The 55,379-nt window shown below is 62.6% G+C and carries 57 protein-coding genes and 1 tRNA gene (2 of these 58 running past the window's edge); 33 read left to right on the top strand and 25 right to left on the bottom strand.

Features of this window, described 5'->3' with window-relative positions:
* From MHY87_RS12570 to MHY87_RS12550, 5 genes are all read right to left on the bottom strand, one after another.
* Positions 1–30: the 5' portion of an acetoin dehydrogenase dihydrolipoyllysine-residue acetyltransferase subunit gene (locus MHY87_RS12570; RefSeq protein WP_239352185.1), read on the bottom strand. It extends 1,329 nt beyond the left edge of the window; only the first 30 of its 1,359 coding nucleotides appear in the window; the start codon lies at positions 28–30; the stop codon falls past the left edge of the window.
* 1 nt (position 31) lies between these two features.
* The gene (locus tag MHY87_RS12565; protein WP_239352183.1) at positions 32–1,030 is read right to left on the bottom strand and encodes an alpha-ketoacid dehydrogenase subunit beta; all 999 of its coding nucleotides are present in this window, start codon (positions 1,028–1,030) and stop codon (positions 32–34) included.
* Positions 1,031–1,037: 7 nt separating this feature from the next.
* Complete coding sequence (locus MHY87_RS12560; RefSeq protein ID WP_239352182.1) at positions 1,038–2,066, bottom strand: thiamine pyrophosphate-dependent dehydrogenase E1 component subunit alpha; 1,029 nt, start codon at positions 2,064–2,066, stop codon at positions 1,038–1,040.
* A 55-nt stretch (positions 2,067–2,121) separates the two neighbouring features.
* On the bottom strand, positions 2,122–3,450 hold the full coding sequence (locus MHY87_RS12555; RefSeq protein ID WP_239352180.1) for an NAD(P)H-dependent oxidoreductase: 1,329 nt from the start codon (positions 3,448–3,450) through the stop codon (positions 2,122–2,124).
* A 154-nt stretch (positions 3,451–3,604) separates the two neighbouring features.
* The gene (locus MHY87_RS12550; protein WP_239352178.1) at positions 3,605–4,225 is read right to left on the bottom strand and encodes a hypothetical protein; all 621 of its coding nucleotides are present in this window, start codon (positions 4,223–4,225) and stop codon (positions 3,605–3,607) included.
* A 218-nt stretch (positions 4,226–4,443) separates the two neighbouring features.
* On the opposite strand from MHY87_RS12550, the gene MHY87_RS12545 reads away from it, so the two are divergent.
* The 5 genes from MHY87_RS12545 to ptsP all read left to right on the top strand — a co-directional run bounded on the left by MHY87_RS12545 (position 4,444) and on the right by ptsP (position 9,196).
* Positions 4,444–4,863: a transcriptional regulator GutM gene (locus MHY87_RS12545; protein WP_239352176.1), complete on the top strand. Its 420-nt coding sequence runs from the start codon at positions 4,444–4,446 to the stop codon at positions 4,861–4,863.
* Between the two features lie 62 nt (positions 4,864–4,925).
* On the top strand, positions 4,926–5,723 hold the full coding sequence (locus tag MHY87_RS12540; RefSeq protein ID WP_239352174.1) for a PTS glucitol/sorbitol transporter subunit IIC: 798 nt from the start codon (positions 4,926–4,928) through the stop codon (positions 5,721–5,723).
* 19 nt (positions 5,724–5,742) lie between these two features.
* Positions 5,743–6,762, top strand: coding sequence for a PTS glucitol/sorbitol transporter subunit IIB (locus MHY87_RS12535; RefSeq protein WP_239352172.1), 1,020 nt, complete (start codon positions 5,743–5,745; stop codon positions 6,760–6,762).
* A gap of 15 nt (positions 6,763–6,777) precedes the next feature.
* A complete protein-coding gene (locus tag MHY87_RS12530; RefSeq protein WP_239352170.1) occupies positions 6,778–7,164 on the top strand; it encodes a PTS glucitol/sorbitol transporter subunit IIA in 387 nt (128 codons plus the stop codon).
* 70 nt (positions 7,165–7,234) lie between these two features.
* Positions 7,235–9,196 carry a phosphoenolpyruvate--protein phosphotransferase gene (gene ptsP / locus MHY87_RS12525; RefSeq protein ID WP_239352168.1) on the top strand — a complete coding sequence of 654 codons (1,962 nt, stop codon included), beginning with the start codon at positions 7,235–7,237 and terminating at the stop codon, positions 9,194–9,196.
* Here the strand turns inward: ptsP and MHY87_RS12520 are convergent.
* Genes MHY87_RS12520 through MHY87_RS12510 form a run of 3 tightly spaced genes read right to left on the bottom strand, consistent with a single transcriptional unit; the run spans position 9,193 to position 11,795 of the window.
* Positions 9,193–10,026 carry a hypothetical protein gene (locus MHY87_RS12520; protein WP_239352166.1) on the bottom strand — a complete coding sequence of 278 codons (834 nt, stop codon included), beginning with the start codon at positions 10,024–10,026 and terminating at the stop codon, positions 9,193–9,195. The genes ptsP and MHY87_RS12520 overlap by 4 nt on opposite strands.
* 53 nt (positions 10,027–10,079) lie before the next feature.
* On the bottom strand, positions 10,080–10,736 hold the full coding sequence (locus MHY87_RS12515) for an HAD family phosphatase (RefSeq protein ID WP_239352164.1): 657 nt from the start codon (positions 10,734–10,736) through the stop codon (positions 10,080–10,082).
* A gap of 36 nt (positions 10,737–10,772) precedes the next feature.
* Positions 10,773–11,795, bottom strand: coding sequence for a sugar-binding transcriptional regulator (locus MHY87_RS12510; RefSeq protein WP_239352162.1), 1,023 nt, complete (start codon positions 11,793–11,795; stop codon positions 10,773–10,775).
* Between the two features lie 175 nt (positions 11,796–11,970).
* Between MHY87_RS12510 and MHY87_RS12505 the strand changes: the two genes are divergently transcribed.
* The 3 genes from MHY87_RS12505 to MHY87_RS12495 are packed head-to-tail and all read left to right on the top strand — an operon-like array spanning position 11,971 to position 14,170.
* Entirely contained in the window at positions 11,971–13,395 is a 1,425-nt protein-coding gene (locus MHY87_RS12505) for a PTS galactitol transporter subunit IIC (RefSeq protein WP_239352160.1), read from the top strand.
* Between the two features lie 8 nt (positions 13,396–13,403).
* On the top strand, positions 13,404–13,865 hold the full coding sequence (locus tag MHY87_RS12500; RefSeq protein WP_239352159.1) for a PTS sugar transporter subunit IIA: 462 nt from the start codon (positions 13,404–13,406) through the stop codon (positions 13,863–13,865).
* Between the two features lie 17 nt (positions 13,866–13,882).
* Entirely contained in the window at positions 13,883–14,170 is a 288-nt protein-coding gene (locus MHY87_RS12495) for a PTS sugar transporter subunit IIB (RefSeq protein WP_239352158.1), read from the top strand.
* Between the two features lie 52 nt (positions 14,171–14,222).
* On the opposite strand, the gene MHY87_RS12490 is transcribed toward MHY87_RS12495, so the two are convergent.
* The 8 genes from MHY87_RS12490 to MHY87_RS12455 all read right to left on the bottom strand — a co-directional run bounded on the left by MHY87_RS12490 (position 14,223) and on the right by MHY87_RS12455 (position 22,433).
* The gene (locus MHY87_RS12490) at positions 14,223–14,429 is read right to left on the bottom strand and encodes a hypothetical protein (RefSeq protein WP_239352157.1); all 207 of its coding nucleotides are present in this window, start codon (positions 14,427–14,429) and stop codon (positions 14,223–14,225) included.
* Positions 14,430–14,561: 132 nt separating this feature from the next.
* A complete protein-coding gene (locus tag MHY87_RS12485; protein WP_239352156.1) occupies positions 14,562–15,980 on the bottom strand; it encodes a M20 family metallopeptidase in 1,419 nt (472 codons plus the stop codon).
* Positions 15,981–16,027: 47 nt separating this feature from the next.
* Positions 16,028–16,900: an alpha/beta hydrolase gene (locus MHY87_RS12480; protein WP_239352155.1), complete on the bottom strand. Its 873-nt coding sequence runs from the start codon at positions 16,898–16,900 to the stop codon at positions 16,028–16,030.
* Positions 16,897–17,901, bottom strand: coding sequence for an ABC transporter ATP-binding protein (locus tag MHY87_RS12475; RefSeq protein WP_239352154.1), 1,005 nt, complete (start codon positions 17,899–17,901; stop codon positions 16,897–16,899). Before MHY87_RS12475 ends, MHY87_RS12480 begins: the two co-directional genes overlap by 4 nt.
* Positions 17,898–18,881, bottom strand: a complete 984-nt coding sequence (locus MHY87_RS12470) for an ABC transporter ATP-binding protein (RefSeq protein WP_239352153.1) — start codon at positions 18,879–18,881, stop codon at positions 17,898–17,900. The genes MHY87_RS12475 and MHY87_RS12470 overlap by 4 nt, the downstream gene beginning before the upstream one ends.
* Positions 18,878–19,786 carry an ABC transporter permease gene (locus tag MHY87_RS12465; protein WP_239352284.1) on the bottom strand — a complete coding sequence of 303 codons (909 nt, stop codon included), beginning with the start codon at positions 19,784–19,786 and terminating at the stop codon, positions 18,878–18,880. The genes MHY87_RS12470 and MHY87_RS12465 overlap by 4 nt, the downstream gene beginning before the upstream one ends.
* Before the next feature lie 2 nt (positions 19,787–19,788).
* Entirely contained in the window at positions 19,789–20,766 is a 978-nt protein-coding gene (locus tag MHY87_RS12460) for an ABC transporter permease (RefSeq protein ID WP_239352152.1), read from the bottom strand.
* A gap of 56 nt (positions 20,767–20,822) precedes the next feature.
* Positions 20,823–22,433, bottom strand: coding sequence for an ABC transporter substrate-binding protein (locus MHY87_RS12455; protein WP_239352151.1), 1,611 nt, complete (start codon positions 22,431–22,433; stop codon positions 20,823–20,825).
* A 114-nt stretch (positions 22,434–22,547) separates the two neighbouring features.
* Here MHY87_RS12455 and MHY87_RS12450 point away from each other — a divergent pair, with 114 nt between their 5' ends.
* The 9 genes from MHY87_RS12450 (at position 22,548) to MHY87_RS12410 (ending at position 32,662) form a co-directional block, all read left to right on the top strand.
* Positions 22,548–23,420 carry a MurR/RpiR family transcriptional regulator gene (locus MHY87_RS12450; protein ID WP_239352149.1) on the top strand — a complete coding sequence of 291 codons (873 nt, stop codon included), beginning with the start codon at positions 22,548–22,550 and terminating at the stop codon, positions 23,418–23,420.
* 328 nt (positions 23,421–23,748) lie between these two features.
* Positions 23,749–24,525: a FadR/GntR family transcriptional regulator gene (locus MHY87_RS12445; protein ID WP_239352147.1), complete on the top strand. Its 777-nt coding sequence runs from the start codon at positions 23,749–23,751 to the stop codon at positions 24,523–24,525.
* A gap of 16 nt (positions 24,526–24,541) precedes the next feature.
* Positions 24,542–25,567, top strand: coding sequence for an ABC transporter ATP-binding protein (locus tag MHY87_RS12440; protein WP_239352283.1), 1,026 nt, complete (start codon positions 24,542–24,544; stop codon positions 25,565–25,567).
* The gene (locus tag MHY87_RS12435) at positions 25,567–26,670 is read left to right on the top strand and encodes an ABC transporter ATP-binding protein (protein WP_239352146.1); all 1,104 of its coding nucleotides are present in this window, start codon (positions 25,567–25,569) and stop codon (positions 26,668–26,670) included. Before MHY87_RS12440 ends, MHY87_RS12435 begins: the two co-directional genes overlap by 1 nt.
* Positions 26,671–26,713: 43 nt before the next feature.
* The gene (locus MHY87_RS12430; RefSeq protein ID WP_239352144.1) at positions 26,714–28,213 is read left to right on the top strand and encodes an ABC transporter substrate-binding protein; all 1,500 of its coding nucleotides are present in this window, start codon (positions 26,714–26,716) and stop codon (positions 28,211–28,213) included.
* 75 nt (positions 28,214–28,288) lie between these two features.
* A complete protein-coding gene (locus MHY87_RS12425) occupies positions 28,289–29,236 on the top strand; it encodes an ABC transporter permease (protein WP_239352142.1) in 948 nt (315 codons plus the stop codon).
* Positions 29,233–30,108 carry an ABC transporter permease gene (locus MHY87_RS12420; RefSeq protein ID WP_239352140.1) on the top strand — a complete coding sequence of 292 codons (876 nt, stop codon included), beginning with the start codon at positions 29,233–29,235 and terminating at the stop codon, positions 30,106–30,108. Before MHY87_RS12425 ends, MHY87_RS12420 begins: the two co-directional genes overlap by 4 nt.
* A 25-nt stretch (positions 30,109–30,133) precedes the next feature.
* Entirely contained in the window at positions 30,134–31,927 is a 1,794-nt protein-coding gene (locus MHY87_RS12415) for a gamma-glutamyltransferase family protein (protein WP_239352138.1), read from the top strand.
* Positions 31,928–31,939: 12 nt separating this feature from the next.
* Positions 31,940–32,662, top strand: a complete 723-nt coding sequence (locus MHY87_RS12410) for a DUF1028 domain-containing protein (RefSeq protein ID WP_239352136.1) — start codon at positions 31,940–31,942, stop codon at positions 32,660–32,662.
* 117 nt (positions 32,663–32,779) lie between these two features.
* Here the strand turns inward: MHY87_RS12410 and MHY87_RS12405 are convergent, their stop codons facing one another.
* From MHY87_RS12405 to MHY87_RS12380, 6 genes are read right to left on the bottom strand one after another with little or no spacing between them, the layout of a single operon-like run.
* A complete protein-coding gene (locus MHY87_RS12405; RefSeq protein WP_239352134.1) occupies positions 32,780–33,676 on the bottom strand; it encodes a carbohydrate kinase family protein in 897 nt (298 codons plus the stop codon).
* Positions 33,673–34,743 (bottom strand): ABC transporter ATP-binding protein, encoded by a 1,071-nt coding sequence (locus MHY87_RS12400; RefSeq protein WP_239352132.1) that lies wholly within the window; start codon positions 34,741–34,743, stop codon positions 33,673–33,675. The genes MHY87_RS12405 and MHY87_RS12400 overlap by 4 nt, the downstream gene beginning before the upstream one ends.
* Positions 34,744–34,745: 2 nt before the next feature.
* Complete coding sequence (gene argH / locus MHY87_RS12395) at positions 34,746–36,251, bottom strand: argininosuccinate lyase (RefSeq protein ID WP_239352130.1); 1,506 nt, start codon at positions 36,249–36,251, stop codon at positions 34,746–34,748.
* Between the two features lie 4 nt (positions 36,252–36,255).
* Positions 36,256–37,107: a carbohydrate ABC transporter permease gene (locus MHY87_RS12390; RefSeq protein WP_239352128.1), complete on the bottom strand. Its 852-nt coding sequence runs from the start codon at positions 37,105–37,107 to the stop codon at positions 36,256–36,258.
* Positions 37,107–38,033: a carbohydrate ABC transporter permease gene (locus MHY87_RS12385; protein WP_239352127.1), complete on the bottom strand. Its 927-nt coding sequence runs from the start codon at positions 38,031–38,033 to the stop codon at positions 37,107–37,109. Before MHY87_RS12385 ends, MHY87_RS12390 begins: the two co-directional genes overlap by 1 nt.
* 25 nt (positions 38,034–38,058) lie before the next feature.
* The gene (locus MHY87_RS12380; RefSeq protein ID WP_239352126.1) at positions 38,059–39,312 is read right to left on the bottom strand and encodes an extracellular solute-binding protein; all 1,254 of its coding nucleotides are present in this window, start codon (positions 39,310–39,312) and stop codon (positions 38,059–38,061) included.
* 166 nt (positions 39,313–39,478) lie between these two features.
* On the opposite strand from MHY87_RS12380, the gene MHY87_RS12375 reads away from it, so the two are divergent.
* The 3 genes from MHY87_RS12375 to MHY87_RS12365 are packed head-to-tail and all read left to right on the top strand — an operon-like array spanning position 39,479 to position 44,028.
* The gene (locus MHY87_RS12375) at positions 39,479–40,732 is read left to right on the top strand and encodes an ROK family transcriptional regulator (protein ID WP_239352125.1); all 1,254 of its coding nucleotides are present in this window, start codon (positions 39,479–39,481) and stop codon (positions 40,730–40,732) included.
* Positions 40,722–43,118 carry a PIG-L family deacetylase gene (locus tag MHY87_RS12370; RefSeq protein ID WP_239352124.1) on the top strand — a complete coding sequence of 799 codons (2,397 nt, stop codon included), beginning with the start codon at positions 40,722–40,724 and terminating at the stop codon, positions 43,116–43,118. Before MHY87_RS12375 ends, MHY87_RS12370 begins: the two co-directional genes overlap by 11 nt.
* Positions 43,119–43,134: 16 nt before the next feature.
* Positions 43,135–44,028 carry a DMT family transporter gene (locus MHY87_RS12365; protein ID WP_239352123.1) on the top strand — a complete coding sequence of 298 codons (894 nt, stop codon included), beginning with the start codon at positions 43,135–43,137 and terminating at the stop codon, positions 44,026–44,028.
* A gap of 401 nt (positions 44,029–44,429) precedes the next feature.
* Here MHY87_RS12365 and MHY87_RS12360 read toward each other — a convergent pair.
* Positions 44,430–44,505 (bottom strand) — tRNA-Ala (locus MHY87_RS12360).
* A gap of 179 nt (positions 44,506–44,684) precedes the next feature.
* Here MHY87_RS12360 and MHY87_RS12355 point away from each other — a divergent pair.
* Genes MHY87_RS12355 through folD form a run of 3 tightly spaced genes read left to right on the top strand, consistent with a single transcriptional unit; the run spans position 44,685 to position 46,209 of the window.
* Positions 44,685–44,975, top strand: a complete 291-nt coding sequence (locus MHY87_RS12355; protein WP_239352122.1) for a YggT family protein — start codon at positions 44,685–44,687, stop codon at positions 44,973–44,975.
* Positions 44,976–44,987: 12 nt separating this feature from the next.
* Positions 44,988–45,302, top strand: coding sequence for a DUF167 family protein (locus tag MHY87_RS12350; protein ID WP_239352282.1), 315 nt, complete (start codon positions 44,988–44,990; stop codon positions 45,300–45,302).
* 4 nt (positions 45,303–45,306) lie between these two features.
* Positions 45,307–46,209: a bifunctional methylenetetrahydrofolate dehydrogenase/methenyltetrahydrofolate cyclohydrolase FolD gene (gene folD / locus MHY87_RS12345; protein WP_239352121.1), complete on the top strand. Its 903-nt coding sequence runs from the start codon at positions 45,307–45,309 to the stop codon at positions 46,207–46,209.
* On the opposite strand, the gene MHY87_RS12340 is transcribed toward folD, so the two are convergent.
* A complete protein-coding gene (locus tag MHY87_RS12340) occupies positions 46,206–46,865 on the bottom strand; it encodes a hypothetical protein (protein WP_370644907.1) in 660 nt (219 codons plus the stop codon). The two genes, folD and MHY87_RS12340, sit on opposite strands and share 4 nt — an antisense overlap.
* 109 nt (positions 46,866–46,974) lie before the next feature.
* On the bottom strand, positions 46,975–47,862 hold the full coding sequence (locus MHY87_RS12335) for a LysR family transcriptional regulator (protein WP_239352120.1): 888 nt from the start codon (positions 47,860–47,862) through the stop codon (positions 46,975–46,977).
* 202 nt (positions 47,863–48,064) lie between these two features.
* On the opposite strand from MHY87_RS12335, the gene sdhC reads away from it, so the two are divergent.
* The 10 genes from sdhC to mdh all read left to right on the top strand — a co-directional run.
* The gene (gene sdhC, locus MHY87_RS12330; protein ID WP_239352118.1) at positions 48,065–48,460 is read left to right on the top strand and encodes a succinate dehydrogenase, cytochrome b556 subunit; all 396 of its coding nucleotides are present in this window, start codon (positions 48,065–48,067) and stop codon (positions 48,458–48,460) included.
* Between the two features lie 10 nt (positions 48,461–48,470).
* Positions 48,471–48,890, top strand: a complete 420-nt coding sequence (gene sdhD / locus MHY87_RS12325; RefSeq protein WP_239352116.1) for a succinate dehydrogenase, hydrophobic membrane anchor protein — start codon at positions 48,471–48,473, stop codon at positions 48,888–48,890.
* An 11-nt stretch (positions 48,891–48,901) separates the two neighbouring features.
* A complete protein-coding gene (sdhA, locus tag MHY87_RS12320) occupies positions 48,902–50,710 on the top strand; it encodes a succinate dehydrogenase flavoprotein subunit (protein ID WP_239352114.1) in 1,809 nt (602 codons plus the stop codon).
* A 16-nt stretch (positions 50,711–50,726) separates the two neighbouring features.
* Positions 50,727–50,993, top strand: a complete 267-nt coding sequence (locus tag MHY87_RS12315; RefSeq protein WP_239352112.1) for a CPCC family cysteine-rich protein — start codon at positions 50,727–50,729, stop codon at positions 50,991–50,993.
* A gap of 27 nt (positions 50,994–51,020) precedes the next feature.
* Positions 51,021–51,803, top strand: coding sequence for a succinate dehydrogenase iron-sulfur subunit (locus tag MHY87_RS12310; RefSeq protein WP_239352110.1), 783 nt, complete (start codon positions 51,021–51,023; stop codon positions 51,801–51,803).
* Positions 51,804–51,971: 168 nt separating this feature from the next.
* Positions 51,972–52,499, top strand: coding sequence for a hypothetical protein (locus tag MHY87_RS12305; RefSeq protein ID WP_239352108.1), 528 nt, complete (start codon positions 51,972–51,974; stop codon positions 52,497–52,499).
* An 84-nt stretch (positions 52,500–52,583) separates the two neighbouring features.
* The gene (locus MHY87_RS12300; protein ID WP_239352106.1) at positions 52,584–53,183 is read left to right on the top strand and encodes an AprI/Inh family metalloprotease inhibitor; all 600 of its coding nucleotides are present in this window, start codon (positions 52,584–52,586) and stop codon (positions 53,181–53,183) included.
* Positions 53,184–53,239: 56 nt separating this feature from the next.
* Positions 53,240–54,421 (top strand): cell division protein ZapE, encoded by a 1,182-nt coding sequence (gene zapE, locus MHY87_RS12295; protein ID WP_239352104.1) that lies wholly within the window; start codon positions 53,240–53,242, stop codon positions 54,419–54,421.
* Complete coding sequence (locus MHY87_RS12290; protein WP_239352102.1) at positions 54,418–55,047, top strand: TetR/AcrR family transcriptional regulator; 630 nt, start codon at positions 54,418–54,420, stop codon at positions 55,045–55,047. The genes zapE and MHY87_RS12290 overlap by 4 nt, the downstream gene beginning before the upstream one ends.
* Positions 55,048–55,276: 229 nt before the next feature.
* Positions 55,277–55,379 carry the beginning of a malate dehydrogenase gene (mdh, locus tag MHY87_RS12285; RefSeq protein WP_239352100.1) on the top strand. The gene runs 860 nt beyond the window's last position, so the window shows 103 of its 963 coding nt (coding positions 1–103); its start codon is at positions 55,277–55,279; the stop codon falls past the right edge of the window.

Below are 55,379 nucleotides of genomic sequence, written 5' to 3'. Positions count from 1 at the left end.
GACGCGCGGCAGGATCACCTCAGTCGGCATGTCAGGCCTCCTTGCGAACGAGCTTGCGCGCGGCAGCGACGATATCGGGAACCTGCGGCACGGCGGCCTTTTCGAGCTCCGGATTGTAGGGAAGCGGCGATTCCGCGCCCCCTAAGCGCATCACCGGCGCATCGAGATAATCGAAGGCGTCGCTCTCGACGATGGCCGCGCTGATCTCAGCGCCGATGCCGAGCGTCTTCACGCCCTCGTAGACGCAGAGAAGCCGCGAGGTCTTCTTCACGCTCTCGATGATGGCGGGCGTATCCATCGGACGCAGCGAGCGCAGGTCGATCACCTCGACGTCGATGCCTTCCTCCGCGAGTTGTGCCGCGGCATCGAGCGATTTGTGCACCATGATCGCGGTGGCGACGATGGTGAGATCGCGGCCATGGCGGCGCGTCTCGGCCTTGCCGATGGGAACCGTGTAATAGCCTTCCGGCACCGGACCCTTCATCTTGTAGAGAAGCTTGTGCTCGAAGATCATCACCGGGTCGGGATCGGCGACGGCTGCGAGCAACATGCCCTTGGCATCGTGCGGCGTCGAAGGCTGAAGCACCTTCAGGCCGGGCACATGCGCGAGCCAGGCTTCCAGGCTCTGGCTGTGCTGGGCCGCGGCACCCGTGCCGGAGCCTGCGGGAAAGCGCATCACGAGCGGCACCGAGACGTTGCCGCCGAGCATGTAGCGCATCTTCGCGGCCTGGTTCACGATCTGCTCCATGGCGAGCGTCGCAAAATCCGAGAACTGGAACTCGAAGATCGGGCGCATGCCGGTGACGGCAGCACCAACCGCGACGCCTGCGCCGCCGAGTTCGGAAATCGGAGTGTCCATCACCCGGTCCTCGCCGAAGCGATGGACCAGGTCGCCGGTCACCTGAAACGCGCCGCCATAGACGCCGATATCCTCGCCCATGAGAAAGACGCGCTCGTCCTGCTCCATGGCGATGGCCATCGCTTCCTGAATGGCTTGGGCATAGCTGAGTTCACGCACATTCGCATCCATGGCAGGCTCAATCCGTGTAGACATAGCGGGTGACGTCGGTAGGCGCAGGCGAGGGGCTGGCCTTCGCGAATTCGAGACCTTCTGCGATTTCGGCTTCCACCTCGGCGCGGATCTTCTCGATCTCGTCGGGCGTGATGAGGCCGAGATCCGTGAGTTCCTTCTCGAAGATCCCGATGGGATCGCGCGCCTGCCAGGACTCGATCTCTTCCTTCGTGCGATAGCGGTTGCGGTCCGAGCGCGAATGGCCGCGAATGCGGTAGGTCTTGCTCTCGATCAGCGTCGGACCTTCGCCACGGCGGGCGCGGTCGCAGGCCTCGAAGGAGGCTGCGGCAACGGCGCTGAAATTGTTGCCGTCGACGATGACGCCCGGCATCGCATAGGCGCCCGCGCGGTCGGCGATGTTCGCCACGGCAGTCGAACGCTTCGTGGAGGTCGACATGCCGTAGCCGTTGTTCTCGCACACGAAGATCACAGGCAGCTTCCAGACGGCCGCCATGTTGAGCGCCTCGTGGAACGCGCCTTCGTTGTTCGCGCCGTCACCGAAGAACGAGATGACGACCGAATCCTTGCCCTGCTTCTTCATGGAGAGTGCAGCGCCGACCGCAATCGGAATGCCGCCGCCCACGATGCCGTTGGCGCCGAGATTGCCCTTGCTCACATCGGCGATGTGCATGGAGCCGCCGCGACCGCGGCAATAGCCGTCTTCCTTGCCGAAGAACTCGGCGAGCATCTTCTTCACCTCGGCGCCTTTGCCGATGCAATGGCCGTGGCCACGATGGGTGGAGGTGATGTAGTCGGCATCCGACAATGGCATGCACATGCCCACCGCGCTCGCTTCCTGGCCAATGGACAGGTGCATCGTGCCGTGGATCAGGCCGCGCATGTAGGATTCTTCCGCGCTCTCCTCGAAGCGGCGGATGAGGTGCATCTTGCGCAGAGCCTCGCGCAGATCATCCGTGGACAGGCGCCGGTACACATCCGGCAGGTTGGCGGCATGTACTGAGGCCGCCGCCTTGTTGGTCGTGGGTTGAGCCATGACTGTTCTCTCGGCAGGTGGGGGTGAGGGCGACGCCAAGGCCGCCCGTTCAATCTCAGGCAGCGGACACGAAGCGCGCATCAGCCTCGTCGAGGCGGCGGCGGATCTGCGTGACGATGAAGGACTCATCCGGCTGGCAGTTGTCGTAGGTGAGGCGCTCGCCCGCCTTGATGGGCTTCACCACCTTCGCGCGCTCCGACAGGCCGAGCGGTAGAGCCTTCTCGCTACGCGCCTCATTCCAGGTCATGGCGAAGCCGCGATAATCCGTCTCGCCGATTTTGCCGAGAGTCTCGCCCGGCTGCAGGTCGCGCTTGGCGACGGAAACGCATTCGGCCACCGGATGATCGAGCGGCTGCATGTCGGGCTTGCCAAAGGCAACGGCGCGGGCAGCCGAGAGCGGCGTCTCGAGGCTCGTGAGGTGATAGGGGCGGACGATGGAGAAGCACGGGCCGGGGCCGACCTTCAGGTCGATCATGCGCTCCAGAACGCGCGGATGCTTCGGCTTCACGATGCAGAACACGCCAGGTGCCACACCTTTGCCGATGGAGTAATCCACGACGCCCGAACGGCTGAGAATGCCGCCGTCTTCCTTGGTGCACAGAACCTGCGCCAGCTCTTCGCGCGTGGCCTTCGGGCCATGCATACCGGGAACGTCCGGCACGAGGCCCGTGGCGTTGGCGACGGCCACCATCTCGACCATGGTCTTGGTGCCGTCCACGAACTCGACCAGCATGCGCGCATTCATGTTGCGCTCGCGGGCTTCCTGCTCGTACTCGGCGGGCACCGCATCGAACTTGAGCGGATTGTTTTTGCCTTTGCCTGCGGCCACGATCTCGAAGCCGAGGCTCTGGGCGAAGCTGACGATCTCCAGCGTGCAGGCAGGCTCGTCACCGGCGGCGCCCGTATAAACGACGCCAGCCTTGCGGGCCTCTTCCTTGAGGAAACGTCCGACGGTGATGTCGGCTTCCACGTTCAGCATCACGACATGCTTGCCGTTCTTCATCGCCTCGAGGGCGAACAGCGTGCCGATATTCGGGTTGCCCGTAGCGTCGATCACCACGTCGATGCGGCCTGCGGCGCATAGAGCGTTGAGGTCATCGGTAATGGCGAGCTTGTTCGCCTCGATGGCGCGGTCGATGTCGGAGGAGCTCGACGCGTTCACGATGTCATCGGCGGCATGGCCTGCCAGAAGAGCAGCATCGCGCGCAGCCTGGGTGCGGACCTCGGAGATGGCACCGATGCGCACGCCCGGCATGAGAGCGACCTCGACGACGATGTCGGTTCCCATCTGGCCCGCGCCGGCCAGGCCGATGGTGATCGGACCGAATTTCTCCACCCGCGCCGCGAGTTCGGCCGCCAAGCCCAGCTGTGTGACCCGTGTCATCGATCCTGCCCTTCTTTCCTGAAATGATGCCAAACTACGTAATGAACTTTTGTATGCCGGTCAAACAATATGTACATTGGTCTCATGGCGAGCCGACACTCCGAAAAAGGAGTGCGAGTAACGGTTTGCCCGCCTGCCGAAGGGCCCATTCGCACTATTGCAACGCGAGCTGAGGCTCGCTTCCGAGGGCGTGGCGCAGCGAGGCTGCCTCCAGCTGCGGCCAGTTCGGCTCCTGCCCGGCAAAGAGATCGAAAAAGCCGATGGCAGCGGAGGGATCGTCTTGGGTGTTCTCGCGGAACGACCACCATGTCCTGATGTCCGTCGCGACCGGGGCGAGGGTCACGGAGGTCTTGAAATCCTGTTGCAGGATCGCGTCCAGAAGGCTGGCGCAGTAGCTGGTGAGGAGAAAGCCCTCGGGCCAGAACTCCGCAATCGCTCGGGTTTCAACCGGTAGCGAGGCATCTACAGCCCGGTGGGCCTCCTTTACGGATGTGACGGGCGCAGTCCTGATCAATTCTGCCAGGAGGAGACCGCAGGTGAAAAGGCAGGAATCCGGACTGTTGTGAACCCTGTACGGCTTATTCTGATCGGCCTTTTCGGCCCAGTTGAGGAAAGCTAGGGTGCTGCAGCTCTCGTTGATGTTCGCGACCATGTTCATATGGCGGGCGACGAGGTCGATGCCCCGGTTGAAGCTGCTGCGGAACCGGTGAAGGCTACGGATCTGATGCCGCAGATCCGGGATACGGGCGAGTTCCTTACTTAACGTCAGATCCATCGCAGCACTCCCAGGCAAGGGCAGGCCGGGCTCCCTGGCAAGGCCCTTTCAAAGGGGGCTCTCCTCACCGGTTTCAACACTCATTAGAATGTACACATTGACACTTGAGATAGCAAATGTTCTCTTCGCAAGAAGAATGGACAAAATCGGCCTCCCAGACCGATGATGGATTTTAGGAAACGCGTACTTCGCTTGCATGTTCAAGCTGGAGGTGGGTGATGGCTCTTTGGCAGATCGGATTGCTTCTGCTTGGCCTGGTATGGCTGCTCCAGGCCGTCGGGACCTGGATCCAGATGCGGCATTATCGGGAGGTCATGGGCTCCATCGAACGCCGCTGGACCGATGGCTACATGGGCGTCGGCAATGCCCGAGCGAGCCTTGGCCGCGGCATCATCCTCATCCTGGTAGTCGCGCCCAATGACACGATCCGCGACCTCTTCACCATGGAAGGGCGCAGCGTCTTTGCCAAGTTCAAGCGCCTTGACCAGTTCGAGGGCCGCACCATCGCCAGCCTCCTCGCTGACGAGACATTCACCGGCATGCGCGGGCGCAAGCAGGCCCTGGAGCAGGCCGCCCAGCAGATCGAGAATGCAAAAGTCCGAAAGCGTGAAGCTGCGCTGCAGGATCAGCCGGCCTGAAGCCTGCTGAATCATAAAGAGGAATAAGGGGCCGCTTGTGCCCTTTGTCTGAGGGAGGAACCATGACGATCTTCAGCACGATGGCTCAGCACATCGATGTTGTCAGTGACAGTCTTCACTACGCATCGCTCAGTGCAAGCCACGCCGTCCACGGCCTTGGAATGGCCGCAGGCGACGGCGCACATGCAGGCCAGATGGCAGGGCAGGCGTCCAACGACCTGATCATCCTGGCGCAGAACGCGGCTCCCGCCGCTCCCGGCACCGGCGCCGATTTCGCGAGCCGCGTGAAAAACGTCGCTCAGGAGGAGCAGCTTGGCTGGCTCTCCACCATCGGTCGCCACTTCATCGGCGTCTTCCAGCAGGGCGGCCAGGTCTTTACCGGTTTCGTGACCGGCATCATCCCGACCCTGATCGTTCTGATGACGGCATTCTATGCGGTCACGGAAATCGTCGGCGAGCAGCGGGTGCACGGATTGGCCCGCGCCGCCGGCCGCATCGCGCTGACGCGCTACACGGTGCTGCCTGTCATGGCGATGTTCTTCCTCACCAACCCGATGGCCTACACCTTCGGCACCTTCCTTGAAGAAAAGCACAAGCCGGCCTTCTACGACTCGGCAGTGTCCTTCTGCCATCCCATCACGGGCCTGTTCCCCCATGCCAATGCGGGCGAATATTTCGTGTGGGGCGGCGTTCTGGTGGCCTTGCAGCAGCTTGAAGCCGCCGGAAAGCTACCGGCCGGATGGCACATCAATCTCGCCGTCTGGTACTTCATCGTCGGCGTCGTCGTGATCTTCATCAGAGGCGTCGTGACGGAAAAGATCACGCAGATCATGGCTCGCCGCGAAGGCGTGAAGCTCTAAGCGGCGATGGGAGGGTGCCATGGAAAAAAAGTTTAAAGCAGTTCGTATCGATCGCGGCTCAAGCGGCTGGGGCGGTCCCCTGGTCATCAAGCCGACGGCGCAGAAGGACAAGATCGTCGCCGTGACCGGCGGCGGCATTCCCCCGCTGGCGCAGAAGCTCGCGGACATGACGGGTGCCACCGTCGTCGACGGTTTCCGCGCTCCGCCCGTCGAGGGCGAAATCGCGGCCGTCGTGATCGATTGCGGCGGAACTGCCCGCTGCGGCGTCTATCCGCGCAAGCGCATTCCGACGATCAACCTGACGCCTGTCGGGCAATCGGGACCGCTCGCCCAGTTCATCACCGAAGACATCTACGTGTCGGGCGTGAAAGAGGCGAGCCTGTCCTATGCGGATGAATCCGACATTCCGACTCCTGCCGCGGCAGGAGCGTCGGATCTGTCGCCGTCCGTCGGTGCCGCCGCCAATGAGGCCCGCGAGGATCTCGCGCATACCCCGGCATCGACCGGCGGCTTCATCGGCATCGTGACCAGCGTCGGCCGCGTCATGGGCCGGGCGGTTGCGATCTTCTTCAATGCCGGACGCCGGACGATCGATCAGGTCATCCGCAACGTGCTGCCGTTCATGGCCTTCGTGACCATGCTGATCGGCTTCATCCTCTATACGGGGATCGGCGATCTGCTGGCGCAGCCCATGGGACCTCTCGCCAACAACATCGTCGGCCTCATCGTTCTCGCGGCCATCTGCGGCCTGCCGTTCCTCTCGCCCGTGCTCGGGCCGGGCGCGGTCATTGCGCAGGTGATCGGCGTGGCGATCATCGGTCCGCAGATCGCGAACGGAACCATTGCACCCGCAATGGCTCTTCCGGCGTTGTTTGCCTACAACGCGCAGGTCGGCTGCGACTTCGTTCCCGTCGGTCTCGCCCTTGGCGAAGCCAAGCCGAAGACCATCGAGATCGGCGTTCCCGCCGTTCTGCTGAGCCGCCAGATCACCGGACCTCTCGCGGTCCTGATCGCCTATGGAGCGAGCTTCTTCCTCTAACCAAACAAGAGATCCATGACCGTTTTCTACCAGACCAAGATCACCGATGTCGGCTCCGAGGTTTCCGAACTCATCGAAGGCGGCATCCTGATCCTCTACGCGGTGGGTGCACCGCCGGAGCTTGCTGAAGTTTCGGTGCTGCACGATGTGCAGGCCGGGCCGACGGCGGATGTTCCGCCGGTCGGAGCAGTGCTTCGCATCGGCAACGTATCCGCCAAGCTGACGGCTGTTGGGGAACTGGCATGGAAGAAGGTTGCGGATATCGGCCACGTCGTCATCAATTTCGACGGGGCCGATACCGCCGGACGCCCGGGGGAGCTTTGCGCATCCCCGGTCGATTCCGCCACTCTGCTCGGCGCTCTCGTGTCAGGCGCCGAGATCGTGATTGAGACGGCCGCTTAAAGCAGATCGTTATTCGTTGAACTTTTTGTGCGGCGACATGCTCGCCGCCCTTTTTCTTTGGAGATGAGCCATGCAGGTTGAACGCACCGTCTGCGTGAGAGTTCGCGATGGGCTGCATGCGCGCCCTGCGACCCAGTTCGTCAAGCTTGCGAAAAGCTTCCAATCCGACATCGAGCTCGTCCGCGACGAGCAGGGCGTCAGCGCGAAAAGCTCCGTGAAACTCATGCTTCTCGGCGTGAAGGAAAACGACGAGCTCGTCATTCGCGCCAATGGCGAGGATGCGACCGTCGCCATGGATGCGCTCGCCCGTTTCCTCGAGACGCCCGATGCGGGCCTGGATGTCGGCGGATCGAATGAAGCGAAATCTCCCGAAGCGCCTGTCAAGCCCGCGCTTCAGCAGCAGTCTGTCGCAGCGCCGGGTGACCCCAAGGGCATTCCGGCAAGCGAAGGCGCTGCTCTCGGTATGGTTCATCCCTTCTTCCATGAGAATCTGGTCGCCGACCGGCGTCAGGTTCCTGTGGACCAGATCGAGAATGAGGTTTTGCGCTACGAGGCCGCTGTCGCCCAGACGGTTGCAGCTCTTCTCGAAGGGCGCGAGCGCGTGGGCCTGAAGCCCGACGATCTTCAGATCATCGACGCCCTGGTCGATGTCGCCCACGATGCCGAACTCGTCGATCAGGTGAAGGGCCGCATCAAGAACGGCGAGGACGCCGTTCATGCGACGACGATGGCGGGCGAGGATCTCGCCCGCAGCTTCGAGGCCATGAGCGATGCCTATATCCGTGCTCGGGCGGAGGACATCAGAGGTGTTACGCGCAACATCGCCCTGACGCTGCTCGGCCGCAAGGACGCGACCCTCGCCGATGTTCCGGACGGTGCGATCATCGTCGCGGAAGAAATCAGCGCCTGGGATTTCGCGAAGGCTCCCATCGCCCGCATCGGCGGCATTCTCTGCACGACAGGCTCGTCCACATCGCATGTGGCCATCATGGCCAGAACCCACGGCCTTCCGGCGGTGTTGGGATATAACGGCTCCGTGGAGGCGCTTCGCGCGGCGAAGAGTGTGGCCATCGATGGCGGCACGGGCGAAGTGGTGCTCGATCCGTCCGAGAATGTGACGGCAGCCTATCGCGAACGCATCCGTAAAGAGACCGAGGCGCGCGCGCAGCTTGCAGCTTACGCTCATGTAGAGCCGAAAACCCGCGACGGCCAATTGATCGAGGTCGCCGCCAATCTGGGCTCGCTCAGCGAGGTCGATGCGGCCCTGAAAGCCGGCGCCATGGGTGTCGGCCTGTTCCGCACCGAGCTGCTCTTCATGGAGCGCAAGGTTCTGCCGTCAGAAGACGAGCAGACGGCGATCTACACCGAACTTGCCCGCGCCTTCGCGCCGCGCCCGGTGATCGTGCGCACGCTCGATGTGGGCGGCGACAAGCCCGTGGCGGGTATTGAGTTTCCGGAAGAGGAAAATCCGTTTCTCGGTTGGCGCGGCGTTCGCATGTGCCTCGATCAGCCGGAAATCTTCCGCCCGCAATTGAAGGCGCTTCTGCGCGCGGCAATCGTCGGCAACATCAAGGTGATGGTGCCGATGATCGCCGACATCTCGGAGCTGCGCGCCGTCAAGGCGCTCGTGGAGGATTGCAGGAGCGAGCTTCGCTCACAGAACGTCCCCTTCGGCGAGATTGACCTCGGCATCATGATGGAAACGCCCGCGGCCGCGCTGACGGCCGACGAGCTGGCGACGGAGGCGGATTTCTTCTCCATCGGCACCAACGATCTCACGCAATACGTGATGGCGGCGGACCGTCTCAATCCGCGCCTCGTCAAGCTCAACCGCGCGGATCATCCCGCCGTGCTCAAAGCCGTGGACCTGATCTGTCAGGCCGCCAAGAAGGCTGGAATCTGGGTGGGCGTCTGCGGCGAGGCGGCGGCGCGGGAGGATCTCATTCCCGAATTCATCCGCATGGGCGTGACGGAACTGAGCATGAGCCCGGCCTCCATCGCGCGCGCCAAGAAGCGCATCATCGAGCTTTAAGGCAGATAGGGCAGAACCCTCGCAAACTCTCCCGTCAGCGACTGGACGGGAGAGGGCGCATCCATGGCGGCATTGAAGTCACAGAAGCGGGCCTGCACCACAAGTCCGCCGCTTTCCAAAATCTCCGACGTCTTCATGGTGACGGCTGCGGGGCGCTTGGAGGCGATGGCGAGTGCAAGGCCGATGACAAGCGCGCAGAAGCGGTTCGGCGATTCCATCATCGCTTGCGAAGGCGTGTCCGCCATCTGCACAATATCGAAGCGACGGATCGGACGCGCCATCTCGATCTCGCAGGCGAGAGCCGCGCAAAGCTCGACCTGGCGCTCGAAATCTTTTGCGTCCGTCACTTTGCTCCGGTCCGCCTCCGCAATCTCCGCGATCAGCGCAGCGTGGCGGCTCTGCAGGTTCTGCCTCACGGATTCGATGGCATGCTCCGAGACATAGACATTCTCGACGGGCAGGCCTCGTAAGAGGTGGCGAACATAGCGATAGATGATCGTAACGAAGTCCGACGGGCCCCTGGCGTAATTGTTGAGCGACGTATCGCTCAATAGAAACGAAATCGGCTTGACGGGCCCGGACAGGACGCGAAGCTCTCCCGGTTCCTGCAGCGCAATCCTGGCGGCCTTCTCCAGCGATCCGAACACGGCATCCGAGAATTGCAGGGCAGGCTTGTCGGGCAGAAGCTGCAGGGGAAGTGAGCGGGGACCGAACTCGGCTCCGATGGCGCCCAACGTCCGGTCGATCAGGCCCGCCTCGTGCCTGACCGTGTAGCGGATCTTCCGAAGCGTATCCCTTGCTCGAAGGAAGGTGATGCTTGGCCGTCGCATGCTGGTTTCCGAAAAGGCGCTTTCGTGAGGCTTAACGGTAAGGGATCAACGCGTCACAGGCCGATAAGTTTGCCGATGGCATTCCAATCCGTCTCCACATGATGGGCGCCAGCCTCGAGCAGCACCTCCGCATGAGGCTCCTGCACATGGCTGCCGCCGATATAGCCGATGGCCGTCATGCCCGCCGCACGCGCGCCCTGGATGCCGAAAGGCGAATCTTCGATCACGACGCAGTTCTTCGGGTTTACGCCCATCTGCTTGGCGGCATGCAGGAACAGGTCCGGCGCGGGCTTGCCGCGCGCCACTTCCTGCGAGCTGAAGAAGTCGTCACCGAAGAACGGCAGCAAGCCCGTGACTTCGAGGCTGAGACGGATGCGCACCTTGTCGGAGGAGGAGGCGACGCAATGGCGATAGGGCAGGCGGTCGAGAAAGGCCGGGACGCCCGGCGTGGGCTTCAGCTTCTCGACGAACAGGGCGCGGGTCGCGGGCCAGATCTCGTCCGCCGTCTCAGGAGAGATCGTCGAGCCGGTCTGGGCTGCGATGCGCGCAAGAATGTCGTCGCGCTTCATGCCGACACAGGCGGCGACCATGTCGGGCGTGGCTGCAACGCCCTTGGCCTGAAGCACGGAGCACATGGCCTCGCTTGCAAGAATCTCGCTGTCCACCAGCACGCCGTCGCAATCGAAAATGACAAGTTCAGGAAGAGACATGAAGGTCTTTCAGGTCCTTGGAAATGAAATAGAGATTTAAGGGTTCGGAACCCCGACCGCCTGGAGCATCGAGGAGGCCGTGACTTCGTCGGTGATAAACACTGTCGGCTTCACCATGCGAATGCCGCCAATGATCGCATCGACCTTATTGGGGCCGCCCGAGGTGAGGATGCGGTTGGGGGCTGCGGAGAGGCTCTCGACGGGGATCGCCATGACGCGCTCGTTGGTGGGGTGATCCACGAGGCGCCCGTCGAGGCCGTAGAAATAATACAGGAGGTCGCCGACAGCGCCTTCCTTGATGAGCGAAAGCCGATCCTGCTCGGAGAAATAGCCGAAGCGATAGGCGGTCGCATCCGCCGTCATGCCACCGACGCTGAGCAGCACGGTATCGAGGGAACGCGCTACGTCGAAGATTTCGGATAGACCGCAGCGTTCGATGAGCGTGCGCTTGGTCTCGATGCTGTCGACGAGGGCTGGCGCGGGCAAAAGGAAGCATTCCGATTGCAGGAGCCGCGAGAACTGCCACGCGAACTCGGTGGGGTTGTATTGCTTCGCCTTCACGATGCCGCCGAGAAGCGACACGACGGAGATGTCGGGGATCTGACGGTCGCTGATGAAATGAAGCGCCTGATGCAGGGTCTTGCCCCAGCCGACGCCGATCTTCATACCCGGCTGCAGGAACTCGGAAACGAACTGGCCCGTCGCGGCGGCAATCGGCCCGGTCGGGTCGGCCTCGCGGGAGGAGAGTGGGGCGACCACGGCCTCACCGATGCCGAAGGCCCGCTCGAGCGCCATTTCGAGCGCCGTCAGCTCGGAAACGTTGCGGCTCAGGGAAATGCGGACTTCGTGCCGGTCGCGCGCATCCGATAAAAGACGCACGACGGTCACGCGGCCGATGCCCAGCGCATCCGCGATGGCGCTCTGGGTCATCTCCTCCACATGGTACATCCACGCAGCGCGAAGTCTGAGACGATCAGAGCGGCGCCCGATGGAAATCGGCGCATCGGCTTCTGCGGATGTGGCCGCTGCGTTCTTCTTTCGCGTCTTGTTCTGAGTCATGGAAGGTTTCTAGCTTAGGCTTCTCAACCATACAATAACAGGGATCTTTCCAGAACATATTGCACCCCCAATAAACAAATGATCTAATTCCTTTTGCCTCGCCAATGGTCGGGCGGGACATGTCGGGCGCTGGCCGAAAGAATGCCAGGCGACGAATTCATTGGGAGGGAAGACCATGGATAGTATTCTGACCGCCTTTAAAGGCGTCGTCGACACGCTCGGCGCAACGGTTCTGCTGCCGATCATCATTTTCGTCATCGCGCTCGTGCTGGGCGCCAAGCCGGGCCGGGCCTTCCGGGCGGGCCTGACCATCGGCATCGCCTTCATCGGTATCAATCTGGTGCTGGGGCTGATGCTCACCACGCTGGGCGACGCGGCTCAGGCCATCGTCAAGAATACGGGCATCCAGCGTGACATCGTGGATGTGGGCTGGCCTTCGGCTGCAGCCATCGCCTTCGGCTCTTCGGTCGGATTGTGGGTGATTCCCATCGGTATCCTGGTCAACGTCGCCCTGCTTCTCGCAGGCCTCACGAGAACGCTGAACGTGGACGTGTGGAATTTCTGGCACTTCGCCTTCGTCGGCTCGCTCGTCGTCGCCGCCACCGGCAGCCTCGGCTACGGCCTGATGGCGGCAGGATTGATGGCGGCGCTGGCGCTGGTCTTCGCCGATTGGACCGCCAAGGGCGTGCAGCGTTTCTACGGCGTTCCCGGAGTGTCCGTGCCGCACTTGGCCTCCGCGCAGATCGTGCCGATCGCGATTGGCCTGAACTGGCTCATGGACCGCATCCCCGGCATCAATCGCATCCAGCTCGATACCGACACCGTGCAGAAGCGCCTCGGCGTCTTCGGCGAGCCTATCGTGCTCGGCCTCGTCATCGGTCTCGTTCTCGGTTTCGCCGCTTATTACAATGCAGGCGATGCGGGCACCGTGATCTCCAAGGCGCTCAAGACCGGCATCAGCCTCGCGGCCGTCATGCTGCTTCTGCCGCGCATGGTGAAGATCCTCATGGAAGGCCTCATTCCCGTCTCGGAAGCCGCCCGCGACTTCGTGCAGAAGCGCGCCGGCGACCGTGAGATCAATGTGGGCCTCGACTCCGCGATCCTGATCGGTCACCCGGCAGCCATCGCGAGCTCCCTGGTGCTCGTGCCGGTGGCAATCCTGCTCTCGATCATCCTGCCCGGAAACCGGATCATCCTGTTCGCGGATCTGGCGGTCATTCCGTTCATCGTGGCCATGGCTGCCCCGATTGTGAACGGCAACGTCTTCCGCATGATCGTGATCGGCACGGTGACGCTGATCGTCGGCTTCTATGTGGGCATGGCGCTCTCGCCTCTCATGACCTCGACCGCCCAGACCGCCGGCTTCCAGATGCCCGCCAACGCCACGCTGATCACCAGCGTCGTCGACGGCTTCCTCTACATCCCCTATCTCGTGATCAGCACGATCGGGGCTCTGGGGCTGCTGGGTGTCGGAATCGTTCTCGTCGTCGTCCTCGCATTCCTCTTCGGGTTCCGCGCCGCGCCGCAGGCCTGGGAGCGCGCAGCCGGTGCCGAGCCTGAAGAGGCGGTCGTTCAGACCCGCGCGATGCCTGCGGAGTAAAGCAACAGATGGCAGTGGACTTTCGGTCGATCCTGTCCCCCCAGGCTATGTGCCTGGGGGTATCGGCTCAATCCTCGGATGAGGTGATCGCGCTTCTGGGCGAACGCCTCATCGCGATGGGCAAGGTCAAGGCGAATTACGTCGAAGCTCTGATCGAGCGGGAACGGACCATGCCGACGGGCCTGCCCCTCGGGGAGATCAACGTGGCGGTTCCGCATTCCGATCCCGTGCACGTGATTGCCCCTGCCATCGCTCTTGCGACGCTGGCGGAGCCCGTGACCTTCGCGAGCATGGACGATCCGGACGAGAAATTGCCGGTTCAAATCGTGGTGGCCCTTGCCTTGAACGACAAGGACGCGCAGATCGAGATGCTTCAAGCCGTGGCGGGCTTCATCCAGAATCCGGGTGCGCTGTCGGCGCTGGTCTCCGCCCGGACGCCGGAAGAAGCCTTCGCCGCTTTCCCCTCCTGAACAACGAGAGTGCCCAAATGGCCCAGCAGAAAGTCGTCCTGGTCGCATGCGGAACAGCGGTTGCCACATCGACCGTCGTCGCGCTCGCCATCGAAGAAGCCATGACTGAGCGCGGCATTCCCGTCACGATCCGCCAGTGCAAGGCCACGGAAGTGCGCAGCATGGTGGCTGACGTGGACGTGGTGGTCGCCACCACGCCGGTCCCCGACGATCTCGGAAAGCCGACCTTCAAGGGCCTGCCGTTCCTGACCGGCATCGGCAAAGCCCAGGTGCTGGACGATATCGAGAAGGCCCTGCGCGGGTAGCCCTAACGGCGAAAATAGGCGCGCCTACTGATGAAAGTATTCCGCTCTTTCGTCACCGCTCGCTTGCCTTCATCGACTGGCGCTCCGCCATGTCGATCTTCTCGATCAAGATCGTCAAATGGCGAGGATAATCCGTTTCGAGGCTGTCCTCGTAGATGCGCTTGAGAAAGTGCCCTACCATTGCGGCCGTATGGCTTGGCGGCAGCTCAAGCGTATTGGGGAGCCGCAGCCCCGACATCTGCCGATCTTCAGCCATCATGACCAGGCTCCGCTTGCCCGGCATTTCCCTTGCTCATTCATAAGCCAACCCGTCCAGCCGGATCGGGTTTCACCGCAATCCGCCAACGGAAGCCGAGTGCAGCCCTAACTACCTGGGGTCCGGTCGCCATTCCTAATTGCGCGACATGTCCAGCGGAGGCTCGACACCCTCGCGGAGCGGGCTCACATACGGAGTTTCCCGCGTTCTATCCGCAAGATCGGCCTTGGCGGCTGCCATCAGGGACGGATCGGTGATCGCAGCCATGCCGGTTGCGGCCATGGCCTTGGCAACGTGCACCATGGCCTTGTGCGCGGCAGGCATCTTGCCTTGCGCGACGACCTGCCATGTGTGGAACGGTGTGCCGATCGCGACCGTGGGCGCATGGGCCTGGACGGTGGGAACAACCCAGCTCACGTCGCCGATATCGGTCGAGCCGATCATGGGATTGCGCGGCGAGTCGAGGGGCGTCAGAAAATCGGCGAGAGGCGCATCAGTCTTCGGCTGACCGATGGCCCGGTAGACGGATGCGATCTCCTGTTCCGACAGCGTTGCGCGGATCTTCTTCGCGAAGTCACGGTCGGCGTCGTCGAAGGCTGGAGCCCCCAGCTCCTCCATGGCGTTGTGCAAGGCGTGTTCCAGGGGTGTATTGCCGAGCGTGTTCGAGACGGCGCTGACGATGCGCATCTCGACGCTGGTTTCCGTCATGAGAGCGGCCCCCTGCGCGATCTTGTGCACGCGTTCGACGAGGTCGAGCATACCCTGCAGGTCCATGGCGCGGATCGAATAGCGTACCCTGGCATGTGCCTGCACCACGTTCGGAGCGATGCCGCCCGTATCGAGGAGCGCATAGTGCACGCGTGCATCGGAGGGCATGTGCTCGCGCATGTAGTTCACGCCCACATTCATCAGCTCGACGGCATCGAGCGCGCTGCGTCCCAGATGCGGAGCTGCGGCGGCGTGGGCCGCGCGGCCCGTAAAGGCAAAGTCGGCGCGCGTGTTGGCGAGCGACAGTGCCGGTGCAACCTCCCAAAAGCTGTAAGGATGCCAAGAGATTGCGATGTCGGCATCATCGAAGGCGCCGGCGCGCACCATGAAGGCCTTGGCTGCGCCGCCTTCCTCGGCAGGACAACCGTAATAGCGCACACGGCCCGGAATGCCTTTTTCGGCAAGCCAGTTCTTTAAGGCGATGGCGGCGAGCATCGCGCCTGAACCGAGAAGGTTATGGCCGCAGCCATGACCATGGCCGCCGGCCTCGATGGGACGGTGTTCCGCGATGCCGGATTCCTGGCTGAGGCCGGGGAGAGCGTCGTACTCGCCCAGGAAAGCGATGACCGGGCCGCCTTCGCCGGCCTCGCCGATGACGGAGGTTGGTATGCCCGCGATCCCTTCGGTGACGCGAAAGCCCTGATGGCGCAGTTCCGCAGCATGTTCGGCCGCCGAGCGCACTTCGGTATAGCAGACCTCGGGCATTCCCCAGACGCGATCGCTCAAGGCAATGAGGCGGTCCTTTGCAGCATCCACATGCTGCCAGATCTCATGTCGAACGTTCATGTCTTGCTCCGAGATCAAATGTGAGTGGTTATAGAATGAGTGTCTATTTAAAGAGCGCCGACTTCCTCGGTGATCAGCTCTTTAGCCGATGGAATGCGGCCTTCGAACCAGAAGGCTGCGGCCGCGCGCGACATGGCGGCTCCGTCATGACCCACGCCTTCGACGCGGATCAACTTCCACTGGAACGGCAGGCCGAGGCGGTTGGCTTCGCGTCGCGCGAAATCATAGACGAACTGCGCGCGTGCATAACGGTGCGGCCCCTGCCTCAAGGCTTCGGCCTGGGCCGGCAGGTTCGGATCGTCGGTGCTGATATCCTGATCGCCCGCGAAGATATGCATCGGATAGGCGAACCAGCGGGCGAGATTGGCCTCGTCGAGATCGATGCCTCCAAGCCCTTCCGGAAAATTCCGCGCCAGTGTCGGCAGAGTGTACCAGCCAGGATTGGCTGCGATGACGGCTTCGAAAGATCCGTCGTCCTGGGTCGCAAGCATTCGGTGCGCGAATTGCCCGCCTGCCGAATGGCCGAAGAGCCGCGCCTTCGGGCGTCTTGTCACGCCGCTTCTCTTCAGGGCGGCGAAGACGCGTGCCGGGACCGCATAGAGCCATTTCTCGAAAGGCTGCAGGCTTCCGTCATCTTCGATGACGAGGCCGTTATTGTACGATTCAGGACCGGGGAAGTGCATGTCGGAAAAGGTCGGCGCGGCGATCAGGATGCGATGCTTTTCCGCGGCGGGAATCCAGAAATCCCGATACTCATCGCCATTGCGAAGCATGCCATGCTGAACGATGACGACCGGATCGCCCGGTCCATGATCGGCGGGACGATAAAAATTCACCTCGAGGGGCCTGTCGAGATGATGCGGATCGATGAAGGGAAGCGTGCTGCGGCCGATCTCAGGAGTAAGCGTGGTTGTCGTCATGTGTTGTCCGAATGGTGCAGGTGGCAGGCTGCGCTGCGTCCGGGCGCGATCTCTTGCAAGACCGGGCGGACTTCACGGCATTTCGCCATGGCGTGTTCGCAGCGGGGGTGGAACGGGCAGCCGCTGGGCGGCGCCAGAGGGGAGGGCAGCTCGCCTTTGAGCGGTTGGAACGCGCGCTTGCGCCGCGCTGTCGAGGGGCTCGCCGCGATGAGGGCCGCGCTGTAGGGATGCGCTGGGTCGACGAAAACGGCGGAGGCTGGTCCGATCTCGACGATACGTCCGAGATACATGATCGCGACCCGGTCGCTGATATGTCGGACGACGCCGAGATCGTGACTGACGAACAGATAGGTCAGCCCGTGCTTCTCGCGAATATCCATGAACAGGTTGATGACCTGCGCTTGGATCGAGACGTCGAGGGCGGAGACAGGCTCGTCGCAGACCAGGAAATCCGGTTTTACCGCGAGCGCGCGGGCGATGCCGATGCGCTGGCGCTGGCCTCCGGAGAACTGATGCGGATAGCGGTTGCGGTAGGCGAGATCGAGGCCGACTTCGGTCAGGGATTTGTCGACCGCCGCATCGATTTCGCTCTTCGGCAGAAGCCCGTGAACCCGAAGGGCTTCTCCGACGATGTTGCGCACCTGCATGCGCGGATTGAGCGACGCATAAGGGTCCTGAAAAACCATCTGGACCTTGAGCAGGTAATCCAATCGCTCCTTGCCGCGCAGCTCAGTGACGCGCCGTCCATCGTAAACAATCTCTCCAGCGCTGGGCCTGGAAATACCGGTCGCGATCCTGGCAAGCGTGGACTTGCCGCAACCGGATTCGCCGACAAGGCCGAGCACTTCACCCCGCGTCACGCTGAGATCGACGCCGTCGACCGCTTTCAGGACCGGCGGCGGCGGAGCGTTTCCGGTGGCTGCGAGGATGCGCTGGGCGAAGCTCGACTTGCTGCGGAAATGCTTTTTGACGCCGCGCAGCTCGAAGAAGGATTCGGTCATGGGGCGTGACCCTCGGGCACGGGGTTGTGGCAACGATAGCTGTGCCCGTTGCTCGTGACCTGCGACGGAGGATCGATCTCGGCGCAGAGGGGCAGAGCACGCTCGCATCGCGGACGGAACGGGCATCCGCTCGGGCGCGCATCGATGCTGGGAGCCGCTCCATTGATCTGCCTCAGGCGCTCGCCGGGAGCGACGTTCGTGGCCGAGGAGCCGAGCAGGCCGAGCGTGTACGGGTGGCGCGGACGATCGAGAGCGTCATCGACGGTTCCGGTCTCGACGATCCGCCCGGCATACATGACGGCAACCCGGTCGGCGAGTTCTGCGACGACGGCAAGATCGTGGGTGATCCACAGAACCGCCGTGCCGGTCTCTCGGCTGAGCTTTTGGACTTCGAACAGGATCTGGCTTTGGATCGTGACATCGAGCGCCGTGGTCGGCTCGTCGGCGATGATCAGGTCGGGCTCGTTCAGGAGTGCGGTCGCAATCGCGACGCGCTGGCGCATGCCGCCTGAGAACTCGTGCGGATACTGCTTCAGGCGCGCTTCCGGGGAGGAAATGCCGACCCGCGACAGGGCGCGCGAGGCTTCCTTCATAGCCTCCTGCCTGCTGCAGGAGCGATGTTCGAGAATGGCTTCGCACATCTGCTCGCCGATGGTGAGAACCGGATTGAGCGTCATCAGCGGATCCTGGAAGATCATCGCGATGCGGTCGCCTCGCAGATCGCGCAGGCGCTCATCGGAAGCTTGGCGCAGATCCTCTCCCTTGAACAGCACGTCGCCGGAGACGATCTCGCCGGGAGCGTCGATCAACTGAACCAGCGAGAAGCCGGTCACGGATTTTCCTGACCCGGATTCTCCCACGAGGCCCACGATCTCGCCCGGCTGCACGATGAGATCGACGCCGTTGACGGCGGGCCATGCGCCCGCGAGGTCATGAAAAACGGTTTTCAGCCCGCGAACTTCGAGCAGCGGCGACGTCATGAGCCCCTCACATTGAAGCTGCGGCGCAGGCGCTCGCCGACGAGGTTGAGCGACATGATCAGCAGAACGAGAGCGATGCCGGGAAAGGCCGCGATCCAGTACTCGCCAGAGAGCAGGAACTCGAACCCGTTGGCGATCAGAAGCCCGAGCGAGGGCTGCGTTACGGGAACGCCGACGCCGAGGAAGGAAAGCGTGGCTTCCAGCGTGATCGCGCTCGCGATGCTGATCGTGGAAACCACCAGAACCGAGCCGATGGAGTTGGGCAAAAGATGCGCCAGCATGATGTGGCGCGTGGGCAGGCCGAAATTGACGGCGGCCTCGATATATTCCTTGCGCCGCTCGACGAGCGCAGCGGCCCGCATCAGCCGGGCGTACTGTGCCCATTGCACGAGGATGATCGCGATGATCACCTTGTCGACGCCGCGCCCAATGGAGGCCAGCAGCACGAGGGCGATCAGGATTGAAGGAAATCCGAGCATGAAATCGACGACGCGCATGATCGCAGCATCGATGGCTCCGCCGAATTGCGCCGCGACGAGGCCTGCGAGAATGCCGATGGCGAGCGCGCCCGCAGTCGATGTCAGGCCGACCAGCAGGCTGGTCCGCAGTCCGTAGAGGATGGCGCTGAGCATGTCTCGCCCCTGCGCATCGGTGCCGAGCCAGTACGTGATGCCGGTCATTCCCTCGGAGCCGGGCTCAAGGCGATTGTCCATCACGCTCAACGATGCGAGGTCGTGCGGATTTTGCGGAGCGATGAAAGGTGCAAGAAGCGCGAGAAGCAGCAGCACTCCCAAGAGAATGATCGCCCCGCGTGTCGTGGGACGGCTTTTGATCCGGCGCAAAACCTTCTTGCGCAGTGCCGTGTCGGCGCCAGCCGCGAGGTTGGGGGTGATCGGTTTCGACATATTCATGCCATGTCTCCCGTCAGCTTCACGCGCGGGTCGAGCGCCGCGTAGAGAATGTCGACGAGGAAGTTCACGGCGACGAAGAGCAAGGTGGCGAGCATGACGTAGGCGACGACGACAGGGCGGTCGAGTTGATAGATGCTGTCGATGAGGAGCTTGCCCATGCCCGGCCAGGCGAACACGGTCTCGGTGATCGTCGAGAAGGCGACGAGGCTGCCGAACTCCATGCCGGCCACCGTCACCACAGGGATTAAGATGTTGCGCAGCACATGCCGCCCGACGATGCGCTTGCTGCGCACGCCCTTGGCGCGGGCATATTTGACGTAATCCTGCGTCATCGCCTCGGTCGTCCCCGCTGCAACAAGGCGGATCATGAGCGCCATGTTCGGAATGGCGAGGTTGAGCGCGGGCAGGGCGAGATGCTTGAGTCCGTTGAGCGTCAGCAGGCTCGTTTGAACGCCGAAAATGGACACTGTCTCTCCGCGTCCCGCCGTCGGCAGCCAGCCTAAGAAGACGCTGAAGAGCAGGATGAGCATCATGCCCTTCCAGAAGCTCGGAAGGGAAAAGCCGAGGATCGTGCCCGCCATGACCGCGCGGCTCGGACGGCTCTCGGGATTGAGCCCGACGAAAAGGCCGAGCGGGATGCCGACGACAGCCGCAACGCTCATGGCCAGAAGGACGAGTTCGAAGGTGGCCGGCAATCTCGCCAGGATCAGGTCGACCGCCGGAACGCCATGAACGAAGGAGCGGCCGAGATCGCCTTTCAGGGCGTTGCCCAGGAAGCCGAAATATTGCTGCCAGACAGGCAGATCAAGTCCGAGGCGCTGAATCATGGCCATGCGCTCGGCTGCGCTGACCTGCGGAGGAACCAAGAGTTCAATCGGGTCTCCGATGCCGTAGACGGCAAGGAAGACGACGACGGAAACCGCGAGCAGAACCAGGATGCTCTGGATCAGGCGCTGCAGGATGTAGGCCGTCATGCCAGGCGTTCCTATCTGCTCGCAGTTTCGTTCATTGCTGACTTATCTCGTCTTGCTTACTTCGCGGGCTTGACCTGCATGGCCATCGTGAACTGGTCCGCGCGGCCGACATATTTCAGGTTCGCCTTGTAGGCCCAGACAGTGCTTTCGAAATGCAGCGGGATGAACGCGCCGCCTTCGAGAACCTTCGTTCCGGCCTGCTGGAGAAGCTCCGAGCGCTTGGCGTCGTCGAGGGTGACGATGGCGGTGCGGATGAGCTTGTCGAACTCCGGATCGGCATAGCCGCCGTAGTTCGAGCCGCCGATGGTCTTCGCCTCGTCCGGTGTCGCGGGCCACTGACGCAGGAACGACGAAGCCTCGCCGCTCGTGGAACCCCAGCCGCCGATCGCGACGCTGAACTCCTTCTTGGCGCGGCGCGGGAAGTAAAGCGCGCGTGCCATGGCGTCCACGTCGGAACGAATGCCGACCTGAGTCAGATATTGCGCAACGGCCTGAGTGATCTGGCTGTCGTTGATGTAACGGTCATTGGTCGTCGACAGCGTGACCTGGAAACCGTTGGGATAGCCAGCCTCGGCCAGAAGCTTCTTCGCCGCAGCCGGGTCGTAGGCGAGCTTCGGCGGATTGGACAGAGCGCCGAACATGCCGGTAGGCAGGAACTGATAGGCAGGCTCTGCCGCACCGTCCATGATGCGCTTGATGATGGCGTCACGGTCGATGGCAAGCGACATCGCCTTGCGCACGCGCGGATCCTTCAGCGGGTTCTTGCCGTTCTCTGCCTTCACGAAGGGGCTCGGCTCGCGCTCCACATCGAGCTGGAAGTAGATGACGCGCGTCGAGGGCGTGATCACGTAGCTGAAGCGCTTGTCGTCCTTGATGCGGGACACGTCGCGCGCGGCGGGATTCTCGATCACGTCGTAATCGCCGGCGAGCAGGCCTGCCAGACGCGGACCGGCATTGGGAACCGGCACGAAGGTGACATTGGCCCAGGGCTCGGCGGGGCCCCAGTGCTTGTCATTGCGCTCGAGTTCGACGCCCGTGCCCTTCACATAGCTCTTGAACTTGTAGGGACCGGTGCCGATGGCGAGCTTGCCGTCGTTGAAGTCGCCGACGACCGGCCATGTTCCGGTGACGCCGCAATTCTTGGCCGGGTCGAAGGTCAGCTTGTCATGCGGGACGATGGACGAGCTCAGGATGGCGACGGCCGAAAGGAAATTCGGCAAAAGCGGATCAGGCGCCTTCGTGGTGATGACGATGGTGTGCGAATCAGGTGCCTCAACAGCCGTGAAGTTGCCGGTGATGTCGGCAAACGAGCCTGCAATCGCCGTCTCGTTCTTCAGGGTCCGGCAGAAGCTGAAGATCACGTCGTCGGCGGTGAAAGGCTTGCCGTTCGAGAAGGTCACGCCCTGTCGGAGCTTGAAGGTCCAACGGTTTTTGCCGTCGTTCTCCCAAGACGTCGCGAGGCTGGGCATCACCTTCTGCTTTTCGTCCTGCTTGGTCAGGCCGTCGAAGATATGCGCAGCCAGGGCATTGTTCGGCGTCAGATCGTGATAGTGTGGGTCGATAGCGGTCGGCTCCGAGCTGAGCGCGATCTTGAGGGACTGAGCCCATGCAGGTGCGCTGAGCAGGCACGTGCTGGCGACAAAGGCGAATATGATAGGCTTACGCATTGGATTTTTCTCCGGTTCCCGTGAGACTGCCTTTTTGACAGATTTATTTTCGCAAATTAGAAATCATGAAAATTTTCTGACGTCAATCAGTGGGCCAATCAGCAGGAAAACCCCATGTCGCAAGTCCTGAAGCCGACGACCGATCTGGCCAACCGGATTGCTCAGGTTTATCCGTCGCTTAGCGGCACCCACAGGCGCGCGGCGGATTTCGTGCTGCAGAACCCGCTCGAGACGGCGACAATGACGATTGAGGGTTTTGCCGAACGCAGTGGCGCCTCCACAGCGACGGTGACTCGATTCGTCCGCGCTCTCGGTTATGGCGGTTACAGTGAGTTCCGGGCGGCGCTCACCGCTGCGCTCCGGCTCGCCATGGCTCCCGTCGACAGCCTGGCCGATGCGCACAGCACGAAAAGCTCCGCCTTCTCGACTTTCGTGACGGCCATCAAGGATCAGGCGGCCAATTTGGACGAAGCCCTTGCGGCAATCGACGAGGAAACCTGCTCCCGGGCCATGGAAGCGCTGTTGCGCGCTCGCCGGATCTTCATCGTCGGGTCGGGAGCCAGTCACCATGTGGGGGCTCATCTTGAGGAGGGTTTGACGCTCTATCTCGACGCGAACGTGATCTTCGCGTCCTCACGCGGCGGGCCTGAGAAAGCGATCCGGCACATCATGAATGTTGGAGCGGATGATCTCGTCCTTGCTATCTCCCTTCCGCGCTATTCGCGCGGCACCGTCGATCTGGCGAAGCTCGCCAAGAGCCGCGGAGCGACGGTGCTGGCGTTGACCGACGCGCCGAGTTCGCCGCTTGTCCCCATTGCCGACATGACCTTCTTCGCCCCGGCAAGAAACCGGCTGCTGCCGAATTCTCCAGCGGCAACCTTCGCGCTCGCCGATGCCATCGTCGCCGCCGTCGCTCGGGAACGGCCCGATGCCGTGGCCGCCTTGAAGGAACTCAGCGAAAGCCTTCTCTGGACGTTTTATCAGTGAAGATCCAACGGGATCGAAAGCCTTCCGCCAACAGGGTCCGCGACTGACCAACTGATCGAGCATGAAGGCGGGTATCACTGATTGCATCAACCTGCCTGCTCTCGACCTTCTACGGGTCCGATACCGCCACCGTGCTCGATGTTATGCGCCCGTTCCCGACGCAGGAAAGCTGCCGGGTACATATTCGACTAACGAACCAGTATGAAACCAATTGCGGATTGGTTTCGCGCTGGTTTAGCATAGCCTTCAAGAGGTTCGTGATTGCGGGTGGCACGTCTATGATCCGGGCTCGAGGCAGCATTATTGGTTCACAAGGGGGCACTGCCTCGTGGCGCCATCTGATACCCTGTCGGACAGTTCGAATGCCGCCCTCGAGCGGCTGCGTGCGCTCCTGGAGGAGGGCTCTTTCTCCCAGGATCAGCGGCTTCCGCCGGAGCGCTCTCTTGCAGCGCAGATCGGCATCGGCCGGCGCGCTCTGCGCAGGGCCCTCGAAGTGCTGGAGGCCGAGGGGCGGATCTGGCGGCATCAGGGCAAGGGGACGTTCCTTGGCCCACGCCCCACCGAACCGCACATCAACTTGGAAGAATTGTCGAAGCGCACCCATCCTCTCGAAGTGATGGATGCGCGGCTGGAGATCGAGCCGTCGCTCGCCAGGCTTGCGGCTTTGCGCGCCTCCAACGGCGACGTGGAGCGCTTGGTGCGGCTTGCCGACAAAACCGCCGAGAGCTTCGACGCGGATGGCCGCGAGCTTTGGGACAGCGCGCTGCACCGGGCTATTGCTGAGGCTTCGGGCAACAGTCTCCTTCTCGCGATTTTCGACCTGATCGACCGCGTCCGCCAGGATAGGGCCTGGCAGCAATTGCGCGAAAGGGCTCGCTCCGAAGAGCGGCAACGCATTTACGTCGACCAGCACCGCCGCGTCGTGGCCGCCATCGCACAGCGCGAAGCGGGTGCTGCCGAGCACGCCATGCGCGAACACCTCGCATTCGTGCGGGATGGCCTCCTGAACGTCATGACGAACCTGCACGCCGACAAGAGCGATGCGCCTCTCGTGGAAACCATCATGTCCATAACCGACAAGAAAGAGCTTCAGCATGGCACGTGAGGCGACGCAGCAGACCATGAGCCCTATCCATGAAGGCGCTGCATCTGCTGCCGAACGGCCTTTGCTCAGCGTAAAGGGATTATCGGTCCGCTTCGACGGTGCGCCGAAGGGCGTGAATGTGGTGGATGATGTGTCCTTCTCCGTCAGCAAGGGAAAGACGCTCTGCATCGTAGGCGAATCCGGATGCGGCAAGAGCGTGACGTCTCTTGCCCTCATGGGGCTTTTGCCGACGCCGCCCGCGCGCATCGTTGCGGGTTCCGCTCTCTTCGAGGGACAAGACCTTCTCACGCTCTCCGAGCGCGAGCGGGCGGATGTGCGCGGCGACCGCATGGCCATGATCTTTCAGGAGCCGATGACGTCGCTCAATCCGGCCTTCACCATCGGGGACCAGATCGCGGAAGGCATCGTACGGCACAAGAAGGTGACCAAGGCCGAGGCCATGGAGCGCGCGCTCGACATGCTGAGGAAGGTGCGTATCCCCGCGCCTGAGAAGCGGCTTCGCGCCTATCCGCACGAGATGTCGGGCGGCATGCGCCAGCGTGTGATGATCGCCATGGCGCTCGCCAACGATCCGCAGCTCCTCATCGCCGACGAGCCGACGACGGCGCTCGACGTGACCATCCAGGCTCAGATTCTCATGCTCATACGCCGCCTGCAGGAAGAAACGGGAACTGCCATGATTCTCATCACGCACGATCTTGGCGTGGTGGCGGAGGTCGCGGACGAGGTGGCGGTCATGTATGCGGGGCGCGTTGTCGAAAGCGGCTCCGTCGAGGCGATCTTCGAGAACCCGCAGCATCCTTATACCATCGGCCTCATGGGCTCCGTACCCTCGCTCGGCCGCCGTCAGGGACGTCTCGCCACGATCCGCGGATCTGTGCCGCCGGCGGAGCTGATGCCGAAAGGCTGCCGGTTCACGCCACGCTGCCCCTTCTCCGACAACCGCTGCGCGACCGAACCGCCGCCGCTGACCGAGATCGACCCGGGCCATCGGGCGCGTTGCTGGTATGCGCCTCTCGAACAGCATCGTGGGATAGCGTGATGAGCGTGATTCCAATGACCAACGACATCATTCTCGAAGGCATCGACCTGACGAAGCATTTCGGCGGCGGCGGTCTTCTGTCGTCTCCCACCGTGGTGCGCGCGGTCGACGGCGTTTCCTTAAGCGTCCAGCGGGGCGAAACTTTCGCCATCGTGGGGGAATCCGGTTGCGGCAAGTCGACCCTCGGCCGGCTTCTTCTGCGTCTCATCGAGCCCACGGGCGGCGACGTGCGCTATGAAGGCAAGTCGATCCTCGGTCTCAACAAGAGCGAGATGCGTAAACTTCGCCGCGAAATGCAGATCATTTTCCAGGATCCGTTCGCGTCCCTCAATCCACGCATGAATGTGGGCGACATCATCGCCGAACCGATCTGGCTTCATGGGCTTGGACGAGGCAAGGAAAAGCGTGAGCGCGTGGCCGATCTCATGCGCACCGTGGGGCTTATTCCCACTCATACGGATCGCTATCCGCACGAGTTCTCCGGGGGGCAGCGCCAGCGCATCGGCATCGCCCGGGCGCTTGCAGGCGACCCGAAGCTGATCATCGGCGACGAGCCTGTCTCTGCGCTCGACGTGTCGATCCAGGCGCAGATCATCAATCTGCTTGAAGACCTGAAGCAGCGCTTCGGCCTCACGCTCGTGATCGTGGCGCACGATCTTGCCGTAATACGCCACATGAGCGATCGCGTCGCGGTGATGTATCTCGGCGAGATCGTCGAGCTGTCGGAAACGGACGAACTCTTCGACAATCCGCTCCATCCTTATACGCAGGCTCTTCTCGCGGCGATCCCGATCCCAAACCCCATGAACCGTCAGCCGAAGGCGCTGCTGCAGGGCGATGTGCCGAGTCCGGCGGCACCGCCCTCCGGCTGCCGGTTCCATACCCGCTGCCCGCATGCCCGTCCGCTTTGCAAGGAGCAGCATCCTGCCCTTGAGGCGGCCCCCGACGGCCGAAAGGTGGCATGCCATTTCTGGCGCGAGATCCAGGGCGCAGGCGCTGGCTCCATCAGCGCACCGTCTCAAAGTGCGGCGCTTTCCAAGCGCTTGGCGCTCTATCGAACTTGGCGTGAACGGCAGGACAATCCCGTCACGACGAGCCCCTGAACCAAGTGAAACAAATCCAGAGGAAGACTTGGAGGACTATGGAATGAAGAAAAGACTGCTCCTGGCCGTGGCGGCCGGGCTCCTCGCGAGCACCGCCGCCTCCGCACAAACCCTGCGTATCGGCCTCAACGAAGACCCGGACGTACTCGATCCGCATCGCGCGCGCACCTTCGTCGGCCGTATCGTTTTCACGTCACTGTGCAACAAGCTCGTGGACATCACGCCCGATCTGAAATTCGCGCCCGAGCTCGCCACCGAGTGGAGCTGGAGCGACGACGGCAAGGCGCTGACCTTCAAGCTGCGTCCGGGCGTTACCTTCCATGACGGCGAGAAGATGGATGCCGCCGCGGTGAAGGCCAATCTCGACCGCGCCCGCACGCTGCCCGATTCCTTGCGCAAGAGCGAGCTGACCTCGGTTGAGAGCGTCGACGTGGTCGACGACCTGACGGTAAAGCTCAACCTTTCGCGACCCGACGCGACCTTGGTATCGCAGCTCTCGGATCGTGCCGGCATGATCCTGTCGCCGAAGGCGATGGCTTCCGCCGATTTTGGCCAGAAACCGGTCTGCTCCGGTCCCTATAAGTTCGTCGAGCGCGTGCAGAACGATCGCATCGTACTGGAAAAGTTCAAGGAGCATTGGGACGCCAAGAGCTTCAACTTCGACCGCGTCGTCTTCCAGCCGATTCCGGACACGACGGTCCGTCTTGCGAACCTCAAGTCGGGCAATCTCGATATGCTCGAGCGCCTCGCGCCGAGCGACGTGCCTGCCGCCAAGAGCGATTCCAACCTGGTCTTCGCGCCCGTCACGGGCATCGGCTATCAGGGCATCACCATCAACACCAATAACGGCGAGCGTGCGAAGACCCCGCTCGGCCAGGACAAGCGCGTGCGTCAGGCGCTCGAGCTGTCCATCGACCGCAATGTGATCAACGAGGTGGTAGGCGCCGGCATCTATCCGCCTGCGGGCCAGCCTTTCCCGGCGGCAAGCCCCTACAACAATCCGAAATTCGCAGCAGGCCAACGCGATGTGGCGAAGGCGAAGCAGCTCCTGAAGGAAGCTGGCGTCGAGAAAGTGCAGTTCGAGCTGACCTTCGGCACAAGCACTACGACCCAGCAGATCGCGGAAATCGTGCAGGCCATGGCGGCCGAGGCGGGCTTCGAGATCAAGTTGCGGCCGACCGAATTCGCCGCCATGCAGAAGGAAGCGCAGGCCGGCAATTTCGACGCCAACATCATCGGCTGGTCGGGCCGCGTCGATCCCGACGGCAACATCCACGCCTTCGCGACCTGCAAGGGCGCCCTGAACGACGGGCGCTACTGCAATGCGGAAGTGGACAAGCTGCTGAACGAGGCACGCTCCATCAACGATGAGGCCAAGCGCAAGCAGCTCTACGATTCCGCTCAAGGAATCCTGAAGGACGACCTGCCGATCATCTACACCTACTACCAGCCCTGGCCCTTCGTTCTCTCGAAGAAGATGCAGGGCTTCAAGCCCTATCCGGACGGCATGATCCGCCTGAAGGGCGTGAAGCTCGGCTCGTAACCGATTGACGAACCGCGTGCCCGGCTTTACCGGCCGGGCACGTCCTCCTGTTCTTCTCGCGGATGATTTGCGCTGATGCTTCGCTACATCGGACGACGTATTCTGATTGCCATTCCGACGCTCATCATCGTGTCGTTGCTGGTCTTTGCCTTGCAGAAGATCCTGCCGGGCGATCCCGTTCTCACCATGGCCGGCGAGGAGCGCGATCCGCAGGTGCTTGAGTATCTTCGCGAGAAGTACCGCCTGAACGATCCGCTTCCGGTGCAATATTTCGCGTGGATCGGATCGGCGCTGACCGGCAATCTCGGCATCTCGCTGCGCACGGACATTCCGGTGCTCACCCTCATCCTCAGCAAGCTCCCCGTGACGCTCGAACTCGCCGTTATGGCGATGATCGTGGCGCTCGCCATCGGCATTCCCGCCGGCATCGTCTCCGCCGTGAAAAAGGGGACGCCCGTAGATTACGCCGCCAATGTGATTGCGCTCTCCGGCCTGTCTATCCCCAATTTCTGGCTCGGCATCATGCTCATCATGCTTGTCTCCGTGCGCTGGGGCCTGTTGCCCGCTTCCGGTTATGTGCCGCCGACCGAAGACCTGTGGCTCAACATCAAGACCATGCTGATGCCCGCCTTCGTACTCGGCACGGGCCTCGCCGCAAGTCTCATGCGCCACACCCGCAGCGCCATGCTCGGCGTCATGCGCTCCGATTATATCCGCACCGCCCGCGCCAAGGGCCTACTCTCGCGCAAGGTCATCCTCAAACATGCGCTGCGCAATGCGCTCGTGCCCATCGTGACGCTCTCGACGCTTCTCTTCGGTGAACTGCTCGCAGGCGCGGTGCTGACCGAGCAGATCTTCACCATTCCCGGGTTCGGAAAGCTGATCGTGGATGCGGTGTTCAACCGCGACTATGCCGTGGTGCAAGGCGTGGTGCTTTGCACGGCTGTCGGCTTCATCTTCATGAACCTCCTGGCCGATGTGCTCTATGTCCTCGTCAATCCCCGCTTGAGGCACGCCACATGACCGCCACCGCCGTTGTCACGGACGATCTCGCGCTGCCCAAGAAGCGCAGCCGCGTCCTCTCCAAGTTCCTGAAGAACAAGAGCGCCGTTATCGGTGGCTTGATCGTGCTGTTCTTCGTCCTCGTCGCCGTCGTTGGGCCTTATCTCGCGCCCTACGATCCGATCAAGCCGAGTTTCACAAGCATCCGCAAGGCACCTTCGGCCCTGTTCTGGTTCGGCACCGATGAACTTGGTCGCGATACGCTCTCGCGTATGCTGTGGGGCGCGCGCGCCTCCACCATGGCGGGTGTGGTCTCGGTCTTCATCGCCATCGTGCTCGGCGTGCCCTTCGGTCTCATCTCGGGCTATTTCGGCGGGTGGATCGATGCCGCGATCTCCCGCGCCACGGATGCCATGCTGGCGATCCCGTTCCTGATCTTCGCTATCGCGCTTGCGGCGTTCCTGGGCCCAAGCCTCACGAACGCGATGATCGCCATCGGTCTCTCGGCCATGCCGATCTTCATCCGCCTCACGCGTGGCCAGGTGCTGACCGTGAAGGCGGAGGATTACGTGGAAGGCGCCCGGGCTATCGGCCTGCCCGATTTCTGGATTCTCGTTCGCTACATTCTGCCGAACGTGCTGCCGCCGATCCTGGTGCAGGGCACGCTCACCATCGCAACCGCGATCATTGCGGAGGCGAGCCTCTCGTTCCTCGGTCTCGGACAGCAGCCGCCGAATCCGTCCTGGGGCTCCATGCTGAATACGGCCAAGAACTTCATGGATCAGGCGCCCTGGATGTCGATCTTCCCCGGCTCGGCGATCTTCCTGATCGTGCTTGGCTTCAACCTTCTCGGCGATGGTCTGCGCGACGCGCTCGATCCTCGCGAACAGTAATAAACGCCAACTTCGGAAAACTCATATGTTCACGACACGGCCTGAAATTCTCGGCACCTTCGGCATCGTCACCTCCACCCATTGGCTGGCTTCCGCCGCCGGCATGGCAATGCTGGAGAAAGGCGGCAACGCCTTCGATGCCTGCGTCGCCTCCGGCTTCGTGCTTCAGGTAGTCGAGCCGCATCTCGTCGGCCCTTCCGGCGAAGTGCCGGCGGTGTTCTATTCGGCAAAGACCAAGAAGGTGGAAGTGCTCTGTGGCCAGGGCACTGCGCCCAAGGGCGCAACCATTGCGCATTACAAGAACGAGGGCCTCAAGCTCATTCCCGGCAACGGCCTGCTCGCCACGGTCATTCCCGGCGCGTTCGATGCATGGATGCTTCTGCTGCGCGATCACGGCATGCTCAGCTTGCGCGATGTGCTTGAGCCCGCGATTTATTATGCCGAGCAGGGTCATCCGCTTCTGCCGCGCGTGTCCAACACCATCAATGACCTGAAGGACTTTTTCCTGAAGGAATGGCCGACCTCCGCCGCCGTCTTCCTGCCGGGGGGCGAGGCGCCGAAGCCGAAGGCTCTCTTCCGCAATCCACAGCTCGCCGAAACCTGGAAGCGCATCATTCGTGAGGCGGAGACGAAAGGCAGCAATCGCGAGGCCCAGATCGAAGCTGCGCGCAACGCTTTCTATAAGGGCTTCGTGGCAGAGGCCATCGATGCCTTCGTGCGTAAGACGGAAGTGATGGACCAAAGCGGATCGCGACACCGCGGCGTTCTCACGGCCGACGACATGGCGAGGTGGTCCGCGAGCTATGACGCGCCGCAGACCTATGAGTATCACAACTTCCGCGTCAACAAGATCAGGCCCTGGGGACAGGGGCCGGTGTTCCTGCAGACGCTGGCGTTGCTGAAAGGCTTCGACCTCACCAAGATGGGACCGACCAGCGGCGAGTTCATTCACACGCTGGCCGAGGCCATGAAGCTCGCATTCGCCGATCGCGAGGCCTATTACGGTGATCCGAACTTCGTGGACGTGCCGATCGAGACGCTTTTATCCGACGCGTACAACAACGAACGCCGCAAGCTGATCACAGACAAGGCCTCCCGGGAGCTGCGCCCTGGCACGGTGCCCGGTTATGAATCGCAGGTCGAGCGCACGCTGGCGGCGTTGCGCGATCTTTCCACGACGGACCGCAAGGTTTCCGGCGGCGAGCCGACGCTCGCTTCCATGCGCTCGGCGCGGCGCGGCGACACGGTGCATATCGATGTCGTCGACCGCTTCGGCAATATGATTGCCGCCATGCCTTCCGGCGGCTGGCTGCAATCCTCGCCGGTTATCCCGGAGCTTGGATTCATGCTCAATTCGCGGGCCCAGATGTTCTGGCTGGAAGAAGGGTTGCCTGCGAGCCTGGAACCGGGCAAGCGCCCGCGCACCACGCTCACGCCGACGCTCGCTGAGAAGGACGGCGAGCCCTACATGGTCTTCGGCTCGCCCGGTGGCGATCAGCAGGAGCAGTGGCAATTGCTCCTCTTCCTCCGTCATGCTCATCACGGGCTGAACCTTCAGGAGGTCATCGACTTGCCCATGGCGCATACAGCGCATTTTCCGTCATCCTTTTATCCGCGCGAGCAGAAGCCCGGCCATCTCATGGCCGAGGAGAGCTTCGGCGAGGAGGTGCTCGGTGACCTGCGCGCCCGTGGCCATGATGTCGAGGTTGCCCCCGAGTGGACCGTCGGTCGTCTTGTGGCCGCGAGCCGCGATAAGGACGGACTGCTGCACGGCGCCGCCACGCCGCGCCTGATGCAGGCCTATGCGGTCGGTCGATAAGGAAACGGTATCGTGACCTGGTCGATCATCGCCAAGGACCTTAAGACCGGTGCCTTCGGCGTTGCCGTCACCACGAAGTTCTTCGCGGTCGGCGCCCTCTGCCCCTACGGCGCCGCGCAGCTGGGTGCGCTGGCGACGCAAGCCTTCGTCAATCCGCTTTACGGTTATGATGGCTTACGTCTGCTCGCGGAGGGGAGAAGCGCCGAAGAGATCGTAGGGATTCTCACGGCCGCCGATCCCGGACGGCACGTGCGCCAGCTCCATGTCATCGATCGGGAGGGCCGCACAGCCGCGCATACGGGGCGGGAATGCGTGGATTGGTGCGGTCATCGCGCGGAGGACGGCGTCTCGGTTGCCGGCAATATGCTCGCGGGCCCCACCGTCCTCGAGGCGACGCTGGAGGCCTTCAAGCGTCATGCGGATGTTCCCTTCGCAGAACGCCTCATGAGGGCGCTCGATGCAGGACAGGCGGAAGGCGGCGACAAGCGCGGCAAGCAATCGGCCGCGCTCAAAATCTGGCACACCGAGCCTTATCCGATGCTGGACTTAAGGGTGGACGATCATCCGGAGCCCCTGGAAGAGCTGCGCCGGCTATACGGCGTGGCTCACGAGCGATTCCTCGCCTTCATGGAAGCCATGGCCACCCGCACCAATCCATCGGGGATCACGGATCGGGCCTGGATCGACCAAAGGACGCGGGAAATCCAGGATGCGCGATATGGTCAGGTAAGATAGGCAATCCGTCTCAGTGGATAGAAGGGTAATAACACATCGGCATCAGACATCCTGAGTACACGTACTCTGGGGAGACGGGCTGAGAGTTTCTGCGCAGGCACCGAGCTCATCTCACCATCATGACTGGCGCGATGGAACTCCGCCTACCGACTGAACGGAGAGGGCACCTGCTGCAATGCCGGCCCCGAGGCTTCTCTGAAGGTCCGAGCTTTGGAGCCAAGCGTTCAGGAAGCCGGCGTTGAAAGCATCGCCAGCTCCTGTCGTGTCGACCACATTGACAGGAAGCGCTGCAGCCGAAACGCAAGTCGACCCGCGCGAGGCTACTGCGCCATGTTCACCGCGCTTCAGCACGACCACGGAAAACCTTTCCGCTAAGCTGCGCAGGATCGCCTCCACCGAGCTTTCGCCGGTCAGCGCTTTTCCTTCCTCGACGTTTGGGAGGAAGATATCGACGCCAGCACAAATCTCGAAGAAGTCAGCGCCTTGGCGGATCAGTTGATCGTCCCAACTGGGGTCGAGTGAGACCGTCAGGCCGTGGCTTCGCGCCATGGCGATCACATCCGGATTGTCTGCAAGAGTTGCAAATTCTGCGATATGCAGATGCGCGATGTCAGGGGCAGAGAGCGCCTGCTTCAGAGTCGAAGGTCGGGAGCCGCCGGCGCGGCGGGATACGAAAGCGCGCTCTCCGTCCTTGATCAAGGCGACGGTCGGTTGGGGGCCGGCATCGTCAGACCGCTCGATGAAGGACAGGTCAATCCCACTGGCCTCGAATTCCGGATCGAGGCTCTGCGAGAGAGGATCGGTGCCGAGCCGCGTGAGGAGTGACGCGGGACGGCCGAGCGATGCAAGGTGGGCTGCCGTGATATAGGCCCCGCCCCCCGCCGCGATCGTCACGTCTTGTGCGAAACGCTCGCGGCCGAGCACCGGCATCTCCTGCAGGCCCGTGAAGATGATGTCGCAATAGGTTCGCCCGAGGCACACGACCTTGCTGCGTTCGGAAGGCTTTCCGCTCATTGGGTCGTCAACGCCTTCTCTGTCGCCTTGTCGAAGAAATAGAGCCTCTCGGCAGGAGCATGGAACGTCAGCTGCTCGCCGATGCGCGGAATCTGGCGTCCGGGCGCGGAGCCGATGATGGTCTGGCCGCCGCTCTCGATATGAACGAGCGTCTCGGAGCCCAAGGTTTCCACGACGGCAACCGTGCCGGAGACGGTGAGGCCCTGCGCGCCGTTGCTCGTCGGGATGAGATCCTGCGGGCGCGCGCCGACGAGAATGTCGGACGTGGTGGCCGTTGCATGCGGAACCCGGACCGAGCCGCCCAGCGACAGATCCGCTCCGCCATCACGCAAGGCGGCGGGGATCAGGTTCATGGTCGGGCTGCCGATGAAGCGCGCGGTGAAGACATCGACCGGCTTTTCGTAGAGTTCCAGCGGCGTTCCCACCTGCAGGATGCGCCCATCGCGCATCACGACGATCCTGTCGGCCATGGTCATGGCCTCGACCTGATCGTGCGTGACGAAAACCGATGTGGTGCCGAGGCGATGGTGAAGCCGCTTGATCTCGATGCGCATTTGCGTGCGCAGCTGGGCATCGAGATTGGAAAGGGGCTCGTCGAAAAGGAACGCGGCGGGATCGCGCACCATGGCGCGCCCGATGGCAACGCGCTGGCGCTGTCCGCCGGAAAGCGCCGAGGGGCGACGCTCCAGATATGGCGTCAGGCCGAGTGTTGCAGCAACCTCCTCGACGCGCTGGCGTTTCTCGGCTTTCGAGAGCTTCGAGCGATAGAGGCCGAAGGCGATGTTCTCTGCCACGCTCATATGCGGATAGATGGCGTAGTTCTGGAACACCATGGCGATGTTCCTGTCCTTGGGCTGGAGATCGTTGACGACGCGCCCGTCGATGCGGATCTCGCCGCCGCTGATCTCTTCGAGACCCGCGATCATGCGCAAAGTCGTCGACTTGCCGCAGCCGGAGGGGCCGACCAGCACGACGAATTCGCCGTCCCGGATCGAGAGATCAATCCCGTGGACCACGGTCGTCTGCCCATAGCGTTTGACGAGGCGATCAAGTTCGATGGTTGCCATCATCAGGCTCCGAGAAGTGCGGTGAAACGGGATTGAAGATCTTGGGCGGAGCTTTTCGCGCGTTGCGCGCTCTCGCTCATGCGGGCGCGGATGCCCGCAATCTCCTGCTTGTATCCGGCAATCGCCTGTGCCAGCGCCTTGGGAGCAGGCCCGCCGAAACGGTCGCGCACGGCGACGAAGTTTTCGGGCGAGACAATCTCGGCGAATTGCGCCTTGTCGATGGCGGTGCGGCGCTTCGTGCAGCGCTCGAAGGATTCGTGGAAGGCATCATAGCCGTCTACCGCGATGTCGCCTTCGATGGCGACAACGGTGCGGGCGACCTCGGCTGCGATCTCATGCGCTTCACGGAACGACAGACCTTCGCGGCGCACCAGGCTGTCCGCGAGTTCCGTCACCGTGATGCAGCTGCGGCGGATGTTCTGGCGAACCCGGTCGGGATTGATGCGAAGTGCGGGCACGAGCGCGGTGAGCAGATCTAGAACGCGGCCGCCGCTCTCGAAGGCGCCGTAGCCGAAGCCCTGGCTCTCGCCCTCGCTGTCGTTCATGTCAGTGAACGGCGTGTTGTGCATGATGGTGAGCATGGCCTGCGCGCGTCCGACGGTCTGGGACGCCAGATGGCGCATATGCTCGATGGGGACGGGATTGCGCTTCTGGGGCATGATCGAGCTGATCTGCACGAAGGCATTGGGCACATAGACCTGGCCGACCTCGAAGCTCGTCCAAAATTGCAAATCCTGGATAAAACGGCCGAGATGCAGGAAAGTCAGCTCGATCGCGGAATAGGTCGAAGTGATGTAGTCGATGGACGCGATGCAGCTATAGGAATTCTGCAGCGGGCGGCTGAAGCCGAGAAGACGGGCCATCAGGTCGCGGTCGATGGGAAAACCGCTCGTGGTAATGGCGGCAGCACCCATCGGAGAGCGATCCACGATGTCGCGGGCCGCTTCGAGCCGCGCGATGTCGCGCAGGACGGTTTCGAGAACCGCGGAGAGGTAATGCCCAAAGACGGTGGGCTGCGCCGGCTGTCCGTGGGTATAGGCGACGATGAGCGTGTTGCTTTCCCGCTCGGCCACTGCGGTGAGGGTCTCGGCGAGACGAACCATCCGCTCCAGCAACGGATCGATGCGGTGCTTCAAGCCGAGCTTGAAGAGCGTGTGATCGATGTCGTTGCGCGAGCGCGCCGTGTGCAAGCGGCCCGCGAGATCCGGTCCGAGGCGCTTGCGCAGCTCCTTCTCGATCAGGAAGAAGAAATCCTCCACCTCGCCGGTATAGGTGAGCGCGCTGACATCGATCTCGCGGTCGATGGCTTCCAGAGCCTGCGCGATGGGTCGCGCCTGTTCGATGGTGAGGATGCCGGTCTCATGGAGCATGACGAGGTGAGCCCGGTCGATGAGACGGAAGCCCTCCACGTGATGATCCTTCGCGCCGTCGAAGAGCGGGCGAAGCACGGTCTCCTTGTAGGTGGGATCCGGAAAGACGGAGGTGTCCTTGAAGGTGCCTGCATTCATCGGCTTATCCTTTAAGTCCGGCCAGCATCACGCCGCGCACGATGTAGCGCTGAAGGAACAGGAAGATGAGAAGGGTCGGGAGCGTCGCGATGCTCGCGCCCGTCATGATCTTCTCCCACTGGATCGATTGCTCGACCGCAAAACTGGAGAGCCCGACCGGCAGGGTGTAGAGCTCGGCGCTCGTCGTGACGATGAGCGGCCAGAAGAAGGCTGTCCAATTGCCGAGGAAGGTGAAGATCGCCAGCGCCGACAGGGCAGGGGTGACGAGCGGCATGGCGATCTTCCACCAGATGGTGAATTCGTTGAGCCCGTCGATCCTTGCGGCTTCGATGAAATCGTCAGGCACGCCCTCGAAGAATTGCTTCATCAGAAAGGTGCCGAAGGCCGTCATCATGCCGGGGAACATGATGCCCCAGTAGCTGTCCAGCCAGCCGAACTGGCTGGCCATGAGATACCACGGCAGCACCAGCATTTCGGTGGGGATCATCAGGGTCGAAAGGATCGCAATGAAGACGAGATAGCGGCCTCGGAATTTGAATTTCGCCAGTGTGTAGCCGACGAGGCTGTCGAAGAACACGTTGGAGATGGTGACGATCACCGCCACGATCATCGAGTTGATGAACCAGCGCGTGAAGCGTCCGTCGCCGAGAATCTCGATATAGTTGTCGAGGGTCGGCGCTGCCGGGATCACGCGCAGGTCATAGACCTGCGAGGCATCCTTCAGCGATGTCGACAGCATGAAGATGATCGGCGTGATCATGATGACGCCGCCGATGAACAGGAGCGTCCAGGAAACGATCCGTCCCGGCTTGATACGCGACATGGGAAGACCTGGAGAGGATGAGGTGACAGTCATCAGCGGTCTCTCATGATGCGCAGTTGAACAAGGGAGATCACGAGCAGGATCAGGAACAGAACGACGGTTTGCGACGCCGCGTATCCCATCTCATAGGAGCTGAACGCCGTCTGATAGATCATCAGCACGAGCGGCTTCGTCGAGTTGAGCGGCCCGCCAGGATCGTTCGTGTTGATGTTGTAGACCTGATCGAAGATGCGCAGGAATCCGATCGAGGAGAACACGACCAGGAAGACCAGCGTCGGCTTGAGCAGAGGAATGGTGATCTTTCTCAGGATCGCCCATTCCGACAGGCCGTCGATGCGCGCGGCTTCGTAATAGGTGGCGGGAATGGCGCGCAGCCCCGCAAGGAAGATGATGATCTGAAAGCCGAGACCCGCCCAGACCGCAGGCGCGAGCACGGTCGGCAATGCTTGCGTGGTCGAGCGCAGGAAGGGCTGCTGCGGCAGGCCGAAACTTGAAAGGATGTCGTTGATCACGCCGATGGGAACCGGCTGGTAGAACCAGCGCCAGACCCAGGCCATGGCCGCCGCCGTCGTCAGGAACGGCAGGAAATACAGCGCGCGGATGAACGAGTGCATGAACCGCACACGGTCGAGATAATAGGCGACGACGAACGAAATCAGCAGGCTGATCGGCGTGCCCAGGATCAGATACATGAAGGTGTTGCGGAACACCTGCCAGAAGAGGGGATCCGCAAGCAGCCGCTTGTAGTTCTCAAGGCCGACGAACGAGGCTGGTTTCGTGATCGTCCAATCCGTGACGGACAGATAGAAAGCCTGGAAGGTCGGCCAGAAGCGGATCACCGCATAGAAGAGCAAAGGCACCGCGAGGAAGCCCCAGGCCCAGATCACCTGTTTCTGGCCGAGACTCATCCTCGACCAGAGGCCGCCGGTGGCGGCCTCTCGATGTGTGACAGCGGACATGTTTGCGATCCTCGCGGATTTTGGCTTAGCGCTTGGCGCGGTCGATGATCGCCTGCTCGGCCTCGGCGGCCTTCGCGAGCGATGCCTTCGGCTCCTCGTTGCCGATCAGGACACGGTTCACCATGTCAATGGCCGTCTGGCGCTGGGCTGCCTCATCCTTGAACAGCGTGGTGTGCGCGTATTCCAGGCCCTTGAGGAACGGGCCATAGACCGGATGCGCGGTGTTCTCGGGCGTAAGAGCCGCCGTGCGGCGCGCCGGCAATTCGCCGACGACTTCGAGCCAGATCTTCATGGCTTCGGGCGAGGAGACATAAGCCAGGAACTTCTCGGCAGCGGCAAGCTTCTCGCCTTCCGCCTTCGTGGTGATCGCGTTGGCGAAGTAGCTGGCATAGTTGCTGCGCACGCCCTGGGCGTTGGCGGGGAGTTCGGTCACGCCCCATTCGAAGCCCTTGATCGTGTTGAAGGAGCCGAGACGGAAGGTGCCGTCGATGGTCATCGCGGCAAGGCCCGCGCGGAAGGCGGCTTGGCCTTCATCCATGAAGCCCACCTGGCCGACTTTCTGCTTCTTCTGAAGGTCCGTGTAGAAGGTCAGCGCTTTCAGTCCTGCTTCGCTGTTATAGGCAACCTTCGTATCGTTGTCGGTGTAAGGCACGCCGCCGAACTGACGGATCAGCACCTCGCGCCACCATTGGTGATCCTGTCCCGCCATGTCGAGGGTCAGGCCGGCGGAGACGATGTTGCCTGCGCCGTCGCGCTTCGTGGTCTTCTCCGCGGCTGCGATGAGTTCATCAAGATTCTTGGGCGGGTTGTTGGGATCGAGGCCCGCATCCTTGAAGGCCTTCTTGTTGTAGAACAGCGCCAGCGAGCGCACGGCAGTCGGCAGGCCGTAATAATCGTTGCCGCGCTTCATGGCGCTCACGATCGGGAAGAAGTCGCGCTCGATATCAGCCGCCGGAAACGCCTCGGCGCGCAGGGGCCGGATCATCTTGCCGGCGATGAAATTGTCGGTCCAGCCGTAGAAGAGCTGCACCACGTCTGGGCCCTGGCCCGCCAGGATCGCAGCTGCAACTTTCGTCTGGTAATCCGCATAAGGGAAGGTGGTCTGCTTGACCTTGATGTCCGGATTGGCCGCTTCGAACTTGGCGATCAGCTGGGTCATCGCCTTGACGCGGGTGTCGAAGACATATTGCCAGTATTCGATCTCAACCGCCTTCGCGCCGAAAGAGGCGAAGGTGGCGAAGCCCATGGCAACGCTCGCTAGCATGTGACGAAAACGCATATCCCTCTCCTTATTGTCAGGCGCCGAGCGCCCATCGTTCCCTGGTGACGGCCTTCACAGGGCCGTTCCGGCATCAAGGCTCCCTTAAATCGGGTTAGGCTGTCAATAAGATAATTAACTTGAGTTATTCATTGGCCGGGCTCATTCTTGAGGGCGTGGAGGGGAGATGCCGAGAAAAGCCAAGGCCGGCGCGCCGTCGACTATCGGAAGCAATCCGGAGCGGAATCGCTCCCATAACCGCCGCGTGGTTCTGGACGTCGTGCACCAGCTCGGTCCGGTCGGGCGCATGGAAATCTCGCGCCACGCGCATTTGAGCACGCAGGCCGTCTCGAACATCGTGGAGGAGCTCGTCGCCGACGGGTTGCTCATCAAGACCGGGCGTCTCAGGGCAGGGCGCGGCCTGCCGCCGATTCAATTCGCCGTCAATCCCGATGGCGGCATGACGGCGGGAATCGAGATCGCGGCGGATCACATCTCCACTCTTCTCGCGGATATCGGCGGGCGCGTTCGCGCTCAGCGCACGACGCCGCTTCCCCGCAACGATCCCGAAACGGTGCTGCCCATCATCAAGGCTGAGATCGAAGCGGCGCGGGCCCAGATCAAGTCACCGGTTCCGCAACTGCTCGGGGTCGGCGTGGTCATGCCGGGTCCTTTCAACGTCGAAGGCATGTCGTCCGTCGGCCCGACGACTCTGTCGGGATGGCTCGATTTCGATGCGGCGGCAGGCATCGGGGCTTTGCTCGATCTGCCCATCACGCTCGAAAACGACGCGACTGCTGCGGCTGTCGGGGAACGCCTTCACGGCGTCGCGAGGGATCTGAAGAATTTCTGCCTGATCTATTTCGGCCAAGGACTCGGCCTTGGCATCATGATCGACGGCCGCCCCTATCGCGGAGCCAACGGCAACGCGGGCGAGATCGGTCATGTGATGGTGAAGAAGGGCGGGCGTCTCTGCTCATGCGGGCAGCATGGCTGCCTTGAAGCTTATGCGTCCATGCAGGCCTTGTCCGAAAAGCTGTCGGCGGCGGGAATCCACCTTGCCGACGAGGTGCATCTGGAGCGGCTTCATCGTGAGAAGCATCCCGTCGTCATGGCGTGGCTCCAGGAGGCTGCGGATTATCTCGCGCCCCAGATCGCGATGCTCGAAAACCTTTTCGATCCCGAGGCCGTCGTGATCGGTGGCGCTCTTCCGCCCGGTCTCATGGAGGATCTCGCTCAAGCCATGCAGCCGCTTCCGTTGTCGGTGGCGCGCCGCAGGAACCGGAGCGAGGCGCGCCTGATCCATGGGCGCACAGGCCAGTTCACCGCCGCTCTCGGCGCCGCTGCCTTGCCGCTTCTGGAAACGATGACGCCACGGCTCGACACAGCCCAGGCGGCCCATCGCGAACGTTCGAACGAGGAGATCTCCCTTGCTGGATGACCATCGACGCCTTGCGCGTGCTGTCCATCAGCCTGCGCTGGCACGGTTGCATCGCGCCTTGAGCCGGTTGCGCTCCGTCGTCACCGTCATGAATACCGGCGCGCATCCTGACGACGAGATCAACGGCATGCTCGCCGCCTTCCGGTTCGCCTATGGCATGCGCGTCGTCGTGGCTTGCTCCACGCGCGGCGAAGGCGGACAGAATGCACTCGGGTCGGAACGGGGCGGAGCGCTCGGTGTGCTCCGAACCGCCGAGATGGAGGAGGCTGCGCGCCGCATCGATGCCGATGTGGCATGGCTCGGCCATGGACCCGACGATTCGGTGCACGATTTCGGCTTCTCCAAGAACGGCGACGACACACTGAAGAGATGGGGCGAGGAGCGCATCGTCGAGCGCCTCGTTCGGGCTTACCGGCAATATCGTCCCGACATCGTCATTCCGACTTTTCTGGATGTGCCGGGACAGCACGGCCATCACCGAGCGATGACGCGTGCCGCGGAAAAGGCATTCGTCGCGGCAGCCGATCCTTCCGCTTTTCCCGAGCATGCGCAACATGGCCTCAGGCCATGGCAGGTATCCAAGTTCTATCTGCCTGCCTGGTCGGGCGCAGGCTATGCCTATGACGACGAAGTGCCGCCGCCGCCCACCACGCTCAATATCAAGGTGGCGGGAGGCGATGAGGTCACAGGCCTAGCCTATAGCCAGCTCGGCGAGTGGTCGCGGGCGGCGCATTTGTCCCAGGGCATGGGTGTCTGGCGCGACGATCCCGTCGACCAATGGAGCCTCCACCTGAAGCTTCGCGCAGGCGGAGCGGCGAGCGCTGAGAGCGACTTGCGCGATCATCTCCCGGCGAACCTTGTTATGCTCGCTGCCGAGCCGGGCCTGTCGAAGGCTGCGGCGGAAACTCTGCAAGACGCGCAGGCGCATATTGAAGCCGCCATTCATGCATTCCCGGATCGCCAGCGGATCGGCGAAGCGCTTGGTCGCGCTGCGCGCTCGATCGAAGCGGCGGGAAGAGCGCTGAATCAAGAGCAGGCTGACAGATTGGGACATCGGCTCGACCGCAAGCTGCGGGAGATCGATGCCGCTCTTTTCGAAACGCGCATGCGCACAGTGCGTGCCGTTTTCTCAGGCGCGTCCCATCCAGGCGGACGCATGATTCTCGAAGCGCATGTCGATGCGCCCGATGTGGCGGGCCTCATGATCGCGCCAAGACTGCCTGCTGGTGTGGAAGCCTCTGAAACCCTCAGGGATGCGGGGCATGTGCGCTACGAGATCGCCATTCCTGAATCGGCGTCGCATACGGGAAATTACCCCGAGGCATACGATTCCATGGGCGGGAATGGCGCGGGCGGTGTCGTCATCACGGGGGATGTGGAAGGACGAACCATCCGCGTGGATCTCGATCCCGAGGAGGCCCTGAAGATCGGGCCGCGCGGATCCGTTCTTCTCGATCCAGCCATTGCCATCGTCAGAGCCGGCGAGCCTTCATCCACAATCCGCGTGCGGGCCGTGGGAGAGTCTCTTGCCGGGTGGGAGAAGCCGGACAGTTGGACCGTGCGTGCTGAAGGAAATGATTGGATCATCGATCCGCCGCAGCCGCCGGAACATGGAGTTTCAAGGCTCGTCCCCATCCTCGACGGCAGGCAGGCCAGTCAGGTTCACGCGATTGCTTATCCCCATATCCCGCCCACATCCTTCGTCGCTCTGAGCGACTTCAGGGTTCTCACACTCGACGTCGCTCTCCCAGCTCATGCGCGCATCGGATACGTGGGAGGCGGAAGCGACAATGTCGGCGCGCATATGCGCCGCCTCGGCCTCGACGTGACGGATCTCTCGGAGGACGATCTCACCTCCGGTGCGCTTTCGAAATTCACCACCATCGTCATCGGCATTTTCGCATTCGGATTACGGCGGGACCTGAAGGCCGCCACGGAGCGCCTGCATCGTTTCGTGGAGGAGGGCGGGCATCTGGTGACGCTCTATCATCGCCCCACCGATGGCTGGGATCCTGACCGGACGCCGCCGCGTCGCCTCGTCATCGGCTCGCCGTCGCTGCGCTGGCGTGTGACCGATCCGTCTTCGCCGGTCACGGTTTTGAAGCCGACGAGCGTGCTGCTCACATCTCCCAATAGGATCGATGCGGATGACTGGCAGGGATGGGACAAGGAGAGGGGACTCTATTTCGCGGCGGAATACGATGCTGCTTATGAGGAGCTTCTGGCGATGAACGATCCGGGAGAAAATCCGCTCAAGGGTTCGCTCATCTCGGCGCGCATCGGCCGCGGACGCCATACGCATGTCGCGCTCGTGCTGCACCACCAGCTGGACAGGCTCGTTCCCGGCGCATTCCGCCTGCTGGCCAATCTCGTCCAGCCTGCCTGACGGAATGCGACAGAGCATGGCAAGCTCCCCTCAAGGCGAGATGCCTCCGGTTCCGCTCTGGAGGAGCGTGGTCTGGCTGCTGATCGACATGACGCTGGTGACGATCATGCAGGCCATCGTCAAGGCGGAGGGCGAAACCTATCCGGCCGTCCAGCTCGTGTTTCTGCGTTCGCTCGTAGGCCTCGTCGCGGTGGCGCCGCTGATGTGGCGTCATCGTGCCAAGCTTGCAAATGCGTCCAACATCCGCACCCACCTCTCGCGGATTGCCTTCAACTCAGCCGCGCTGACCTGCAACTTCGCCGCCTTTGCGGCGCTGCCGCTTGCAATGGTGACTGCCATCGGGTTCACCCGACCGCTTATCCAGCTGGCCATGGCAGCCCTCATCCTCGGCGAAATCGTCAGCAAGACGCGTTATGTTTTCACGGCGATCGGCTTCTTCGGCATCATGATCATCGTTCAGCCCGATGCGGTTCCCTGGAATCTGGGATTGCTCGCAGCCTTTGGATCCGTGGTCTTCGGAGCGCTGGCGGTCGTGCAGACGAGGCGTCTCGCTGGTGAGAATTCCGTCGTGCTCATGCTCTTCTATACGGCCGGCCTGTCGGTGCTGACGGCCGTCCCTGCGGCCTTCGCATGGGTGCCGATCCCCTTGTCCACGCTGCCGAGCATCATTCTCATCGGCCTTCTGGCCCAGGTGGGCCAATATTGCTGGCTTCAGGCCTATCAGAAGCAGGAGTCACGGCTTCTGGCTCCCATCGGGTATCTGTCCATCATCTTCTCGGGCATCGCGGGATGGCTTTTCTTCGGGGAGGTTCCATCCCTGTCCCTGGGGCTCGGCGCCGCCATCGTGATTCTAACCACGCTGCTGGCGGCGCCGACTGAGCGGTGGCTGAAGAACAAGAAGCAGGCGTAAGTGTCAGGATTGTGCTTGCGAAGCCTCCCTGCAAAGCGGACCGATCCGAACTGTTCCCGTGGAGTATCCCTTCTGTCTTTCCCGGACGGCTGCGATCCCAGATGGGATCGTGAAGGTAGGAATCTGACCTTAGGACGCGGTTCGGCAAACGCACTTTGAAGATGAGATCACTCAAATTGGAGACGTGAGGTTTCTGCTGTGCACAAACAAGTTTCCATCTTGAGCAATGTGCCCCCCGGACACTTCGTGAGAAAGTCTGAGAAGGAGGCGTGCAGAGGTTATGTAAATCGCCAGATAAAGCGCCGGGCTTTGTCTCTAATGACAAGGGATCTTCTATAAACCCGCGCAATGCGGCGCTCGTAAAATCGATTCATACGCGGTTATAGGAAAATATGACTTGGTGGTGGAGCTGAGGGGATTCGAACCCCTGACCTCTGCAGTGCGATTGCAGCGCTCTCCCATCTGAGCTACAGCCCCGGTCGCTTCATCACACCAAGCGGGCTGATTTTTAGGCCTCCGGGCTGGGGCCGTCAATCGGCGGTAGGGCGGGGAAGCCTCGCCTTTCGGAGGAGAAGGGCGGCTTTTGAGGCGGTGGTGGGTTGTTCAGCCCCGCTTGGAAGGTTACATGAGCAGCGCCCGATCCTGACAGGTTTCCCATGCGCGCTGTATTCGAAGTCATCCTGGTTGCCCTGCAGCTCTATACCTACCTCATCATCGCTGCGGCCATCTTGAGCTGGCTGGTGGCCTTCAACGTAGTCAATACCCGCAGCGAGTTCGTCCGCTCGATCTGGAAGTTCCTGGATGCGGTGACCGAGCCCGTCCTGAGGCCGATCCGGAACATCATGCCCAATCTGGGCGGCGTCGATATTTCGCCGGTGATCCTGATTCTGCTGATCATGCTGCTGGACCGCGCCATCCGCTATTACGTCCTGCCCTTCGTCTATTAAGGGAAGAAGGCCCTGAGCCAGCCCTGGCGCATCCGCCCCGACGGTCTTGAGGTCCGCGTGCGCGTGACGCCCAAGGGTGGGCGCGATGCCATCGGCGGGGTCGAGGCGCTCTCCAACGGCCAGCTGGTGCTGAAGGTTCGCGTCCGGGCCGCACCCGAGGACGGGGCGGCCAATGACGGGGTGAGGCGGCTGCTTGCCAAAGCGTTGAGGCTGCCTGCCTCCGCCGTCAGCTTGCAAGCGGGCGCGACCGCCCGGCTGAAGACATTTCTGATCGCAGGCGACGGGGAAGCCCTCGCCAGAGACATCGCCGCTTTGACAGGAACTTGAGCCCATGACCGCCACCATCATCGACGGAAAAGCCTATGCCGAGGGTCTGCGCGCCCGCATCGCGCATGCGGTGAAGGATCTGTCGGCGAAAGGCGTGACCCCTGGCCTTGCCGTGGTGATCGTGGGGGAGGACCCCGCGAGCCAGCTCTACGTGAAGAACAAGGCCAAGCAGACGGTGGAAGTCGGCATGCGCTCCTTCGAGCATGTGCTGCCCGCCTCGACCTCCGAGGCCGATCTTCTGGCCCTCGTCGCGCAGCTCAATGCCGATCCAGCGGTGGACGGCATACTCGTGCAGCTGCCGCTGCCGAAGCAGATCGACACGCAGAAGGTGATCGAGGCCATCGATCCGGCAAAGGATGTGGACGGCTTCCACCCCATCAATGCGGGCAAGCTGATGACCGGCGTGCCGGGCCTCGTCTCCTGCACGCCTTTGGGCTGCCTGCTCCTCGTGCAATCGGTTCGCCGCGATCTTGCGGGCCTCAATGCCGTGGTCGTGGGCCGCTCGAACATCGTCGGAAAGCCGATGGCGCAGCTGCTCATCGCGCAGAGCTGCACGGTGACGGTGGCGCATTCCAAGACCCGCGATCTGCCTGAGGTCTGCCGCGAGGCCGACATTCTGGTTGCCGCCGTCGGTCGTCCCGAGATGGTGAAGGGCGATTGGGTGAAGCCCGGCGCCATCGTGATCGATGTGGGCATCAACCGCGTGCCGAATCCGGCAGCCGGCGAGGGCAAGACCAAGGTGGTCGGCGATGTGGCCTATGCCGAGGCAGCAAGTGTGGCATCCGCCATCACCCCGGTTCCCGGCGGCGTCGGCCCCATGACCATCGCCTGCCTGCTGCGCAATACGCTGGAGGCCGCCTGCCTGCGCCGCGGCCTCGCCATGCCTCAGGTCGATTTCGCTGCCTAATTAGCCGCGAAGCAATAGAACAGGCCCGCGCCGCCCGTGCTCTTGAGGGCATCCTGGCTGCATCCGCCACGTGAGGGATGCGACGTGTTCCAGGATTTGGCGGGCGGCGAGTCGTCCAGGCCCATGCGGTCGTGGTGGCCGACCATGACGGTGCCGTCCGTGCCGCTCTTCGTCCAGTTGCCGCAGGTTCGGTCCTCCGCTCCCGCAAAGGCGGTGCCGTCGGCTTGCGATCCGGTGAGAATGTCGTGCTCGTTGGGCTGGTCGCCACGGCCCTTCACCATCGTGCCTTTTTCGGTCAGCGCCGTCTGCTTGTTGAGGGTGTTGCCGGCGCCGTGCAGGTCCGCTACGTCCTTGGCGATCACGGCGCCCTTGGCGTTCTGCCACGGGCCGCGACCGATGCGGTCCTTGGCGTTGACGGCGTTCGCGCCCTGGGTCGAGAGATAGGCCCGCCACATCTTGCCGCGAATTCCGGCGGCTTCGGCGAGCGTCTGGCAATGCCGGTCGGCTCCCTCGATCCCGCCGAGATCGGCGCCTTTGCCCGAGCCGACACTAGTCACGAAAAAGGTGGTGTCGGCATTTTGCGCCTGAGCCCCGGGAGGCAGCAGGGCCAGAAGGCCGATGAAGGCCATGAGCGATACGCCTGTCGTTCCACGCATTGTTTCCTCCTGGGATGAGATTCTTTCGGTCCCCCTCCGCCAAGACAATTCTAGGGCGGTGATTATTCCTCGGCTCACGGCGTCGTGAAGGCGGGTTGTTGACGGGGCATCACGTGCCTTGCCGCAGATGCGCCATCAGCTGCCGGGCCGAGGGCGGCAGATCCTTGAGGGAGCGGATGCAGAGGGTCAGGTCGCGGGCGGCCCAGGAATCCTCCAGTGCGACCGGGCGGATGGCCATGGTGCGGGCGGCGCGCTGGGCGGTGGTTTCGGGCACGATGCCGAGGCCCACGCCCGCCTCCACCATGCGGCACACGGCATCGAAGCTCCTGAGCTGAACCCGAAGGCGAAGTGGCCTGCCGATGCGGCTGGCCTTGCTGGAGAGAAAGCGCTGGAGGGCGCTCGCCCGGTCGAGACCGACGAAATCGTGCTCCAGCACTTCCGTGAAGGCGATGCTCGGACGCGAGGCGAGGGCGTGTTCCGCCGGGACCGCGAGCACGAAGCGGTCGCTGCGGAACGGGTAGGTCTCGAGCTGGCCCGTATCCACCGTGCCCGCCACGATACCGATATCGCCCACACCCTCGGCGATCAGCCCCACGATCTCGTCGCTCAAACGTTCCTCCAGGTCGATGGAGACCTGCGGATGCTGGGCCAGGAAGGCGCCGAGGGCCTCGGGCAGGAACTCGGTGAGGGCGTTGGTGTTGGAGAGAATCCGGATCTGGCCGGCGAGACCGCCGGTGAAGGAACCGAGATCCTCTCTAAGCTTCTCGGCCTGGGCCAGAAGCGCGCGGGCGTGCTGGAGCAAGGTCCGGCCTGCGGGCGTCAGAGTCACGCCCGCCCGCGTGCGCAGGAGGAGGGGCGCTCCTAGCGACTTCTCCATGTTGCGGATGCGGGTGCTGGCGGCGGCCAGCGCCAGATGGGCCCGCCCGGCCCCGTGGGTAATGCTGCCTGCCTCCACCACATGGCGGAAGAGACTCAAATCCGTCAGATCGAATTGCATAGGCTTCCTTCGTCATTCGCGAAGGGAGATAAGAATAATTAAAAATTGTCCTATAAGCGAGGGGAGGGCATTCTTCGCCGCTGACGAAGTGTGCCTCTTGTCGCGAAGTTGGGCGGAAGGCGCATTGCGGTGTTCCCGCGCTTCCGTTAGGAACCATTCCAAACTACGGGCGATGCAAGGTCGCCGATCAGGAGTGAAAGCTATGGCTGAGGCGAAAGTGGCCCCGCGGCCCTTGTCCCCACATCTTCAGGTTTACCGGTGGAGCTGGACGATGGCCATGTCCATCTTCCACCGCGCGACGGGCATCGCCCTTTATTTCGGTATCGCGCTGTTCGCGATCTGGCTCGTGGCCCTGGCCTCCGGTCCCTCGGCTTTCGAGGCCGTGCAATGGTTCTTCGGCTCGCCCATCGGCACCCTGATCCTCTTCGGCTACACCTGGGTTCTCATGCACCACATGCTCGGCGGCGTGCGCCACATGGTCTGGGATTTCGGCTACGGCATGGAAGCCGTCCAGCGCATCAACATGGCCCGCTTCACCCTAGTCGGCTCGATCACGCTCACCGTCGCGATCTGGGTCATCGCCTTCCTCGTGTTCTAAGGAGACAGCCATGGCCGATAACAGGGCAGATACCCGCGTTTCCATGCGCACCCCGCTCGCCCGCGTGAAGGGCCTCGGCGCTTCCGGGCACGGCGTCGAGCATTGGTGGATCCAACGCGTCACGGCGGTGGCGAACGTTCCGCTCATCATCTCTTTCGTGATCATCGTCGCGGCGCTTGCGGCTTCGCCTTCCTATCAGGATGCGATCGCCATCATCTCGCATCCGCTGATCGCCATCATCCTGCTCCTCGCCGTGCTCTCGGTTGCGAACCACATGCGGCTCGGCATGCAGGTCTTCATCGAGGATTACGTGCACGAGAAGGGCTACAAGCTCGCCGCGCTCATCGCGAACAACTTCTACGCCACGATCATCGGCGTGGCGTGCCTCTACGCCATCCTCAAGATCAGCCTCGGCCGCATTCTGCTTTAAGGAATTCTCTCATGGCTCAAGCAACGAACGGCAAGGCCTACACCATCATTGACCACACCTTCGACGTGGTGGTCGTGGGTGCCGGCGGCGCAGGCCTTCGCGCCACCGTCGGCTGCTCGCAGGCCGGTCTTCGCACCGCCTGCATCACAAAAGTGTTCCCCACGCGCTCGCACACGGTCGCGGCGCAGGGAGGTATCTCCGCCTCGCTCGGCAACATGGGTCCGGACGATTGGCGCTGGCACATGTACGACACCGTGAAGGGCTCGGACTGGCTCGGCGATCAGGATGCCATCGAGTATCTCGTGCGCAACGCACCCGCTGCCGTCTATGAGCTGGAACACTGGGGCGTTCCCTTCTCGCGCACGGCGGAAGGAAAGATCTACCAGCGTCCCTTCGGCGGCATGACGACCGAGTTCGGCAAGGGCACCGCGCAGCGCACTTGCGCCGCCGCCGACCGTACGGGCCATGCGATCCTGCACACGCTCTACGGCCAGGCCGTGCGCAACCAGACGAACTTCTTCATCGAGTATTTCGCGCTCGACCTGATGATGGATTCGGATGGCCGCTGCATCGGCGTCGTGGCCCTCAATCAGTCCACCGGCGAGATCCATCGCTTCCGCGCCCACATGACGATCCTCGCCACGGGCGGTTACGGACGCGCGTATTTCTCCGCGACGTCGGCTCACACCTGCACGGGCGACGGCAACGCCATGGTGCTGCGCGCGGGTCTTCCGCTGCAGGACATGGAGTTCGTGCAGTTCCACCCCACCGGCATCTACGGTTCGGGCTGCCTCATCACCGAGGGCGCGCGCGGTGAGGGCGGTTACCTGACGAACTCGGAAGGCGAGCGCTTCATGGAGCGTTATGCGCCGTCCGCGAAGGATCTTGCTTCCCGTGACGTCGTGTCCCGCGCGATGACCATGGAAATCCGCGCTGGCCGCGGCGTGGGCAAGAACAAGGACCATATCTACCTGCATCTCGATCACCTCGACCCGAAGATCCTGCACGAGCGCCTGCCCGGCATCTCGGAAAGCGCGAAGATCTTCGCGGGCGTCGACGTGACGAAGGAGCCGATCCCGGTTCTGCCGACCGTGCACTACAACATGGGCGGCATCCCGACGAACTATCACGGCGAAGTGCTGACGCTGAAGAACGGCAACCCCGACACGGTGGTGCCCGGCCTCATGGCGCTCGGCGAAGCGGCCTGCGTGTCCGTGCACGGCGCGAACCGCCTCGGCTCGAACTCGCTCATCGACCTCGTGGTGTTCGGCCGCGCGGCGGGCCTGCGCTGCGCCGAAATCTTGGAGCCGAATGCGCGTCACGCGGATCTGCCGAAGAGCGCCGACGAGCTCTCGCTCTCGCGTCTCGACAAGTTCCGCTATGCCAACGGCTCGACCTCGACCGCCGAGCTGCGCCTTCAGATGCAGAAGACCATGCAGAACAACTGCGCGGTGTTCCGCACCGGCGAGGTTCTGGAAGAAGGCCGCAAGCTCATCCACGACGTGTGGAACGCGAGCGCCGACATCAAGGTCACGGACCGTTCGCTCATCTGGAACACCGACCTTCTCGAAACGCTCGAGTTCGACAACCTCATCGGTCAGGCCGTGGTCACGATGGAAGGCGCCGCCAACCGTCAGGAATCGCGCGGCGCGCATGCCCGCGAGGACTTCACCGAGCGCGACGACAAGAACTGGATGAAGCACACGCTGGCATGGCTCGACGACACCTCGCACAAGGTGACCCTCGATTACCGTCCGGTGCACACCTACACCATGTCGAACGACATCCAGTACATCGAGCCCAAGGCTCGCGTGTACTAAGATGATTAAAACGGGAATGGATTATTTCCTTGCCGCTGGAACTGCCGAGAGTCCTCGTAAGGCTGTCGATGGTTTTGTCGAATGTCCATGCTGCCAATCGATGTCATTCATCGAGGCCGGCAGTTGGGAGATTTGCGACGTGTGCGGCTGGGAGGATGATCCCGTGCAGGAGATGCATCCTGATACAGGGGGAGCCAATAAGGTTTCTCTTAATCAGGCAAAGCTGAACTTTGCACAGATTGGGGTTTCAGACCCGTCCTGGAAAAAGCCCAAAGCACGTTGAACAGAATCTAGCATTTGGAAGAGCCAGATGGCCCAGTTCACTCTCCCGAAAAACTCCAAGTACACCGAAGGCAAGGCATGGCCGAAGCCGGAAGGTGCCTCGAACGTCCAGGAATTCCGCATCTATCGCTGGAATCCGGATGACGGCGCCAATCCGCGCATCGACACTTATTATGTCGACCGCGACGATTGCGGCCCGATGGTTCTCGACGCGCTGTTGTGGATCAAGAACAATGTCGACTCGACACTGGTCTTCCGCCGCTCGTGTCGCGAAGGCATCTGCGGTTCCTGTGCCATGAACATCATGGGCGGCAACACGCTCGCCTGTACGCTCGGCATCGACGAATGCGGATCGGGCGCGATCAAGATCTATCCGCTGCCGCATATGCCGGTGCTGAAGGATCTGGTGCCGGATCTCACGAGCTTCTTCGCCCAGCACGCCTCGATCCAGCCTTGGCTGCAGACGGAGACGGCGGAGCCGGAGACCGAGTGGCGCCAGACGCCTGAGGAGCGCTCCAAGCTCGACGGCCTCTACGAGTGCATCCTCTGCGCCTGCTGCACCACCTCCTGCCCGAGCTATTGGTGGAACGGCGACCGCTTCTTGGGTCCGGCTGCTCTCCTCCAGGCCTATCGCTGGCTCATCGACAGCCGCGACGAGGCCACCGGCGAGCGCCTCGACAACCTGCATGATCCCTTCCGGCTCTATCGCTGCCACACGATCATGAACTGCGCCAACACCTGCCCGAAGGGCCTGAACCCGGCAAAGGCCATTGCCGAGGTGAAGAAGATGATGGTGGCGCGCGCCGTCTAAGCATTTTAGGCGAAGTGGTTCCCGGTTCGCCGTTCAAAAAATGCGTATTTCAAGAAAAGGGCTGATCTCATCGGGATCGGCCCTCGGACAAAAAGCCTAGCTTAAGGCTATCGTTCCAGTGTAACACTCCGGGCGTGACCTTCTCTGGTTCATTCCCGGAGTTTTTTCATGCCTATTCTTCTGGCCGTACTTGGTGTGCTCGGAGCCGCCGCCTTCTGGTACTACCGCCTTCGCGATGTCGGAAATGCCGCAGGCGAAGTGGTCGATGCCGCCCAGCGCGTGCGCGGAACCTATCGCCGCAAGGCCTTTCGCAAGAAAGCTGAAAGCTCCGCCATCGAGGCCGTGGACGATCCAGCAGCCGCTGCGGTGGCCATGCTGATCGGCCTTGCCCAGGAGCGCGGTGAGCTGAGCATTGCTGCGGAAGAAGCCATCAAGGCCGAGATGCAGCATGTGATGGGGGTGGCGAACATCGCGGAGACCTACACCTTCGCCCAATGGGTCGCGGGCCACGCGGACGACTCTAATACCCTGTCGCTGAAATTCGCCAAGCTCTGGCTGGCGAAGCTCGATGAATCGCAGCGGCAAGACGTCTACGACATGGCCAAGCGCGTGAGCGAAGCCGAGGGTGAGCCCACACTCGGTCAAATCGGCGCGCTCAAGGCTTTGCGAGATCGGCTCGGCTTGACTCGCACCTGATCTCTGCCATTTCAGGGTAGCGCCAAGACGAAGAACAAGAATCGATTCCTTTTCCCTCAAAAGCACCTGCTTCCGATGATCGACATGAAATCCCGTGCATACGCCCTGACCGTCACTCTCTGCGCCGCCCTGGCGCTGAGCGCCTGCTCCTCCACGCGACTGGGCGGATCGTCGGGACGCAGCGTGGCCGCCGCGCCCATGCCCGATCCGGTCGAGGCTGTGCCGTCGGGGCCTGTCGAATCCGCGCCGCTTGCTCCCATCGAAGGTCAGGCGCTGCCGCCTATCGCCGGTGCGCCCGCTCCCCTCGGCCCGGGTCTGACGCCCTCTGCCGGTGGAACGGATCTCGCGGGCCTGCCGCCTGCTCCTCCGCCCGTCACCGCACCAGTTGCTCCGGCCGCCCCCGCCAGCCGCACGGCCGTGGTGGGCAACTGGTCCGTGCGCGATGCTTCCGGAAATTCCTGCCGCATCCAGCTTTCGAGCTCGCCTGCGCTCGATCTCTATCGTGCCTCGGCCTCGGGCTGCTCCAACCAGGATCTGTCGAAGGTGAATGCCTGGGATTTCCGCGACGGCGAGGTCTATCTCTACCAGACCGGCGGTTCGGTGGCGGCGCGCCTGCGCGGCTCCCCGTCGGCGCTTTCCGGTGTGCTCGCCAAGTCCGGCGCACCGCTGTCGCTGTCGCGATAGCAGCCCCGACGACAAGTCATTTGCGCTTGGATGAGTGGAACGGTATCGGTTGATCCGTGACCGATACCTTCCACCCTCCGCAATCCATCACCGCACGCTATGACGCGCTCGTCGCCTCGGGCGCCATCGAGCGCGATCCCGCGCAGGTGAAGCTGCTGCGCCAGTTTGAGGCGCTGGCCGAGCAACTCGGCAACTACCGTCTTGCGCGCAAGCCCAGCGCTCTGGGATGGCTGTTCGGCAAGAAGAATACCGCGCCACTGAGAGGGCTCTACGTCTGGGGTTCGGTCGGGCGTGGCAAGACCATGCTCATGGACCTGTTCTTCGAGGCGCTGCCGGTGAAGCGCAAGCGCCGGGTCCATTTCCATGCCTTCATGGCGAATGTGCACGAACGCATCCACGAGTTCCGGCAGAAGCTGAAGACGGGCGAAGTAAAGGGCGACGATCCGATCGCTCCCGTCGCCGAAGCCCTTGCGCAGGAGGCCTGGGTTCTCTGCTTCGACGAGTTCACCGTCACCGACATTGCCGATGCGATGATCTTAGGGAGATTGTTCACGGCGCTGTTCGCGCATGGGGTCGTGGTGGTCGCCACTTCCAACGTGGAGCCGCAGCATCTTTATGAAGGCGGTCTCAACCGCTCGCTCTTCCTGCCCTTCATCGATCTGCTGCAGGAGCGGATGAGCGTGCTGAAGCTCGAATCCCGCACCGATTTCCGGCTCGAGAAGCTCGCGGGCAGTCCCGTGTTCTATGCGCCCGCCGACGAGCAATCCCACGCGGCGCTCACCCGCGCCTTCAAGAGCCTCACAGGCCGCGAGCAAGGCAAGCCCGTAACGCTCACCGTCAAAGGCCACCCCGTCGAGGTGCCGCAGGCGGCTTCAGGCGTGGCTCGCTTCTCCTTCGAGGATCTGTGCTCCAAGCCTCTCGGGGCGGCCGACTACCTCGCCGTCGCTGACGAGTTCGAGACGGTTATTCTCGAGAACATCCCGAGGATGAACTTCGAGCGCCGCAACGAGGCCAAGCGCTTCATCATGCTGGTGGATGCGTTCTACGACGCGAAGGTGAAGCTCCTCGCCTCGGCGGAGGCCGAGGTTCATGAGCTCTATCAGGCAGACAGTGGCCGCGAGGCCTTCGAGTTCGACCGCACGGTGTCCCGCCTCATCGAGATGCGCTCGGAGGAATATCTTTCCCTGCCACATGGGCGGGAGGAATCCGGCAGCTCCGAAGGACTGGTCGAGACATGAAGCGGGTTCGGGGCCTCCAGCGGGTCGTGGACGCCGACGCCCCGGCCGACAGTCGCCTACTCACGATTGCCGCCGATCAGCTCAAGCATCTCGGCCCCAAGCACGTGACGGTTGTCAGTATCGCCGACGCGGCAGGCATGACGCATGCCAATGTGTATCGTTACTTCGCCTCCAAAGCGGCGCTCATCGATGCGGTGGCGGGCCAGTGGTTGCGGCGCATGGAGGCAATCATCGCGGATGTCGCGGACTCGCCCGACCCGGCGGACGATAAGCTGGAGCGCCTGATCCAGGCCTGGGCCCGCACCCACCGGGAGCTCCTTCGGGAAGACCGGCACCTGTTCGACGTCTATTGCTCCGCCACCGAGACCTCCCGGGCGCTCGTGCGAAAGCATCGGTCCCGGATGCGGGTGCTGATCGAGCGGGTGCTGGACGAGGGCATCGTGACCGGCAAGTTCGACCCCCGCGACCGAGAGCGGGCGCTCGCCTTCATCAGCGATGCGGTCTATCGTTTCATCAATCCGCTCACCGTGCGCCTGGATGCGGACGTGCCTCAGGACATCCTGGACCAGCGCCTGGCGGCCATGATCCGGGTCGTCCTCCGGTCTCTGGAAATTGGTACAGTATAGGCTAAGTTACATTTTTACAAAAATGTAACATGAAATTTCAGTGCATCCTTAACTCCCTAAGTCACTGAAGTCAGGCTCTTATTCAGCTACAGTCAAGTTCATGCCCGTCCCCGCCGGGGTCCAAAGCCTTGCTGGTTAACCTTTTGCTGGCTTGAAGAGGGGCCATTTCTGAGTCAAACAGCGCCACACTTCACAAAGCCACAGCTTTCACAACATCCAAGGACAGACCATGGCCCGGAAAAAGATCGCGCTCATCGGTGCAGGCCAGATCGGCGGTACGCTCGCCCATCTCGTCGGCTTGAAGGAACTCGGCGACGTCGTTCTCTTCGACA

This window comes from Microvirga sp. ACRRW (assembly GCF_022346925.1).
In the GTDB taxonomy this organism is placed as follows: domain Bacteria; phylum Pseudomonadota; class Alphaproteobacteria; order Rhizobiales; family Beijerinckiaceae; genus Microvirga.
Note: the sequence above shows the minus strand (reverse complement) of the source record. Positions and strands in the feature narration are given on the sequence as shown.

What these genes read in the sequence shown, in the direction of transcription:
- MHY87_RS12460 (WP_239352152.1), bottom strand. Translation starts at nt 20,766, where the DNA reads ATGACGGCCTACATCCTGCAGCGCCTGATCCAGAGCATCCTGGTTCTG.
- MHY87_RS12510 (WP_239352162.1), bottom strand. Translation starts at nt 11,795, where the DNA reads ATGACTCAGAACAAGACGCGAAAGAAGAACGCAGCGGCCACATCCGCA.
- MHY87_RS12475 (WP_239352154.1), bottom strand. Translation starts at nt 17,901, where the DNA reads ATGACCGAATCCTTCTTCGAGCTGCGCGGCGTCAAAAAGCATTTCCGC.
- ptsP (WP_239352168.1), top strand. Translation starts at nt 7,235, where the DNA reads ATGCAGGTTGAACGCACCGTCTGCGTGAGAGTTCGCGATGGGCTGCAT.
- MHY87_RS12545 (WP_239352176.1), top strand. Translation starts at nt 4,444, where the DNA reads ATGGCTCTTTGGCAGATCGGATTGCTTCTGCTTGGCCTGGTATGGCTG.
- MHY87_RS12485 (WP_239352156.1), bottom strand. Translation starts at nt 15,980, where the DNA reads ATGAACGTTCGACATGAGATCTGGCAGCATGTGGATGCTGCAAAGGAC.
- MHY87_RS12430 (WP_239352144.1), top strand. Translation starts at nt 26,714, where the DNA reads ATGAAGAAAAGACTGCTCCTGGCCGTGGCGGCCGGGCTCCTCGCGAGC.
- MHY87_RS12335 (WP_239352120.1), bottom strand. Translation starts at nt 47,862, where the DNA reads ATGCAATTCGATCTGACGGATTTGAGTCTCTTCCGCCATGTGGTGGAG.
- MHY87_RS12420 (WP_239352140.1), top strand. Translation starts at nt 29,233, where the DNA reads ATGACCGCCACCGCCGTTGTCACGGACGATCTCGCGCTGCCCAAGAAG.
- MHY87_RS12300 (WP_239352106.1), top strand. Translation starts at nt 52,584, where the DNA reads ATGAAATCCCGTGCATACGCCCTGACCGTCACTCTCTGCGCCGCCCTG.
- MHY87_RS12535 (WP_239352172.1), top strand. Translation starts at nt 5,743, where the DNA reads ATGGAAAAAAAGTTTAAAGCAGTTCGTATCGATCGCGGCTCAAGCGGC.
- folD (WP_239352121.1), top strand. Translation starts at nt 45,307, where the DNA reads ATGACCGCCACCATCATCGACGGAAAAGCCTATGCCGAGGGTCTGCGC.
- MHY87_RS12565 (WP_239352183.1), bottom strand. Translation starts at nt 1,030, where the DNA reads ATGGATGCGAATGTGCGTGAACTCAGCTATGCCCAAGCCATTCAGGAA.
- MHY87_RS12455 (WP_239352151.1), bottom strand. Translation starts at nt 22,433, where the DNA reads ATGCGTAAGCCTATCATATTCGCCTTTGTCGCCAGCACGTGCCTGCTC.
- MHY87_RS12305 (WP_239352108.1), top strand. Translation starts at nt 51,972, where the DNA reads ATGCCTATTCTTCTGGCCGTACTTGGTGTGCTCGGAGCCGCCGCCTTC.
- MHY87_RS12315 (WP_239352112.1), top strand. Translation starts at nt 50,727, where the DNA reads ATGGATTATTTCCTTGCCGCTGGAACTGCCGAGAGTCCTCGTAAGGCT.
- MHY87_RS12375 (WP_239352125.1), top strand. Translation starts at nt 39,479, where the DNA reads ATGCCGAGAAAAGCCAAGGCCGGCGCGCCGTCGACTATCGGAAGCAAT.
- sdhC (WP_239352118.1), top strand. Translation starts at nt 48,065, where the DNA reads ATGGCTGAGGCGAAAGTGGCCCCGCGGCCCTTGTCCCCACATCTTCAG.
- MHY87_RS12340 (WP_370644907.1), bottom strand. Translation starts at nt 46,865, where the DNA reads ATGCGTGGAACGACAGGCGTATCGCTCATGGCCTTCATCGGCCTTCTG.
- MHY87_RS12365 (WP_239352123.1), top strand. Translation starts at nt 43,135, where the DNA reads ATGGCAAGCTCCCCTCAAGGCGAGATGCCTCCGGTTCCGCTCTGGAGG.
- MHY87_RS12560 (WP_239352182.1), bottom strand. Translation starts at nt 2,066, where the DNA reads ATGGCTCAACCCACGACCAACAAGGCGGCGGCCTCAGTACATGCCGCC.
- MHY87_RS12440 (WP_239352283.1), top strand. Translation starts at nt 24,542, where the DNA reads ATGAGCCCTATCCATGAAGGCGCTGCATCTGCTGCCGAACGGCCTTTG.
- MHY87_RS12290 (WP_239352102.1), top strand. Translation starts at nt 54,418, where the DNA reads ATGAAGCGGGTTCGGGGCCTCCAGCGGGTCGTGGACGCCGACGCCCCG.
- MHY87_RS12425 (WP_239352142.1), top strand. Translation starts at nt 28,289, where the DNA reads ATGCTTCGCTACATCGGACGACGTATTCTGATTGCCATTCCGACGCTC.
- MHY87_RS12490 (WP_239352157.1), bottom strand. Translation starts at nt 14,429, where the DNA reads ATGATGGCTGAAGATCGGCAGATGTCGGGGCTGCGGCTCCCCAATACG.
- sdhD (WP_239352116.1), top strand. Translation starts at nt 48,471, where the DNA reads ATGGCCGATAACAGGGCAGATACCCGCGTTTCCATGCGCACCCCGCTC.
- MHY87_RS12435 (WP_239352146.1), top strand. Translation starts at nt 25,567, where the DNA reads ATGAGCGTGATTCCAATGACCAACGACATCATTCTCGAAGGCATCGAC.
- MHY87_RS12450 (WP_239352149.1), top strand. Translation starts at nt 22,548, where the DNA reads ATGTCGCAAGTCCTGAAGCCGACGACCGATCTGGCCAACCGGATTGCT.
- MHY87_RS12355 (WP_239352122.1), top strand. Translation starts at nt 44,685, where the DNA reads ATGCGCGCTGTATTCGAAGTCATCCTGGTTGCCCTGCAGCTCTATACC.
- MHY87_RS12415 (WP_239352138.1), top strand. Translation starts at nt 30,134, where the DNA reads ATGTTCACGACACGGCCTGAAATTCTCGGCACCTTCGGCATCGTCACC.
- MHY87_RS12500 (WP_239352159.1), top strand. Translation starts at nt 13,404, where the DNA reads ATGGCAGTGGACTTTCGGTCGATCCTGTCCCCCCAGGCTATGTGCCTG.
- MHY87_RS12470 (WP_239352153.1), bottom strand. Translation starts at nt 18,881, where the DNA reads ATGACGTCGCCGCTGCTCGAAGTTCGCGGGCTGAAAACCGTTTTTCAT.
- MHY87_RS12310 (WP_239352110.1), top strand. Translation starts at nt 51,021, where the DNA reads ATGGCCCAGTTCACTCTCCCGAAAAACTCCAAGTACACCGAAGGCAAG.
- MHY87_RS12465 (WP_239352284.1), bottom strand. Translation starts at nt 19,786, where the DNA reads ATGTCGAAACCGATCACCCCCAACCTCGCGGCTGGCGCCGACACGGCA.
- MHY87_RS12405 (WP_239352134.1), bottom strand. Translation starts at nt 33,676, where the DNA reads ATGAGCGGAAAGCCTTCCGAACGCAGCAAGGTCGTGTGCCTCGGGCGA.
- MHY87_RS12495 (WP_239352158.1), top strand. Translation starts at nt 13,883, where the DNA reads ATGGCCCAGCAGAAAGTCGTCCTGGTCGCATGCGGAACAGCGGTTGCC.
- MHY87_RS12480 (WP_239352155.1), bottom strand. Translation starts at nt 16,900, where the DNA reads ATGACGACAACCACGCTTACTCCTGAGATCGGCCGCAGCACGCTTCCC.
- MHY87_RS12550 (WP_239352178.1), bottom strand. Translation starts at nt 4,225, where the DNA reads ATGGATCTGACGTTAAGTAAGGAACTCGCCCGTATCCCGGATCTGCGG.
- MHY87_RS12380 (WP_239352126.1), bottom strand. Translation starts at nt 39,312, where the DNA reads ATGCGTTTTCGTCACATGCTAGCGAGCGTTGCCATGGGCTTCGCCACC.
- MHY87_RS12390 (WP_239352128.1), bottom strand. Translation starts at nt 37,107, where the DNA reads ATGACTGTCACCTCATCCTCTCCAGGTCTTCCCATGTCGCGTATCAAG.
- MHY87_RS12555 (WP_239352180.1), bottom strand. Translation starts at nt 3,450, where the DNA reads ATGACACGGGTCACACAGCTGGGCTTGGCGGCCGAACTCGCGGCGCGG.
- MHY87_RS12540 (WP_239352174.1), top strand. Translation starts at nt 4,926, where the DNA reads ATGACGATCTTCAGCACGATGGCTCAGCACATCGATGTTGTCAGTGAC.
- MHY87_RS12400 (WP_239352132.1), bottom strand. Translation starts at nt 34,743, where the DNA reads ATGGCAACCATCGAACTTGATCGCCTCGTCAAACGCTATGGGCAGACG.
- MHY87_RS12385 (WP_239352127.1), bottom strand. Translation starts at nt 38,033, where the DNA reads ATGTCCGCTGTCACACATCGAGAGGCCGCCACCGGCGGCCTCTGGTCG.
- sdhA (WP_239352114.1), top strand. Translation starts at nt 48,902, where the DNA reads ATGGCTCAAGCAACGAACGGCAAGGCCTACACCATCATTGACCACACC.
- MHY87_RS12515 (WP_239352164.1), bottom strand. Translation starts at nt 10,736, where the DNA reads ATGTCTCTTCCTGAACTTGTCATTTTCGATTGCGACGGCGTGCTGGTG.
- MHY87_RS12520 (WP_239352166.1), bottom strand. Translation starts at nt 10,026, where the DNA reads ATGCGACGGCCAAGCATCACCTTCCTTCGAGCAAGGGATACGCTTCGG.
- MHY87_RS12530 (WP_239352170.1), top strand. Translation starts at nt 6,778, where the DNA reads ATGACCGTTTTCTACCAGACCAAGATCACCGATGTCGGCTCCGAGGTT.
- MHY87_RS12505 (WP_239352160.1), top strand. Translation starts at nt 11,971, where the DNA reads ATGGATAGTATTCTGACCGCCTTTAAAGGCGTCGTCGACACGCTCGGC.
- argH (WP_239352130.1), bottom strand. Translation starts at nt 36,251, where the DNA reads ATGAATGCAGGCACCTTCAAGGACACCTCCGTCTTTCCGGATCCCACC.